53 protein-coding genes (2 of these 53 only partly in view) are annotated in these 57,671 nt (G+C 47.0%); 8 read left to right on the forward strand and 45 right to left on the reverse strand.

All coding sequences use genetic code 11. The features are described 5' to 3' along the window. The 24 genes from BN1938_RS11555 to BN1938_RS11680 all read right to left on the reverse strand — a co-directional run. On the reverse strand, positions 1-330 hold the start of the coding sequence (locus tag BN1938_RS11555) for a DHH family phosphoesterase (protein ID WP_050640719.1). 1,716 nt of this gene lie to the left of the window's left edge; only the first 330 of its 2,046 coding nucleotides appear in the window; it begins with the start codon at positions 328-330; its stop codon lies off the left edge, out of view. 91 nt (positions 331-421) lie between these two features. Further along, positions 422-1,624, reverse strand: a complete 1,203-nt coding sequence (locus tag BN1938_RS11560) for an AI-2E family transporter (protein ID WP_050640720.1) — start codon at positions 1,622-1,624, stop codon at positions 422-424. 624 nt (positions 1,625-2,248) lie between these two features. Continuing rightward, complete coding sequence (locus BN1938_RS11570) at positions 2,249-3,298, reverse strand: hypothetical protein (RefSeq protein WP_187376311.1); 1,050 nt, start codon at positions 3,296-3,298, stop codon at positions 2,249-2,251. 7 nt (positions 3,299-3,305) lie between these two features. Next, positions 3,306-4,154 carry an L-ribulose-5-phosphate 3-epimerase gene (locus tag BN1938_RS11575; RefSeq protein WP_050640723.1) on the reverse strand — a complete coding sequence of 283 codons (849 nt, stop codon included), beginning with the start codon at positions 4,152-4,154 and terminating at the stop codon, positions 3,306-3,308. Positions 4,155-4,173: 19 nt separating this feature from the next. Beyond that, positions 4,174-5,859 carry a phosphoenolpyruvate--protein phosphotransferase gene (ptsP, locus tag BN1938_RS11580; protein WP_050640724.1) on the reverse strand — a complete coding sequence of 562 codons (1,686 nt, stop codon included), beginning with the start codon at positions 5,857-5,859 and terminating at the stop codon, positions 4,174-4,176. Between the two features lie 13 nt (positions 5,860-5,872). Further along, positions 5,873-6,289 carry an HPr family phosphocarrier protein gene (locus BN1938_RS24215; protein WP_330581564.1) on the reverse strand — a complete coding sequence of 139 codons (417 nt, stop codon included), beginning with the start codon at positions 6,287-6,289 and terminating at the stop codon, positions 5,873-5,875. Next, positions 6,280-6,768, reverse strand: a complete 489-nt coding sequence (locus tag BN1938_RS11590) for a hypothetical protein (RefSeq protein ID WP_050640725.1) — start codon at positions 6,766-6,768, stop codon at positions 6,280-6,282. The genes BN1938_RS24215 and BN1938_RS11590 overlap by 10 nt, the downstream gene beginning before the upstream one ends. 429 nt (positions 6,769-7,197) lie before the next feature. After that, on the reverse strand, positions 7,198-8,715 hold the full coding sequence (locus BN1938_RS11595; RefSeq protein ID WP_050640726.1) for an FGGY-family carbohydrate kinase: 1,518 nt from the start codon (positions 8,713-8,715) through the stop codon (positions 7,198-7,200). Between the two features lie 126 nt (positions 8,716-8,841). Beyond that, entirely contained in the window at positions 8,842-10,146 is a 1,305-nt protein-coding gene (locus BN1938_RS11600) for a cupin domain-containing protein (protein ID WP_242843847.1), read from the reverse strand. A gap of 22 nt (positions 10,147-10,168) precedes the next feature. Then, entirely contained in the window at positions 10,169-11,518 is a 1,350-nt protein-coding gene (locus tag BN1938_RS11605) for a uroporphyrinogen decarboxylase/cobalamine-independent methonine synthase family protein (RefSeq protein ID WP_242843848.1), read from the reverse strand. 41 nt (positions 11,519-11,559) lie between these two features. Beyond that, positions 11,560-12,516, reverse strand: a complete 957-nt coding sequence (locus tag BN1938_RS11610) for an ABC transporter permease (protein ID WP_050640727.1) — start codon at positions 12,514-12,516, stop codon at positions 11,560-11,562. Between the two features lie 10 nt (positions 12,517-12,526). Beyond that, positions 12,527-13,522, reverse strand: coding sequence for an ABC transporter permease (locus tag BN1938_RS11615; protein ID WP_050640728.1), 996 nt, complete (start codon positions 13,520-13,522; stop codon positions 12,527-12,529). Between the two features lie 16 nt (positions 13,523-13,538). Continuing rightward, positions 13,539-15,023, reverse strand: coding sequence for a sugar ABC transporter ATP-binding protein (locus BN1938_RS11620; protein WP_050640729.1), 1,485 nt, complete (start codon positions 15,021-15,023; stop codon positions 13,539-13,541). Between the two features lie 118 nt (positions 15,024-15,141). Then, positions 15,142-16,167, reverse strand: a complete 1,026-nt coding sequence (locus BN1938_RS11625; protein WP_050640730.1) for a sugar ABC transporter substrate-binding protein — start codon at positions 16,165-16,167, stop codon at positions 15,142-15,144. An 89-nt stretch (positions 16,168-16,256) separates the two neighbouring features. Beyond that, entirely contained in the window at positions 16,257-16,616 is a 360-nt protein-coding gene (locus BN1938_RS11630; protein WP_050640731.1) for an L-rhamnose mutarotase, read from the reverse strand. Between the two features lie 897 nt (positions 16,617-17,513). Then, positions 17,514-18,593 (reverse strand): LacI family DNA-binding transcriptional regulator, encoded by a 1,080-nt coding sequence (locus BN1938_RS11640; RefSeq protein ID WP_050640733.1) that lies wholly within the window; start codon positions 18,591-18,593, stop codon positions 17,514-17,516. A gap of 579 nt (positions 18,594-19,172) precedes the next feature. After that, positions 19,173-21,377 carry an alpha-galactosidase gene (locus BN1938_RS11645; protein WP_197278215.1) on the reverse strand — a complete coding sequence of 735 codons (2,205 nt, stop codon included), beginning with the start codon at positions 21,375-21,377 and terminating at the stop codon, positions 19,173-19,175. Positions 21,378-21,384: 7 nt separating this feature from the next. Next, a complete protein-coding gene (locus BN1938_RS11650) occupies positions 21,385-22,554 on the reverse strand; it encodes an iron-containing alcohol dehydrogenase (RefSeq protein ID WP_050640735.1) in 1,170 nt (389 codons plus the stop codon). Then, positions 22,541-23,560, reverse strand: coding sequence for an aldo/keto reductase (locus tag BN1938_RS11655; protein WP_050640736.1), 1,020 nt, complete (start codon positions 23,558-23,560; stop codon positions 22,541-22,543). Before BN1938_RS11655 ends, BN1938_RS11650 begins: the two co-directional genes overlap by 14 nt. Positions 23,561-23,568: 8 nt before the next feature. Continuing rightward, a complete protein-coding gene (locus BN1938_RS11660) occupies positions 23,569-24,390 on the reverse strand; it encodes a carbohydrate ABC transporter permease (RefSeq protein ID WP_050640737.1) in 822 nt (273 codons plus the stop codon). A 2-nt stretch (positions 24,391-24,392) separates the two neighbouring features. Then, positions 24,393-25,262 (reverse strand): carbohydrate ABC transporter permease, encoded by an 870-nt coding sequence (locus tag BN1938_RS11665; protein ID WP_050640738.1) that lies wholly within the window; start codon positions 25,260-25,262, stop codon positions 24,393-24,395. Between the two features lie 341 nt (positions 25,263-25,603). After that, positions 25,604-26,908: an ABC transporter substrate-binding protein gene (locus tag BN1938_RS11670; protein ID WP_050640739.1), complete on the reverse strand. Its 1,305-nt coding sequence runs from the start codon at positions 26,906-26,908 to the stop codon at positions 25,604-25,606. Positions 26,909-26,936: 28 nt separating this feature from the next. Next, entirely contained in the window at positions 26,937-27,653 is a 717-nt protein-coding gene (locus BN1938_RS11675) for a ThuA domain-containing protein (protein ID WP_050640740.1), read from the reverse strand. 22 nt (positions 27,654-27,675) lie between these two features. Beyond that, positions 27,676-28,734 (reverse strand): Gfo/Idh/MocA family protein, encoded by a 1,059-nt coding sequence (locus tag BN1938_RS11680; protein ID WP_050640741.1) that lies wholly within the window; start codon positions 28,732-28,734, stop codon positions 27,676-27,678. A gap of 184 nt (positions 28,735-28,918) precedes the next feature. On the opposite strand from BN1938_RS11680, the gene BN1938_RS11685 reads away from it, so the two are divergent. Both BN1938_RS11685 and BN1938_RS11690 read left to right on the forward strand, forming a co-directional pair. Next, entirely contained in the window at positions 28,919-30,724 is a 1,806-nt protein-coding gene (locus BN1938_RS11685; RefSeq protein WP_050640742.1) for a sensor histidine kinase, read from the forward strand. 13 nt (positions 30,725-30,737) lie between these two features. Continuing rightward, positions 30,738-32,309 carry a response regulator transcription factor gene (locus BN1938_RS11690; protein WP_050640743.1) on the forward strand — a complete coding sequence of 524 codons (1,572 nt, stop codon included), beginning with the start codon at positions 30,738-30,740 and terminating at the stop codon, positions 32,307-32,309. A 172-nt stretch (positions 32,310-32,481) separates the two neighbouring features. Here BN1938_RS11690 and BN1938_RS11695 read toward each other — a convergent pair whose 3' ends face one another. The 9 genes from BN1938_RS11695 to ulaG form a co-directional block, all read right to left on the reverse strand. Further along, positions 32,482-33,174: an L-ribulose-5-phosphate 4-epimerase gene (locus BN1938_RS11695; protein WP_050640744.1), complete on the reverse strand. Its 693-nt coding sequence runs from the start codon at positions 33,172-33,174 to the stop codon at positions 32,482-32,484. Between the two features lie 17 nt (positions 33,175-33,191). Continuing rightward, the gene (locus BN1938_RS11700) at positions 33,192-33,989 is read right to left on the reverse strand and encodes a DeoR/GlpR family DNA-binding transcription regulator (protein WP_050640745.1); all 798 of its coding nucleotides are present in this window, start codon (positions 33,987-33,989) and stop codon (positions 33,192-33,194) included. A 302-nt stretch (positions 33,990-34,291) separates the two neighbouring features. Beyond that, on the reverse strand, positions 34,292-35,314 hold the full coding sequence (locus tag BN1938_RS11705) for a uroporphyrinogen decarboxylase family protein (RefSeq protein ID WP_050640746.1): 1,023 nt from the start codon (positions 35,312-35,314) through the stop codon (positions 34,292-34,294). A 71-nt stretch (positions 35,315-35,385) separates the two neighbouring features. Next, positions 35,386-35,685 carry a PTS sugar transporter subunit IIB gene (locus BN1938_RS11710; protein ID WP_025655788.1) on the reverse strand — a complete coding sequence of 100 codons (300 nt, stop codon included), beginning with the start codon at positions 35,683-35,685 and terminating at the stop codon, positions 35,386-35,388. 67 nt (positions 35,686-35,752) lie between these two features. Then, the gene (locus BN1938_RS11715) at positions 35,753-37,105 is read right to left on the reverse strand and encodes a PTS transporter subunit IIC (RefSeq protein WP_050640748.1); all 1,353 of its coding nucleotides are present in this window, start codon (positions 37,103-37,105) and stop codon (positions 35,753-35,755) included. 219 nt (positions 37,106-37,324) lie between these two features. Next, positions 37,325-38,164 carry a Cof-type HAD-IIB family hydrolase gene (locus BN1938_RS11720; protein WP_050640749.1) on the reverse strand — a complete coding sequence of 280 codons (840 nt, stop codon included), beginning with the start codon at positions 38,162-38,164 and terminating at the stop codon, positions 37,325-37,327. Further along, on the reverse strand, positions 38,151-38,897 hold the full coding sequence (locus BN1938_RS11725; RefSeq protein ID WP_050640750.1) for a creatininase family protein: 747 nt from the start codon (positions 38,895-38,897) through the stop codon (positions 38,151-38,153). The genes BN1938_RS11720 and BN1938_RS11725 overlap by 14 nt, the downstream gene beginning before the upstream one ends. Beyond that, positions 38,894-39,355, reverse strand: coding sequence for a PTS sugar transporter subunit IIA (locus BN1938_RS11730; RefSeq protein WP_050640751.1), 462 nt, complete (start codon positions 39,353-39,355; stop codon positions 38,894-38,896). Before BN1938_RS11730 ends, BN1938_RS11725 begins: the two co-directional genes overlap by 4 nt. Positions 39,356-39,385: 30 nt before the next feature. Beyond that, positions 39,386-40,444, reverse strand: a complete 1,059-nt coding sequence (gene ulaG, locus BN1938_RS11735; RefSeq protein ID WP_050640752.1) for an L-ascorbate 6-phosphate lactonase — start codon at positions 40,442-40,444, stop codon at positions 39,386-39,388. 309 nt (positions 40,445-40,753) lie between these two features. Here ulaG and BN1938_RS11740 point away from each other — a divergent pair, with 309 nt between their 5' ends. Together BN1938_RS11740 and BN1938_RS11745 are read left to right on the forward strand one after the other, a co-directional pair. After that, a complete protein-coding gene (locus BN1938_RS11740; RefSeq protein WP_009001509.1) occupies positions 40,754-40,957 on the forward strand; it encodes a cold-shock protein in 204 nt (67 codons plus the stop codon). Between the two features lie 438 nt (positions 40,958-41,395). Then, positions 41,396-42,358: a hypothetical protein gene (locus BN1938_RS11745; protein WP_050640753.1), complete on the forward strand. Its 963-nt coding sequence runs from the start codon at positions 41,396-41,398 to the stop codon at positions 42,356-42,358. 114 nt (positions 42,359-42,472) lie between these two features. Here BN1938_RS11745 and BN1938_RS24220 read toward each other — a convergent pair whose 3' ends face one another. The 8 genes from BN1938_RS24220 to BN1938_RS11775 form a co-directional block, all read right to left on the reverse strand. Next, complete coding sequence (locus tag BN1938_RS24220) at positions 42,473-42,697, reverse strand: hypothetical protein (protein WP_334296477.1); 225 nt, start codon at positions 42,695-42,697, stop codon at positions 42,473-42,475. Further along, positions 42,612-42,998: a hypothetical protein gene (locus BN1938_RS24225; RefSeq protein WP_334296478.1), complete on the reverse strand. Its 387-nt coding sequence runs from the start codon at positions 42,996-42,998 to the stop codon at positions 42,612-42,614. Before BN1938_RS24225 ends, BN1938_RS24220 begins: the two co-directional genes overlap by 86 nt. A gap of 30 nt (positions 42,999-43,028) precedes the next feature. Continuing rightward, positions 43,029-44,663, reverse strand: a complete 1,635-nt coding sequence (locus BN1938_RS11750) for an FAD-dependent oxidoreductase (RefSeq protein WP_148487185.1) — start codon at positions 44,661-44,663, stop codon at positions 43,029-43,031. A 34-nt stretch (positions 44,664-44,697) separates the two neighbouring features. Next, complete coding sequence (locus BN1938_RS11755; protein ID WP_050640754.1) at positions 44,698-45,036, reverse strand: DUF134 domain-containing protein; 339 nt, start codon at positions 45,034-45,036, stop codon at positions 44,698-44,700. 257 nt (positions 45,037-45,293) lie between these two features. After that, a complete protein-coding gene (locus tag BN1938_RS11760; RefSeq protein WP_050640755.1) occupies positions 45,294-46,544 on the reverse strand; it encodes a uroporphyrinogen decarboxylase family protein in 1,251 nt (416 codons plus the stop codon). Between the two features lie 74 nt (positions 46,545-46,618). Next, complete coding sequence (locus BN1938_RS11765) at positions 46,619-47,566, reverse strand: ABC transporter permease (protein WP_050640756.1); 948 nt, start codon at positions 47,564-47,566, stop codon at positions 46,619-46,621. Positions 47,567-47,598: 32 nt separating this feature from the next. Further along, positions 47,599-49,122, reverse strand: coding sequence for a sugar ABC transporter ATP-binding protein (locus BN1938_RS11770; protein WP_050640757.1), 1,524 nt, complete (start codon positions 49,120-49,122; stop codon positions 47,599-47,601). Between the two features lie 137 nt (positions 49,123-49,259). After that, the gene (locus BN1938_RS11775) at positions 49,260-50,294 is read right to left on the reverse strand and encodes a substrate-binding domain-containing protein (RefSeq protein ID WP_187376306.1); all 1,035 of its coding nucleotides are present in this window, start codon (positions 50,292-50,294) and stop codon (positions 49,260-49,262) included. 318 nt (positions 50,295-50,612) lie between these two features. On the opposite strand from BN1938_RS11775, the gene BN1938_RS11780 reads away from it, so the two are divergent. From BN1938_RS11780 to BN1938_RS11795, 4 genes are read left to right on the forward strand one after another with little or no spacing between them, the layout of a single operon-like run. After that, positions 50,613-51,041, forward strand: a complete 429-nt coding sequence (locus BN1938_RS11780) for a hypothetical protein (protein WP_050640759.1) — start codon at positions 50,613-50,615, stop codon at positions 51,039-51,041. Between the two features lie 8 nt (positions 51,042-51,049). Next, positions 51,050-52,639 (forward strand): response regulator, encoded by a 1,590-nt coding sequence (locus tag BN1938_RS11785; RefSeq protein ID WP_050640760.1) that lies wholly within the window; start codon positions 51,050-51,052, stop codon positions 52,637-52,639. Continuing rightward, positions 52,623-53,090, forward strand: a complete 468-nt coding sequence (locus tag BN1938_RS11790; protein WP_050640761.1) for a hypothetical protein — start codon at positions 52,623-52,625, stop codon at positions 53,088-53,090. The genes BN1938_RS11785 and BN1938_RS11790 overlap by 17 nt, the downstream gene beginning before the upstream one ends. 6 nt (positions 53,091-53,096) lie before the next feature. Then, complete coding sequence (locus BN1938_RS11795) at positions 53,097-54,128, forward strand: sensor histidine kinase (RefSeq protein WP_050640762.1); 1,032 nt, start codon at positions 53,097-53,099, stop codon at positions 54,126-54,128. 118 nt (positions 54,129-54,246) lie between these two features. Here BN1938_RS11795 and BN1938_RS11800 read toward each other — a convergent pair whose 3' ends face one another. The 4 genes in view from BN1938_RS11800 to BN1938_RS11815 are tightly spaced (at most 58 nt apart) and all read right to left on the reverse strand, a layout consistent with a single transcriptional unit that may run on beyond the window. After that, positions 54,247-55,152 carry a phosphate acyltransferase gene (locus BN1938_RS11800; RefSeq protein ID WP_050640763.1) on the reverse strand — a complete coding sequence of 302 codons (906 nt, stop codon included), beginning with the start codon at positions 55,150-55,152 and terminating at the stop codon, positions 54,247-54,249. A 27-nt stretch (positions 55,153-55,179) separates the two neighbouring features. Beyond that, complete coding sequence (locus BN1938_RS11805) at positions 55,180-56,472, reverse strand: MFS transporter (protein ID WP_050640764.1); 1,293 nt, start codon at positions 56,470-56,472, stop codon at positions 55,180-55,182. Between the two features lie 58 nt (positions 56,473-56,530). Then, positions 56,531-57,535 carry an electron transfer flavoprotein subunit alpha/FixB family protein gene (locus BN1938_RS11810; RefSeq protein WP_050640765.1) on the reverse strand — a complete coding sequence of 335 codons (1,005 nt, stop codon included), beginning with the start codon at positions 57,533-57,535 and terminating at the stop codon, positions 56,531-56,533. A 13-nt stretch (positions 57,536-57,548) separates the two neighbouring features. After that, positions 57,549-57,671, reverse strand: partial view of an electron transfer flavoprotein subunit beta/FixA family protein gene (locus BN1938_RS11815; protein ID WP_050640887.1) — the end only. The gene runs 684 nt beyond the window's last position; the window shows 123 of its 807 coding nt (coding positions 685-807); its start codon lies off the right edge, out of view; it ends in the stop codon at positions 57,549-57,551.

Below are 57,671 nucleotides of genomic sequence, written 5' to 3' on the forward strand. Positions count from 1 at the left end.
ATGGGAAAAGCTGTCGTTCTTCCACAGGATACGCCCATCCTCCAGCGTGATTGCATACGGGACTGCCAGTTCCTTCAGCAGCGTATTCTGAATCCCTTTATATTGGGTAGAAAACTGGATCAGATCCGCCAGAATCAGGGACCTGTTGTAAAAATACAAAAGCCCTGCAATCACCAGATAGATTACGATAAAGACCGACATCATAAGGCCTGCCCGCTTGTCAATCATGTACATCCAGACATTCATGGCTATCAGCAGCACCGTCATAATCAGCGGCCACTGCATATACATCCTAAGCTGCCCCTTCAATCGCATATTCTTTTTACTCATGCTTTTCTTCCTCATATAACTTACTAAAAAGTTGCATAAAACTCTCTGCCAATATTTCTAGTATAGCACTTTTTCGCCTATTATTCTACTTTTAGTTTTCTTTCCCAGTATTCTCTTTCCTGAGCCTCAGTTCACCGGAACTATTGTCAACAGAAAACCCTCTTTTATCCAGACGCCCGTAAACATTATTCCGTAAAAGCGTATAAAGCACAGATACGATCGGAATGAATACCAGCATGCCGACAACCCCCATAAGGCTGCCCCCAATACTGACCGCCGCCAGCACCCAGATGGACGGAAGCCCTACAGAGCTGCCCACCACCTTCGGATAGATCAGATTTCCTTCAATCTGCTGGAGAACAAGGAACATGATCACAAAGATAACCGCCTTCATCGGCGCATCCATAAGGATCAGAAACGCCCCCACAATGCATCCGATAAAAGCGCCAAAAATCGGAATCAACGCGGTAAATGCAATCAGAACCCCCACCAGCAGCGCATAAGGCAGCCGGAAAATCGTCATCGCAATGACAAACATGGTTCCCAATATCACGGCCTCTACGCACTGCCCGGTCAGGAAACTGGAAAACGTTTTATAAGTCAGCGAGCAAACATCCAGCACCCTCTTCACAAGACCTTTCTTCAGATAAGCATACATAACCTTACGGATCTGAATATTCAGCCTTTCCTTCTGAAGCAGGATATAACATGCAAATACAAAGGCAATCACAAAAGTAGCCATACCGCTCACAATGCTTTTAGCAACCGTAAAAGTAGACCCCAGCACACTGCCGGCCCCATTTTTAAAAAACTGCATCATACCGTTAAGTATTTTGTCCCAATCAATCTTAACATCATTAATCAACGACACAATTTCCTTATTATTATCAAACAGTTCTTCCACCCAATGCTGCACTTTCGGCACAAAATCCTGGATGCTGGCCCCCAAAGAATAAACGGTGCTTCCCAGCTTCGGAACCACAACAAATATAACCAGGGATATCACCCCCAGCACAAACAAGATCGTAAGCACCAGGCTGAGCGGCCTTGCAAGTTTCTGTGCCCACGCCTTCCCTGCTGTCTTCTTATTATAAAACAAAGTCTTTTCCAGAAAATGCATAGGAACATTCAAAATAAAAGCAATTGCGCCGCCCAGCAGAAAAGGAAATACAATCCCCAGCACAAAGCCCAGAGCATCCAAAACAAGACTATACTTCCACAGAACAATCAGTACCACAATCGTAAACAAAATCAGGCCCCTGATCTTCTTCAAATTCTCTTTGTCCAAATTCATAAAATACCTGCCTTTTTCCACTAATTAACCAGAGTGTAACCATATAATCCACATTCTAACATATGTCGGGGGAAATGTGAAGTGGGAGGAGTTTGGCTGGTATGGGTCGCCTGACCGGAAGGGGGAGGAGGCAGGGGATTGGGTTGGTTTCACAAAACGTTCAACTTCAGGCAGTTTCTTATAAGAAGCAATAGGAGCACTGGGGCAGCACTTTCCTGTGCCGCCGGCAACAATACGCTGTTCCCGTCCGGGATCCCCCTCCAGGTATTGTCCGCCTGCCGGCTGGGATACACCAGCTGTCCCAAATTGCACTGCGGCAGGTCATCCCGGAACCGGAAACAGGGGTGTCTGGAAGCGTCTTATAGCTGTTAGCAGGAGTTAAGGAAAAAGAATGAAAAACTGAGGGAAATATTGTAATTCCGAATTACAATATTTCCTGGCCCCAGCGCGCGAAGCCATCAGGCTTCGGGTGATGTGGCCAGGTTCCCTCAGTTTTCCATTCTTTTTACTTTACTCCTGCTTACAGTCCATAACCCGTTTCCAGACACCCCTGTCTCCGGTTCCGGGATGGCCTGCCGCAGTGCAATTTGGGACAGCGGACGTCATCCCCATCCGTTCGCATGCTCACTCCACTACCCGATACATCCCCACCTCATCGGTTTCTCGGTTTGCAGATATGAGGATGTCCTCTCCATCTCTGGTGAAGTGATATACGTTTGCGGGGCCGCAGTCATGATCCAGTATTTCTGACTGGTAGGATTTTGTTTCCTTATTATATGTAAATGCAATGAGATTTCTTTCGCCTTTTCTGTGGCCTACTACAAGTGCCGGACGGTTCAATAAATTGCCTCCGTATATGGCGTGGGTAAATTCTGCCGGTTTTTCGTATTCGTATATCTGGGTAAATACGCCTTCTTTTCTTTTATAGATGCTGATCTTGTCTCCGTGGAACGGGGATAGAACTGCCAGTTCTTTTTCTCCGTCTTCGTCCAGATCGATCAGGACGGCATCACTTGCTGCTGTGTCAAGCAGGGTGCGGATCGTCCAGTCACCTCCGGCAGATTCCGGCGGGATGAACTGGAATACTCCGCAGTCTGCAGAGATAATGCTGGTGTCGGTTCCCTGGTCGTTTACCCTGTAGTAGCCGTGGTTTTTCAGCATATTGTCTTTTATGACTTTCAATTCCAGCTGGTTGTCTTCCCCGAAACCGCTCAGATCCTCCGGGAGGACTGCTGCATATACTTTGCCCGGCATCGACCAGTCGTCTTTGTATTCGTGGCCCGATTTGAGGGCACAGGCGATCAGATATCTTACACCGTTTCGCTCTACGATATCAAATCGGTGTACATGGGGAAGCTCTGCCAGCGTCCTCACTTCCCAGTTTCCTTTCGAGATCGGAGTGACTATGACGATCCTGGCTTCTTTGGAGTCGTTGGGTGAGTAGAATTTGTGTGTGGCCAGGAACTGACCGTTTGTTCCCGGTACCTGCACCATACTCATGACCCCGCCGGGTTCGTTCCACACGGTGTCTGCCTCGCGGCCCTCCTGGTCAAACAGGATGCATCTGTCCACTTTTTCCGCTGCCACCAGGAAGTAATTGCTTCCATTATATTTTAACGGCGCTATAGAATAGCACTTCGTCAGATTCGATATTACTTGCTTGCATACTTTCACGAAATCGTTATCTCCTTTCCTCGTCATCCAGTATCTTTCTGAACATTTCGCTCGCTGACTTTAAATCCTCCGCCCAGGCATCGCTTCCGGTATACCAGAATTCGGTGACATACTTGCGGATGCCTAATTCCCAGGCCGTATGGACAGCATTTTTAAAATCCACGTGCCCGGTGCCGTATGGAATCTCACGGAATCTGCCCGGCACCGTCTCTTTGAGATGCATTGCAACCAGATGTCCTTTTCCTATATAGAGGTCTTCCAGCACATCTGTCTTATAGGTATGCGCGGCATTTGTTATATTTCCGATATCCGGGTATACATTCAAATAACTGGAACCCACCAGGGTTACATATTTCATTGCCTTTTCCACGGTGTTCATAAATTCATTTTCCATCGTCTCAAATCCCAGAAGCACACCGGTGCGTTCCGCCATATTGACCGCCTTCTTCAGGTTTTTCAAAAATCTTTTTTTCGTTTCCAGGCTGGATTCTTCGTAGTATACGTCATAACCTGCGAGCTGTATGATCCGGACTCCCAGGTCATCCGCAAGCTGTATCGCTTTCTGCATAATCTCCATACCCCGGCCGCAGACCTGCGGGTCACTGCTTCCGAGGGGGTATTTCCTGTGCCCGCTCAGGCACATGGTGCGGATCGGTATTCCAGTCTCCGCCATCAGACGGACCAGCTCCAGCCTCTCCTGTCCGGTCATTTCCAGACGGCTCAGCTTCTCATCGGTCTCGTCTATACTGATCTCCACAAAATCATATCCGGCACTTTTTGCAGCCAGCAGCTTTTCTTTCCACGTTAAGCTGCCGGGCATTGCTTTCTCATAAAGCCCAAGCGTATATCCTTTCATCAAACTATCTCCTTTAAGCCTATTCTTCCAGCAGCCGCATCACAGAATCTATGACGGGCTGTTTCATTACTTCACCGGCAAGCCTTTGTGCCTCTTCATAGGAGGAATTGCGGATCTGGTGTTTTACGCCCGCCGCCTCACCAGGTGACACACTGAATTCATCCAGGCCCATACCCAGCAGCATTTTTACCGCTTTTGTATCGCTGGCAAACTCTCCGCACATGCCTACCTTTCGGTTATACTTGTGCCCTGCCTGTATGGTTTTGTATATTGCGCGCAGAACTGCAGGATGGTAGGAATTGTACATAGCCGCAATCTTCTGATTTCCTCTGTCTACAGCCAGAAAATACTGGGTCAGGTCGTTTGTCCCGATGCTAAAGAAATCTACCTTCTCCGCCAGTTCTTCCGCCATCATAACTGCCGCAGGCGTCTCAATCATAACCCCTGCCTCTATCTCTTCCTGGAACGGAATGCCTTCTTTGTGAAGTTCGTCCTTGCATTCCTCCAGCACCGCATATGCGTCCACCACTTCTTCAATGGAAATGATCATCGGGAACATGATGCGGATATGTCCATATGTACCTGCCCGCAGAAGAGCCCGAAGCTGTGTCTTCAGAATCTCCTTCTGATCCAGTCCGATGCGGATTGCCCTGTATCCAAGGAAAGGATTTTCTTCCTTTGGAAACTCAAAATAATCCAGTCCTTTATCACCGCCAATATCCAGAGTCCGGATGGTCAGCTCGCGTTCTCCCAGAAGCTCCGCCGCCTGTCTGTATACATGGAACTGCTCTTCCTCCGTTGGGAAATGGTCGCTCTCCATGTAGAGGAACTCACTTCTGAAAAGTCCGATTCCGTCAATCCGGAACTTCACGGCATTCTTCACGTCTTCCAGGCTTCCCACGTTTCCGCATACCTCCAGCTTTCTGCCGTCTGCCGTAACGGTGGGAAGAGCGCTGGATTCTTCCAGTTCCTTCTGGTATCTGTCGAACTCTTTTGCTTTCTTTTTATATTCCTCAATTACTTCCGGTTCAGGGTTAACAATAATCACACCACAGGAGGCGTCCATGATCACGAAGTCTCCGGGACGTACCGCGTCCATAATGCCTTCTACTCCGACAAGCGCAGGGATGCCCATCCCTCTTGCCATGATAGATACGTGGCTTGTCACACCGCCCAGCTCTGTGATAAATCCCAGAATATATTCCAGGTTCAGCTTCGCCGTATCCGACGGCGCCAGATCCCTTGCAACCAGGATCACCTTTTCTGTAATCGCATCAAAATCCCCGTCACCGATCCCTTTCAGCTTACGCATCAGGCGGTTTCTGATATCCTGTATATCTGCGGCACGCTCGCGCATGTACTCGTCTTCCATCATCTCAAAGATCATGCGGAATTCTTCCGCGGTTTCATGCAGCGCCTTTTGTGCACAGTATGACTGCGTCTGAATCCGGTTCAGCACGCCCTCTTTTAACGCGATATCTTTTGCCAGCTCCAGATGCCCTGCAAATATGTCCGACTTCTCGGCCAAAGGCTCCAGATCTGCAATAACTTCCCCGACAGCGCGCTCATAAGCTACAGTCTCAGCGTCCACCTGCCCGGCATCGATTACTTTTTCCTCCGGACTCAGATCCTGTTCGCTGGCCACGAACACGTTTCCCATAACAATGCCTTTTGAAGACGTTTTACTCACTTCGATCCTTTTCATTGTCCTGACTCCCTTACTCTCCTAATCCGCTTGCAATCGCATCAATAATGGTCTTTAAATCATCTGCTTCCGTCTCACCTGAACATTCCACTGTAATCTCATCTCCGCATTTGATGCCTGCTGCCATCAGAACCAGCACACTCTTAGGATTCACCCTCTTGTCACCTTTTACGAGAGTAACGTCAGATACGCATTTTGATGCAATATTGGACAAGATTCCTGCCGGTCTTAAATGTAATCCTGAAGGGTTTTTGACTGTGATTTTTTCGCTTACCATGGTTGAATTCTCCTTTTCTTCTTCACTTTTTACTTTTTCTTCTTCAACAAAATGTTCTGCATTTTGTACGTTGGCCTGTGCCTGGTACTCAGCTTTGCAAAAGGCCCGCCCCGCAAAGCCATAAATAATCGAGCGCACTTTGTTTATACGCACTTTTTCATACTTAGAACGTAATCGAGTGAACTCTGAATATATATATTGGAAACATGCTGTTCCAACACCCGTAAAACCTCTTTCAGTTTATACTTGCTGAAATACAGCTTATGTTTGCCTTTCTCTGTCTGACAGACCACTTTGATCCTGGAGGTCTGATACTCATCAATATGTACGGATTGAACCAAATCCCAGCCCACCGTGTAAAATACCTTTTCCATTCCCTTTTCGGAAAACCCTCTTTTAATGCCGGCTGACCCGAAAATAGCCACAAGTATCAGGATATTCCGGATGCTCTCTACCACGCTGCCCATCTCCGAGAGCGGAAAGATCATCAATGCAAAAAGTACAATCAGCGTAAATGTAAAGAAATCATCCTTGCCCTTCATCACAATCTTACGGTTTCTTTTGAGGATAAACACCACCTCAACAATCAGAACAACAATAAACACGAAACATAACATATAATTCCATATCATAGCTCTCCGCTCCTTTCTTTATGTTCATTATAACACCGTGTTTTTCATAAATCAATCACTTTGTTCTTAATTATATGATTGTTTATCCTATTTATATGATTATTTTTATGCTTTAGTAATTCAAATAAGAATTTATGAACTTTTTTCATAAAAACCCCGTTAACACTATACATTATCCTGCCATGAATATGAACAAAGCAGGCATGCCCGCTTCAACTCCCCACCCACTCATAAGGGGCGTACACTCTTTAAGCGCAGCCGCGATGCCGCCTTAGCTATATACCTTATCGCGGCGTGTGCATCCTCCGGAGGGTTTTATATAATAGGAAAGTGCAGAGCACTCTTCTATCTATATAAGAACAGACCGGATCCCTCACACATAAAAAGTGAAAAACCCGGCCACTTCTGAAGGCCCGCTCCCTGTCTGAACTATTCAATCCTGAACCTCTCCCATGTACCGCCCAGCCCCTCAATTACTGCGCGGTAAGTCCTGTATTTTTCTTCATATACTTCTTTATAAAGCGGACGCGGCAGTACGGTCTTTGTAATCTTGACGGTGCGTTTCACTGCATCCCCATAATCCCGGTAAATTCCTGCTGCAATTCCTGCTGCCATCGCCGCTCCCTGGGCACCCAGTTCCTTATCTTCTATCACATCCACCGGGATCTGCAGGGCATCAGCAAAGATCTGTACCCACACATCCGAATTGGCTGCACCGCCTGACAGACGGATGGACTTGGGCGCTTCCCGGTTCTGCAGAAGTTTTTTCACATGCGTAAGATGAGAGAATACGACTCCTTCGTACACCGCCCTCAGCATATGCTTTTTACTGTGGTAAGCGCTCAGGCCTGCAAACGTACCTTTTGCAAGTGCATCCTCATTGGAGCCATTCAGAAACGGCAGAAAAATGAGATTGCAATCCTGCGGTTCCACTGATTCCGCCCATTCATTGGTCAACTCGTAGACCGAGCCCCCCGCCGTCCTGCATTCTTCTTTCTCATGGCTCATCAGATTCGTGATAAACCACTCCATATTGCCGGCCGAGGTAGGGCTGCTCTCTTCCACAAGGAAATAACCGGGGATACAGAACATGGAATTGAGCGCCACGCTGCCGTTGGTCACTGGTTCCCGGCGGATAAATTCGTTAATGCTCCAGGTTCCCGCCACCATACACATCTGTTCGTCATCGCACAGCCCGGAGGCAATTCCGCAGGCATCCACATCAAACATTCCCGCCGCCACCGGAATACCGGCCGGCAGATTCGTCTGCCGGGCAGCCTCTTTCGTCACATATCCGCAGATATCTGCGGCATATCTGAGCGGAGGGAGTTTGTCATAGATCGCTTCCAGCCCAAACATCCCCAAAAGTTCTCGGTCATATTCTTTTGTGGTCAGGTTTACCAAATTAGCGCCGGAAAAGTCCGTATACTCCGCATATGCCTCCCCTGTAATCCGAAAACGGATATAATCCTTTACCGCAAATATGTACTTCACATCCCGGAGCACCTCCGGATGATGGTCCCTGAACCAAGCCAGCAGGCTGACAGGCTGACAAGCAAGGATCGTCTGACAGGATTTTTCGAATGCCTTGTCCATCGTGCCGTCTTTCTCCCATCTTTCTACATACTCCCATGCCCGCGTGTCCGTGGAAATGATCCCATTATACGCGGGAGTCCCGTCTCCCTTCACCATGTACAGCCCTTTCCCGTGCCCGGAAAAAGAGACGCCTGCGATGTCAGACGGACAGATGCCGCTCTTTTCAATTGCCGTGCGCACTGCCAGTGCATTGACCTCCCACAGCTGTGTCATATCCCGCTCCGTGTACCCCGGTTTTGGAGTAATGGTCGTGGTCGGCACGCTGGCCGCGGCAATTTGACTCCCGTCTTCATCAAAGACAGCGGCTTTAGAAAACGTTCCCCCGTTGTCTATCCCAACCAAATATCTCATATTCTGCCTCCTCCTGTGTCCATGTTTCCACCCTTATCTCAAATGGCCTCCTGCTCGTTGTTATCAGTATTACTGTACCGGCATGCCAATTTGGCTTTCAACACGCCTGTACGCCCTCCACTGTTTTTATCCGCAGACACTTCCCGGCACATCCGGATGGTTCGGCCCAAAATGTTTCAGGAGCACCAGTGGTTCCACCCGGCTCAGGTTCGTGATCGTGACCCCTCTCCCGGCTGCGTCCTCCGAGACGAAAAACTCATCCGTGCTCTGCTGCCCAAAGCGGAGCAGGGTAGCCGCTTCTGCATCGTAGCACCCTATTTTTCCGTGTCCCTGTATAAAGATGCATCCATAAGCTGCGCCATCCTTAACCGTAACCGTCCGGCCCGGATAAACAGTCAGCTCTTTTGCGGCAATATACTCATTCCCATAGGCGATCCAATTTTCAGTATAGTCTTCCGTCCGGGAAGCGGTTACCGGCGGCCGGAAGTAATGTTTCCGGTAATGCGGATCCACATTTTTTTCCCAGTCCAGAAGGCTGAAAATATAGTCAATGTCGCCCTGCCTGTCCGCTGGGCATTCCTCATCCAGCATCTCCGGAGGATACACCTCCCCGGAAACTATATTTTCATAAACAGAATTGACATCGGAGTTCCACTGCGGCTCATAGGTCAGCACCGATGCAGGCGCATGAATGACTCCAGCCGGCGTATACCATCCCGTTCCCAGTTCGATCCTGTACGCACGGGAAAGTTCCGTAATCCTCGTATCATCGTCTCCAAAATGCCGGATTCTTTCTTTTACCTCTTCCGGCGTCACATCCGGGTCAAACCCAAAGTAGGTGTAGCCTGCTTCTCCGAAATAATTGTTCAGCTGTTTCGGGAAATAATAACACTCCGGTTTGCCTAGCTTGCCTACCCTTGCTGCGTCTTCAAACATCAGATGGACATGGTGGAAGAGCGGATTTTCATTATCGAAAAACTTGGAATACATGGGCCAGCCGTTATACCGTTCCATCAGTTCTTCGCCCACCAGTTCTTTCCCCAGAACCTTGACCGCATCCCGCAGAGCAAACTTTTCATCAGAATCATAGGAGACGCTTACATAGCTCATTCCTTCATCTGCCTTAGACAATTCTCCGTTTTGTGCGGCAATGGTAGATGCAAACCAGCGCTCCGTTATGGAACCTCTGGCCATTCCGAATGCAAAATAGTCGTCCGGGTGCAGTTTTAATCTGCGGCCTGCTTTGCCAAACCTTCTTGGTACAAATGCAGGGAATAAGCGGAGTATCCCTTCGCCCGCCTCAAATGTTTTCCGAATAACCGCCTCATCTTCTGTTGCATCCTTTACCACAAGATTGCCGCTCTTCTTTGCCTCACGTAATCTCTCATCCAGCTCTTCGCTGCTTTTTATGATTAATTCTTTTTCCGTCATATGTGTTGTCTCCTTTACTCTATCAAAGATTTGCAATCTCCTCACGGCAGATTTCAACCCAGCGGCATGCATTGTACGGGTTATGCCCCAGCGTATTATTATCCTTCATGATCAATTCCGGGATGCAGTCCCTGGTGCAGGCCAGCGCCTTTTTCACTGTTTTCCTGACCTCGTCCTCATTCATTACCGTTGAGGCAAGCGCCGTGGGCTGCGGCTTGAGGGAGGCAATATAACGGTTTCCCAGAAGCTTTGGTATCAATGTCCAGTCCGCCCAGGCAGACATGGAGACCCTTCTCAGGTTCGGAATTTGTTTTGCATACTCAAATCTCTCGGTAACAGACTCACAGCATCCAAAGCAGTTCAGCCCGAACCGGCTGGCCAGCCTTTTATGGTACGGGAGTATGAACTCTCCGTACATCTCTGCACTCACGGTATTCGTCTCCTGGCTTTCCACGAATCCCCACATATCTTTTGTGGTCACCGGCCGTTTCAGTTCCTGCTCTGCAGGAAGCTGATTTGTCCAGCCGAATCCGCCCGAGCCCACATATGCCCCCTCCGTATTTAAGGCCAGCAGGTGCTCCTTCTCAAACCAGTCCAGCCGTTTTTCGATTCCCGTCGTCATCAGGTCCATTACCTTATGTATGTACTCCGGCTCCAGAATGAAATCACATAAAAAATTATCAAATCCCCTGAGCATAATGTAATCCACCGTCATCCCCAGGGACCACCACCAAACCGGGTGCCGCCTGACCGTCAGAATCCCGTCAAAAACCTCATGCGCCAGATTCAGCACACGGTCGGATTCTTCATAGTCGATAGTGATCACAGGATAATGCAGTTTTTCAAAGTCCACCTCATAATCCCTCAATCCGCCGATCATTTTGTAGGCGCCGCCCATTTCGCCGCCCTCTTTTTTCATCTCTACGCCCCATCCATCATCGGAAAAGGAATAATGTACGTCAAAATATGGTTCAATTACTTTGTCATCTTTTAAGTTTTCATGCCAGTAGATCTGTTTCAGAAGATGCATTTCCCATACCCTGGCCATATTGTCGTGACATTCCAGCATCTCCGGCGTGATGATCTCATTCCAGCCATTTTCCGGATCTATGAATACGAGGGGCTGGGTGGTCTGAAGGTCATTGTGGGCAGTCCAGAGCCTGGCTTTTTCCTTTTGAACGGGCAGTGCCGCAATTTCCGCGACCCGCTTTCCCAACGTGCGGAGACGTTCTATCTCCTGAGGTGTGAACATAAGGCTGCTGTTCATCGCCTGGATTGGCGGGAATCCCGTCGCCAGATGCTCTTTGGCCGGATCCCATGATGTATGATTGCTGTTGCTCACGCTTAAAATAGCGCTTTTCTCTTTTCTCATTTTATCTGCCTCTCTTTCTGTTTCCAACTGCTTTGCCGTCTCTATATTCCGGCCAGTTCGTCTTCCCTCTTCCGGTTGTTCCATGCATCCAGGATGACAATCGCAACAACAACTGCACCCTGTATCAGCTGCTGGAGATATGCATATGCATTGATATGTGTAAAGATCTGGCTCAGCATTCCGATAAATATCATTCCCAGGAAGGTACGAAATACGCTTCCCCTGCCGCCGGACAGGCTTGTCCCGCCTAAAACCGTAGCGGATACTACAGACATGGAAACGTCGCTTCCATATAAAGGAGAACCGGCCTGCAGTCTGCAGGTCAGAAGAATTCCTGCAAAGGCTGAAGCAAATCCCAAGATCACAAACAACAGAAACTTGATCTTTTTCACACTAATTCCGGCATACTCTGCCACATTATAATTGCCGCCGGTCGCAAATACATTTCGCCCGAAAGCAGTCTTTGTGAGCACATAGTGAGTAATAAGGACACAGATAAAAAACAGTATGGCAATGTATGCAATTCCGCCGATATTTCCCGTCCCGAACGCCCTGGTCGCTTGATTGACGGCCGGGATCGGCATCCCATTGCAGAAGGTGAGCATAATTCCTTCCACGGCAAGCATTGTAGACAGAGTCACAATGAAGGCATTCAGCTTCAGGACCGAAACAAAGAAACCATTCACCGCACCGATCACGCCCCCCGTGATCAATATAAGGACAATAGACGCAAAGATCCCGATCCTGGGCATCAGATAAGCAAAAAGCAGGGTGGAAAACGGCAGAATAGACCCCACACTCAAGTCGAATTCTCCCCCGATGATCGCGATCGTCATGGCGCATGCCACGATCCCATATACAGAAATCTGTATCAGCAGTCCTTTAAAAGTAGAGAAGGAAAAGTAACTCGGATAAAAAATGGCCATAAACACGAGTAATACTGCAATACAGACAATTACCAGATAAGATTTACAAAATTTGCTAACTCGTTTTATCATTTTTTCCACCTCACACTTTCGTCGCAAGCATCTCGTTTTCAGCCTTTGCGCTGCGCAGATCCATCAGAACCGCTGCCAGTATGATGGCGCCTCTTATAATTTTCTGCGGATAAGCAGTTACACCGACTACGTTCAGGGCATTTGTCAGAACACCCATAATCACAACGCCCATCAGAGTTTTCCAAATACTTCCCGCGCCGCCGCCCATCCGGCTGCCTCCCAGCAGTACCACTGCGATGGCGTCCAGCTCATATCCGGTTCCCTGTGTGGGCGACGCGCTGCGCACACGCGAACACAGGCAGATCCCTCCGGCCGCTGCCATAAGGCCGGATATCGCATATACGCTGATTCTGATCAGCCTTGTCCGGATTCCGGACAGGCGCGTAGCCTCTTCATTGACCCCGATACAGTACACTAATCTCCCGAAACTGGTCTTCTTCAGGATAATCTGCGCCACTGCAATAAAGATAAGAAAGATTGCAACCGTAATCGGTATCACGCCCCAGTAGCCCTGTCCGATCACCATATAGCTTTTATACTTTGACGCGTATGCAATGGCGCCGTTGGTAATACACAGTGCAGCGGAGCCTAATACCGTTGACATTCCAAAAGTGATAATAAAAGAGCTTCCCATCGTCCCGCCGGTCGCCGACACAAAAATACCATTAAAAACTCCCAGTACAAGCCCTGACAGCAATGCCAGAAGCATAGCGCCAGGAACGCCGGCCTGTGGGATCAGGACTACGGAGATTACCCCGCAAATAGACATCATAGATCCAACCGAAAGATCAACGCCTCCGGATATGATAACAAAAGTCATTCCGATAGCCAAAAGCCCGGTCGCCGAAATCTGCTTGAAAATATTAATGATATTCTGGCCCGTCAAGAAAGCCGGGTTAATGATACCCGCAACAATTATGATAAGGATCAGAATCGAAAGCATGCCGTATTTACTCGCAATATAGTTCAGCTTTCTTCCCGCCTCACTGCTCTGACTTTTTATCAATGTATTCTGCCTCCTCTCATTCAATCGCGTATTTCAGCACGGCTTCCGGATTGATCTCTGCGCCCTCAAGTTCGCCGCGTATTTCTCCGTCATGCATCACGATTACCCTGTCACTCATTGCTACCACTTCATTCATATCAGAGGAAATCATGATGATCGCTTTACCCTGTGCTGCCAGTTCGTTCATGACCATGTAGATTTCGTACTTCGCCCCCACATCAATGCCCCGTGTCGGTTCATCAAAAATCAGGATATCAGCGCCTGAAAACAGCCATTTCGCAATGACTACCTTCTGCTGGTTCCCGCCTGACAGGAATGAAACCCTCTGCGTAGCGGAAGGCGCCTTAATCTTCAGCGTCTTGAAGTACTTCTGCGCTTCTTCTTTTTCAATGTTTTCACCGATCAGGCGGAATTTATTTTTGACTTTCTCCAGCCCTACCACGCTGATGTTCTGTGTAATGGGCATTTCCAAAAGCAGGCCCTGCGTCTTTCTGTCCTCGGGAAGCAGGACGATCCCGTTCTTTTTCGCCTCGAGGGGGGATTTCATATGCAGCTTCTGTCCTTTTATCTCAACTGTTCCGCTGACGGCCTTGTCCGCGCCGACCAGCAGCCTCACCGTCTCGGTCCTGCCGGCGCCAACCAGGCCTGCCAGACCCAGTATCTCTCCTTTTCGCAATTCAAAAGAGACGTTTTTTACTTTATTACCACGATTCAGTGCGCTTACCTTCAGCACCGTCTCTCCTAATACCGCATCCCTTGCCGGGAATTCCTGCTCCAGTTTTCTGCCGACCATCTTTTCGATCAGCTGCTGTTTTGTCGTATCTTTTACAGCCGATGTATCAATAATCTGCCCGTCTCTGAGTACCGTTACGGAGTCGCATATCTGGAAGATCTCCTCCAGTCGGTGTGAAATATAGATAACTGTAATGCCCTTACTTTTCAGATCCAGAACAATATCGAATAAATTCTTCAGTTCATTTTCCGTAAGCACGGCTGACGGTTCATCCATAATAATCACCTTTGCGTCAATGGACAGCGCCTTGGTGATCTCGATCATCTGCTTCTCGGCAACGCTTAAATTCTCAACGGCCTCTTTCACATCAATGTTGTAATTGAGGCTGTGCATCAGTTCTTCGGCCTTTTTATTAATATCTTTCCATTGAATTGCCTTCTTCCCCTTTTTCAGCCGCCCTATAAAAATATTCTCCGCTACGCTTAAAGACGGAACCAGATTAAATTCCTGATAGATGATCGACAAGCCATTTTTCTGGGCCTCGAGGGGATTTTTATTCATAACCCGCTTGCCGTGCATCCATATCTCCCCGCTGTCCGCAGAGTATACTCCGTTGAGTATCTTCATCAAGGTAGACTTTCCGGCGCCGTTTTCTCCAACCAGCGCTCGGATCTCTCCTTTATTGACGCGAAATGAAACATCATCTAAAGCAATAACTCCGGGAAATCTTTTGGTAATATTCTTCATTTCCAATATAACATCTGACATGTCTGACCTCCTAAGTTTAACGGATATTCAACATCCGCATGCTGTTTTATTCCAGCCGGCAGCCCGGTGTACAGGCTGATGTTGAAACAGTAAGGGAGGCGGACCTCCCTTACGAATGTTATTGATTATAACCATGATCAATACTTTCACAGTTTTCTTTTGTAACAGCCAGACATTCTGTCTTATACCAGGTATCCACCTCTTTGCCTTCGATCACATCTATGGCAACATCGAGAGCGGTAATACCTTCCCATGACGGAGACTGCGTACAGGTACCAAGCAGGCTGCCGTCCAGCAGAGCTTCTTTGGATTCATCGCCCATATATCCAAGGCCCATGACTTTAATCTGGTCTTCTTTCCCCGCTGCCTTTACGGCTTCGATTGCTCCCAGAGCCATCGAATCATCCTGTGCAAAGATCATAGCCAAATCCGGATAAGCCGCAATCATATCGTCTGTCGCTGACATTGCTTTTGCCTTGTCCCAGTCGCAGATCACCTGCTGTACAATCTCAATCTTGCTTCCCTTAATTCCTTTTTGGAAACCTTCTGTTCTGTAAATCTGTGCCTCCTGGCCTGCAAACCCTTCCAGTGTGACGCATTTTCCGCCTTCCGGCAGCTGCTCAACGGCAAGCTTTCCAACGACTTCCCCCTCATAACTCGGGTCACAGCAGACCAGAGAATCAGTCAATGCTTCTACAGATTCATCAACACGCGTATTGCAGACAATCAAGGGCAGCCCGGCATCGTGGATTGCTTCTACAATCGAAACAGAGCCCGCCATATCGCTTGGCGTCAGTATCACCGCATCAAAGTCCTGCTCGATGATGCTCAGTGCCTGGTCGTACATCACCTGATTATCCGTTTTTCCGTCCAGGATCTGAAGTTCAACCCCCAGCTCCTTTGCATGTCCTTCCATCGCACTGTTTAAGTATCCGAAATATGGGGTTGAAACCAGTGCATTCAGATAGGCGATTTTATATCCGCCGCTCTTTGCTTCCCCATCCGTCTTTTCCTCTTTGTTCTCTTTCGTATCTTCTGTCTTTGTTTCCGCATCCTTTTTCTCCGATTCCCCTGAGCCACATCCGATTAACATAGAAGCAGCCAATGCAACACTAAGAACTACACTCAACATTTTCTTTTTCATACGATTTCCTCCTGTTTTTAAATTGTTTTTGATTATCATTAAAGCTTTCATCCCAGCTTTAATTTCATTGCATTGATCGTGGAAAGAGATTAAGTTTCCTCAAACTTCCCTGCCAGCTGCTGATTCAGGTCAAACACCTTGCGGAGGCCATTCACATCATCCCTGGCCTTGCCGGATGCATCTGCAAAAGGGCTTTCCTCAATAAAATCCGCTACGTATTCGAGCCACTTTTTTCCGATCTCGCTTTTCCCGAACTTCTCCGTATACGTCATCATATCCTCACACTCAACGAATACCAATGCTTTGTTTCCCAGCATAAATATGTACTCTTCCTTTGTTCCCGCAGCCTTCAGACACTCCAGCAGCTCGTCCCATGGATGCAGATGCGCATTCACATAATCCTCCAAACGCTCCGGTTTAATTTCATTTACAATACAATATTTTTTCATACCCTCACGATAACCTCCTTCACTTTCTCTTTTCGTGAATCAGTTGCTCCATTTAACTTCCTGCCGCGGCAGTATAAAATACCCCCTTTCCCTTCTCTGTATTTTTTTCGTTTTATACGGTTCGTATTTCTCCGTTTTTAGAAAAACGTTTTTCTAAGAGTTAAAAAAAATTTTGATTGATTGAGTGCCGTCCCTTTTTTACTCTTAAAACTTGTCTTAAGCATATTCCCATAACCCCCTTTTGTCAATGCTTTTAACAGAAAAACGATTTTTTTGTACAAAATATAAGATACCGTACACTTAATTTTATACACAATTCACAAAAAACGTTTTTCTTGGGACGGGGTTTTTGTGTATGGGGGTCGCTGCGGAAAGCGGACATAAGGGGGGCTGGAAACGGGTTATGGCTGTAAGGAGGAGTTTAACCCAACACAGCGGATTTGTACAGGCGGCGCGTAAAATATTGTCCCCGCTCGATGCAGCCCCGCCCGGCCGGCAGGATCCACAGCTCCCCTCCGGCATCCCCCACAGAGGGGGTTTTTTAACCGTTTTGATGAAGCCCAGCCTGGCAGGAATGTGGAGAGTGCTGTGTGCCGGACATCACGGAGCAGCTTCTGGAAGTATAGAGCGCACGGTCTAGAAGTACTTACACAGCAGGAGCCGCCCCTGAGGGATGAAAAGTGATTTTCCAAAATCACTTTTCAGTACAATCTAAGGCGGGAAAGCATCAAGCTTTCCCGCTGCATATTGTACGTGCCCTCAGGGGCGGCTCCTGGTGTGTTAGTACTTCTCCGTAAGCGGGTTACTTCCAGAAGCTGCCCCGTGATGTCCGGCACACAGCACTCTCCACATTCCTGCCAGGCGCCCCTCCAGCCAACAATATTCCCCTCTAACCGCCTACCAATCGGCCAATATCCAGTCTTCGGGGGCATCCGCCACTGTTGATTTTCGTACCACAAGCCTGCTATCCATTTTGATTCCCACGGGTGCTCTTTTTTCCCCGGGATTATCGATCCGTTCCATCAGCAGCTTTGCCGCCTCGATTCCGGCATGACGTTTTCGTATGTGTATGGTGGATATAGCCGGTTCTACAACGCTTGATATGAATACATCATCGTATCCGATCAGTTTTACTTCATCAGGTATTTTTTTTCCGTATTCCCTCAGAAGCTTCAGTGCGCCTACAGCCATCTGGTCGTTTGCACAGAAGACGCCGTCCAGTCCCGGTACGTTGTCCAAAAGCGCTTTCATTCCCCTGTATCCGCTTTGGTGACTGTAATCGCCCCTCACGATCATCGTGTTTTTATCCACTGGTAAATCGTTTTTTTCCATGCTGGTTAAATAACCCTGCACACGCTCTTCCGCGACCTCCATGATTTCAGGGCCTGAAATATGAACAATTTTCCTGCAGCCGCAGTCTACCAGATGCTGCACTGCCTTCTGCGAATTCTCATAGGCATCAAAATAGACGGAATCTATACCAAACTGGGTGAAATCTCTTTCCATACTGACAAGTGGGATCGGCTTATACCGCTGGGACGCCTTGGTCAGCTTACTCAAATACTTCTCCCTGTCCTCACCGGAAACAAGCGACACAAAAATAATGCCGTCAACACGGCTTGAAATCAAATTCTTGAATATATCCTGCTCCCGTTTTGCCGCATCCCTGTCCCCATATTCCCCCCGCGTGTCGCAGATAACCATATGGTAACCGGCGCGCTCGGTAATCGAAGCAATCCCTTTTATAATATAGGGATAAAAAACACCGCAGATATCTTCCGTTATAATTCCGATCGTCCCCGATTTGTTACTCTTCATGCTTCTTGCAATTGGATTTACCTCATATGACAATTCCTCTACTGCCGCTTCCACCTTGCGAACCAGTTCCGGACTGACATATTTTGTTTTATTTAAAACATTTGAAACCGTAGAAATAGAAACTCCGGCCTTTTGCGCCACATCTTTTATTCCATGCATCTTAGTTATCCGTACCTCCTCTGAAGGTCCTGCACCGCTATCAATCCATTACATTATAAAGTATTTCCCCAAACATATCAATCGGGATTTAGCGGCGGGATTTAGTCCAGGGCGGATGGAAGGGGGACTGGGGGACGCTTACCGTGAGCCGGGAGATGCTGCGGCAAGTGCCTGCCCTGTTGGAAATACAGCCCGCTGCGCCAGACAGCAGTAAGAGGAAATCCGCAGAACCAGCCGGAACCGAACACATTCACCGCTTAATCTGATGATTAAGCGCCTCAGGTGTTCTAAAAAGCTGCTTCGGGAGCAGCTTTTTTCCGGCTGGTTCTGCGGATTTCCTCTAACTGCTGCCAGGCTCGCTAAAATGCATTTCCAACAGGGCAGGCACTTGCCGCAGCATCTCCCGGCTCACGGTAAGCTGGTTCATCCGGCCGGTAGGTTATGACCCGTTACTAAGGTGGGGGCTCAGACGGAGGCAGCGGATGGAGTTGCAATGGTGGACATGTATTTCTGTGTGCAGGTTACTCGGGGATAGATGCGGCAACTCACTAAAAGGGCTGCCGAAAATATCCCTATGCCTTACCCCACATTTGAATCCCGGGCCTCAAGATAGAATTGATATCCCTGGAAATCCCCCATAAGTAATGGCATTCTAAGCCCAGCATTCATCAAAGTATCCCCATGATATATCAGCCCGGCTTTTTTCTCCTGATATCTTTCAGCTGCTAAAAGCCCCTGCAGCTGAAGGATATGCAGGGGCCCATTCGCCCTCCCCCGCATCTGGACATAGTGAACCAATACCTTTTTTTTATCTTTTGATACGAATTCCCAGGCACAGATATCCCTTCCTTCATCCGGATTCACAAGCCTGAAGTAATCACCATGCATAATCAGCTCTGCATATTGTTTATACGCTTCAATCTGCCGTTTCACCTCTTCCTTTTCCTCCAAAGACAATTTCCCCAGATCCATTTCATAGCCAAATCCACCTGTCATCGCTGTCATTCCTCTTGTGTGGAGAGAAACCGTACGCCCGGTCTGATGGTTTGGACAGGCTGATACATGACTGCCCATGGCTGAAGGCGGATAAACCATGGAGGTTCCATACTGTATCATCATTCTCTCACCCGCATCTGTATCATCACTGGTCCAGATCTGTGGGCAGTAATAGAGCATTCCAGGGTCAAATCTCCCGCCTCCGCCAGAGCACCCTTCTATCAATACATCAGGATGCGCCCTGACAATCCGTCCCAGTATCTGATATAATCCCAGCACATACCGGTGAAAGATTTCTCCCTGGCGGTCTGTCCCCAGCAGCACAGAGCCAACTTCTGTCAGATGCCGGTTCATGTCCCACTTCAGATAAGCGAAGCCTGATTCAGACAGAACCTGATCCACAGCCTCAAAAAGGTATTCACACACGTCTGCCCTGGCCAAATCCAAAACATACTGCGATCTGCCTGTGGAACATGGGCGTCCCTCTATATGCAGACACCATTCCGGATGCTTCCGATATAATTGACTGTCCTTTGAAACCATCTCCGGTTCCATCCAGATCCCCGACTTCAGCCCCATCTCCCGCAGTTTCCCAACTAATGGCTTCAGTCCCTCCGGAAGTTTCCGCCGATTGACTACCCAGTCACCAAGTGAACTTGTATCATCTTCTCTTTTCCCAAACCAGCCATCGTCAATCACCAGCATCTCAATTCCCAGTTCCACGGCTTCTTTCCCAATCTCAAGCAGCCTTGCACTGTTAAAATCAAAATAGGTAGCCTCCCAGTTATTAATCAAAATCGGGCGCCTTGTGTCCATCCATCGAGGATTACACAAGTGGTTGCGATAAAAATCATGGAAGTTCCTGGACATTGCACCAAGCCCCTGATCCGTATATGTCATTACCACCTCCGGCGTCTGAAATGCTTCTTCTGTCTCCAATTTCCAGGTAAAGTCCTGTGGATGGATCCCCAATAGAATCCTGGACGTACCATATTGAGAAACTTCTGCCTCCCCCATAAAATTACCGCTGTACACAAAGCTGAATCCATAGGCCTGCCCATGTACCTCATTCGTCTCAGGTCTTACCAGTGCCAGAAATGGATTCATCTGATGGCTGGATGCCCCTCTTCTGCTCTCATAGACCTGTCTTCCCTGAAATAGTTCCTTTCTCTGCGGTGTTCTTTCCATGGCCCAGCACCCCGGGAGAGACACAAGCTCATACCTGCTGTCCGCAAACTCTACGCAGGAACTTGCCGCCTTTTTAATATATACAGCCTTCTCACCCTCATTGATCAGTCTGACTGACCGGGTAATCATATCCATATCCCGAAACACTGTATAGATCAAAACGGCCTTTACTTTGGAATATGTATCCGTCAATGTGATTTCCAATGTATCCGCCTGTTTTTTTCCACAAAAGGATGAGGGCAGTCCCGCCAACTCAGATTTTCCCTCATATACCCTGAAGGATTCATACTGAAACCTTACTGCTGCCGCGCCTGTACTATCTTTTATAATCACTGACGGCGTACGATAATCCCCCGTCATATTTCCCGGAACTTCCTGCAGACTCACATCCAAAGAATATAGCCTGTCGCCGCATTCTGCCGGATTCGGAGAGAATTCTCTTTTCTGATTCCACAGCTCTGACAGATCCATGTCTGATATTCTTCCGCCATAGTGTGTATGCAGCAAGTCACCATATTGGGAAACCTGCATACAGTAGCTGCTGCCCGGAGTATCCATCCGGAAACTTTTACTCTTCTTATCAATAAATATCGGCATCATTTCCTCCCTATTGGCATGCGTAAAGAATCTGAATCACATCATCCTGATTTAGTTTTGGGCTGCTTCCAAGCGTTTTTGTCCCAGCCGCTTTTGCTGCCATTTCTTCTATACGGTTACCAGATATCCCTAAATCTCCAAACGTAAGCGGCAGCCCGAGCTCTCTCAGATAATTCCGGTATGCTTCGATTCCCTGTTCTATGACTGCTTCCTGACCGCCATAAGATTCTTCCTCATCGATATTCCAGACACGCTTTGCAAACTCCAAAAACCGCTCTGGCAGTTCCTCTTTTACATGCTCCATCCATGCAGGGAAAACAACTGACATCCCTGCTCCATGAGGCACATCATAGATAGCGCTTATCTCGTGTTCAATCTCATGTGCTGCCCACTGCCCATTTCTCCCGCAGTTCAGGAACCCCATCTGGGCAATCACGGCGGCCCACATCACTTCCGCACGGGCATCATAATTATCAGGGCTCCTTACAGCCAATCGTCCATTATGTATCAGCGCATTCATGACGCCTTCACACATTCGGTCCGACACCTCTGTGTGAGTTTCTGCAGTAAAATAATATTCCATAATATGTGACAATGTATCTGACACGCCGCATGCCGTCTGATAGGCAGACAATGAGCAGGTCAATAGAGGGTTCAGCAGCGCGAACTTGGGACGCATAAAATAGCTGCCCACAGACCGTTTCATCCAGCCCTCCTCATTCGTTATGACCGCCCCTTCTGCTGCCTCGCTTCCTGCCCCCGCTACAGTAAGAACGACTCCTACCGGCAGACTTTCCTTTATCTCAGCCTTCCCCTCATAAAAATCCCAGACATCACCATCGTACGGAACCCCGATCCCGATCGCCTTGGCCGAATCTATAACACTGGCGCCGCCAATTGCCAGAATCAAGTCCAATTTATGTTCCCTGCACTTCATAATTCCCTCTTTAACAAGAGACAGCCTCGGGTTTGGCTTCACTCCCCCCAATTCCTCATAGTATATTCCCGACGTTGCAAGTATCCTCTCTATTTTATCAAGCAGCCCGCTGTTTCGAATATGGCTGCCACCGAAATGAACCAGAACCCTGCTGCCATATAAACTGATATACTCAGCTACCTGGTCCTCTGCTTCTTTCCCCAGCAGGACCCGGGTAGGCACAGTAAATTCAAATGTCCGCATAGACCTCGTCTCCTTTCAGAATCACATCAATCCGCCTCAGTTCTTCCTCCGTAAAAGATAGACGCTCAAGTGCCGCCAAATTTTCCTCAATCTGCCGGGCGCAGCTTGCCCCAATAAGAACCGTCGTCACCTCTGGACGCCGAAGAACCCATGCCAGCGCCATCTGAGCCATCGTCTGCCCTCTTTCCCGTGCAAGATGCTCAAGTGCCTTTACCTTACAGATTTTCTCCTCTGTAACAGCATCCTTCTGTAAAAAGATGGATTCACCCGCCGCTCTTGAATTTTCTGGAATACTGTGATTATATTTTCCGGACAGTAAGCCCTGTGCCAGCGGGGAATATGCAATCCCCCCGATTCCCAGTTCCGACATCGCTTCAAATACGCCGTCCTTCTCTGCATCTCTTGTAAACATATTATAAAGCGGCTGCACAAGCAGGCAATGAATTCCTCTCTGCCCCAAAAGACGTTCCATCTTCCGAATTCCTTCGCCTGTATAATTGGAGACGCCTGCATATAATGCTTTCCCCGAAGTGACTGCGTAGGCCAGCGCCTCCGCTGTTTCCTCCATCGGAGTGTCCGGATCCATACAGTGGTGGTAAAAAATATCCACATAGTCAAGCCCCATTCTTTTCAAACTCTGATCCAGACTTGCCATAAGATATTTTTTAGACCCGCCAAACCCGCCATAAGGTCCCGGCCACATTTCATATCCGGCCTTAGTGGAAATAATCATCTCATCACGGTAAGGCATCATGTCCAGCTTCATGATCCTGCCAAACACTTCCTCTGCACTTCCGGCCGGAGGGCCATAGTTGTTCGCAAGGTCAAAAGAAGTGATTCCCAGATCAAAAGATTTTCTGGTTATCTCTCTGCCATTCTCAAAACTGTCCCGGCCGCCAAATCCATGCCAGTATCCCAACGAAAAGGCACTCAGCAGAAGCCCGCTCCTCCCGCATCTGTTATATACCATCTTACGATATCTGTTTTCATCTGCCCCATATCCCATCTCATTTGTCATCCTTTCACCGAACCGGCAGTCATTCCAGCAATAATATACTTCTGCGCAAAGACATACACCACCATAATTGGCGCCAGTGTCAGCACGATGACTGCACAGATCAGATTCCATTCGCTCGTATACAGACCCCAGAAATTATATACCGAAATGATCATGCCCCACTTTTTTGAATCATTCAGAATATACAATGGTGTGATAAAATCATTCCAGCAGCTGATAAACGTCAGCACACTTGCCGTAATCGTAACCGGCTTTAAAAGCGGGAACACAACATTAAAAAATAGTGTAACTGGTCCGCAGCCGTCAATGACCCCGGCCTCATCGATTTCACGGGGCACCGTTACGATAAAGCCATGAAACAAAAAGACCGCAAAAGGAATCGCTAAAGCCGCATTCAACAGTACCATGCCTTTATATGTATTCACCAGATGCAAAAATTTCATAACACGGATTGTTGTAATGTAATTCACCGGGGCAATCAGCCCGACAAAGAAGAAGTAAAAGCAGAAGCGGTTCAGTCTGGATTTATATCTGGAAATGACATATGCCGCCATTGCGCTTGCCAGAATACCTATGATCACGCAGAATACAGCAATAAGCAGGCTGTTAAAAAAGGAACGCAGCATATGCCCCTCCCGGATGACTTCCAGATAATTGCCAAATTCCAGCGCTGCAGGCCACTTCATATTCATTCTCGCCGATTCCTGCGTAGTTTTCAGGGAGTTGAGTACAATGAGTCCGAACGGTATCAGTACCGTCCCCACGAATGCCCATGAGACAACAATTCTCAGAATATTCAACCCTTTTTTCTTACTCATCCCTATTCCTCCTTTGGTGTAATAATCTTCAAAGTGCTGATTGCGATGATAGCCGTAATAATAAATACAACCACATTCAGTGCCGTGGACAACCCATACGCCCCCGCTGAATATGTTCGGAATACGGCAGTAGACAGCACTTCTGTTGCATTGCCCGGTCCGCCTCCTGTCAGAGAGAACACAATGTCAAATACACGCAGCCCGTGAATCAGGTTCAGGATCGTATTGACCACTATTGAGGAGGACAACAGCGGTAAAATAATATATCGCAGCTTGCTGAAGAATCCGGCTCCGTCAATTTCTGCCGCTTCATAATAGGTGTTGTCAATCATCTGAAGCCCGGCAAGAAATATCACCATATTCAGTCCGACCTCCCGCCAGGTTTCCACCCCTATGACAGAAAACATGGCAATGCTTTTATCCACCAGCCAGTTTTTTGCCAGAAAATCCAGATTCAGCCACTTAAGTATCTCATTCAGTACACCCCACTGCGGATGTAGCACCGAAGTAAAGATGATACCTATAATCAACGGAGAAATGGCAAACGGCAGGAAGTATATCCCCCTCAGCAGCTCTCTTGATTTAAACTTTGCATTCAGCAAAAGCGCCAATGCCAGGCCAAACACACTTTTTAGAATTGTTGTCAATACTCCGAAGACCAGCGTATGTCCGATGGCCGTCAGGTAATCTCCCTGGATGGAAAATATCTTTTTAAAATTTTCCAATCCTACAAACTTTATATTCGCGCTCATAGAATTCCAGTTTGTCAAAGAGTACCCAAATGAGATAAGACACGGTATTACAAACAAAGCTATATATAATAACAGCGCAGGTACCAGAAACCCCTTGCTGTATATCTTTTTCCGATACATAAATGCTCCTTTCCGCCTAGTACAGCAGCACATTAATCTTTCAGTAATAAGTGCCTGATATCTGCGTCAGAGGTGTGCCTGCTTTCGCGACGGCGTAATGGTTCCTACGTCTAGCGAAAGCAGGTGCAGCTATGGCGTAGAGAGCAGGTGCTTATTGCTGAATTATTAGTGCAAAGCTGTACTGGTGCCTCCCGGTGTAGATAGCGGATGCTATATACCGTCATATTTACGCCGAGAGGCACGTGTAGAACCGGGAGGCTGCTGCTTCTTTATACAGACGACCTCCCGATTGATTGTTACTGTTCATCCCCTTAAGGCACATACAGTAACGATTGATTTACTTATTCATTTTCTGCAGTCGTATCAAACATCAGCGCTCTGTCCTCATCAATCTTTTCCAGCACTTCCATCGGTGTCTTGCCGCCCATATAAAGGTCCTGATATGCCTTTCCTACATTATCTGCATTATAGAATGGGATAAGGCTTGCAAAATCCATCCCTGTTCCGGCCGTAGCATTTTCAATCAGACTGGTCCATGAACGCGGAGTTTCAACCGTTACATCCTTCAGTGAAGCTACAACTAATTTCTTCTTATTATCATAATATCTCTGTGCATTTTCCTGTTCTGTCATAAACCGAAAGAATTCCTTACATTCTTCTACATATTTGGAATCTTTATTAATTACTTCTATCTCACCGCCGTTATTGTGTGAAAAATATTGATTGTCGCACAGCGGAACCGGGAACATTTCCCATGTGTCTGCACCAAGATCAGGATATTTTTCTTCCAATTCCATGGTAAATGATGTATAAGTCAAAAGCATTGCCGCTTCCCCATTTGCCATAACATCAAAGGCGCTGTCCCAGGGGTCTGACATAAAGTTGTCGCCAAAATAGCCAAGGTCTACCAGCTCTTTGATCTGCTCTGTCGCTTCCAGCGCCTCAGGAATATCTGCAAACTTACCTTCCGGCGTATTCAGCTTATCCAGCGTTCCCGGGTTGTTGTTCTCAATCAAAGTTGTCATCTCCAGCAGCCACAGGCACTGTCTCCATGAATCTACGCCATCCATATAGATTGGGCGCACCCCGTTTTCCTTAAGTGTGGCACATACCTTCTTAAACTCATCAAAACTTTTCGGAACGGAAAGATTATATTTTTCGAATATGTCAGGGTTAAAGAGCATTGCCCAGCCATCCACTGACCACATATCCAAACCGACGATTTTGCCGTCATAGGTGGACGCATCCACCGCCCAGTCTTCCAGCCTTTCCACCCAGGGTTCATCCGACAGATCGGTAAAATACTTCTCCGGCATATACTCCAGCATGCCATTTCCGCCATTACAATAGAAGATATCGGGGCCTTCCCCTGACGCCAGCTTTGCCTTCACAATATTTGTATACTGGTCATCCGGATTCAGTTGATAATCCACCTTTATCCCCGTTTTTTCCGTGAATTCTTCTGCAAGGGTCCGGTCAATATCTGCTATCCAGCTCTGGGATGCGGCAACCGTAATCGTTATATCCTTCTTAGCCTCGCCCTTACCTTCTTTTTTGCTGTCCGGCTGACTGCAGCCTGCAAGCCCGGCAGTCATGGCTGCTGCCATTGATAAAGCAATCACACTTCTCCATACATTTTTCCTCATACCTTTTCTCCTCTCTGAATCTCCTGTTTTAAACCTCTTCCAACGCATCTGTCTTCCCGAAGGAAACTTTTACTCCGGTTCCCGGAGCCGCCCATCGTGCAGCATTTTTCATGACAAGCCTGATCTCATCCTGATAATAAATGGGATACTCCTCATGTCCCGGGGCGAAATAAAACACCCTGCCTCCGCCCCGATGATAACAGCAGCCGCTGCGGAGTACATCCCCCCCTGCATACCAGCTAATAAACACCAGATCATCCGGCGCCGGTATCTCAAAGGGTTCCCCGTACATTTCCGAATGCGGAATTTCAAAACACATATTCAGCCCCTGGGCAATCGGATGGCTGCGGTTCACGACCCACACCCGTTCCTTCTCTCCGATCTCTCTCCATCGCACCTCTCCCGTTGTTCCCAGAACACGGTCGAATACTTTTGACTGTGCGGATGAATGCAGAATCAAAAGCCCCATCCCGTCCCAGACTCGCCTTTTAATCCGCTCGACCAGATCATCTTCTACCTGTTCATGTACCATATGTCCATACCAGATCAGGACATCTGTCCTCTCCAGCAGCTCGGTGCCAAGTCCCTGGTGCGGCATATCCAGAGATACCGCCGTTACTTCAAATTCCGATTCTTCTCTGTAAATATCTGCGATTGCCTCGTGAATTCCTTTTGGATAAATTGCTTCAATATGTGGATATTCTTTTTCCAATATATACTCATTCCAAACAGTTACCCGTATCATTGATTCCCTCCTGCTTTATCCATTATTCGTCTTTCATGTATGTTTGCAAATACTTCTGCACGTCTACCGGAAGCCCTGTATGTGCGCTTTCGATTGCTGCAAACAAAAGTGCACAGCATTGCAGGTTATCGTCCAGATTATTCGGAGGTTCCTCCCCTCCATCCAGCCATTCCACAAACATTTCAATGAGCCAGGCATGGAGCCATGCCCTTCTCTTCAAAAGAGGAATATGTATTACTTCTTCACTCTGCAGATCCGTGGAACGTATCACATTGACCTTCTGATGATCCATGACCACGGTTCCAAATTCACACTCTGCACGGAAATATTCATCCTGCCAGGTATTCAGGCGGGCGGCATTCTCCTGAATGCCTTCATAAAGGCAGTGCACTCCATTTTCCATTTCAATCGTAACTGCGCAGGAAGTATCCGACTTTAAAGTACTCCACGGAGGACTCCAGGTCTTGGTGTAGACTGTTTTTGCATTGGATCCCGCCAATGCCCTCAGCATATCCAAATGGTGTATCCCCCATTCCAGAAGATATTCATCCTCCATTTCATACCGGAAGTTTCCTTCCGGAAGCCTGTTCAGGTATGTCTCTGCAAAGCGGCTGGATATATGCGTCAGCCTGCCATAAGTCTCATCGCGGAGCAGTTTCTCCATGGTCTGAGGCGGCTGGTCAAAGCGGTGGCTTACTGTAACAGCCATTTTCTTTCCCTTTGCTTTCACTTTCCGGTATATCCGGCAGCAATCCTCCATCGTACCTGCAATTGGTTTTTCACATAAAATATCGCAGTCAAACTCCAGCGCCAGGTCAATCATCTGTTCATGGAAAGCCGGAGGCACAACAATATTCACAAAATCCGCCTCATTTTCCTCCATCGCCTTCCTGGCATCCGTATAACATTTGTCAATGGACAGCCCTGCATACTCCACGGCATTCACAAAACTGGCAGGATTGATATCTGCCGCAGCAACCATCTCTGCTGTTCCCAGTTCTCTGGTGATATATGGCAGTACATCTGTACACCAATATTCGCCGAACCCGCCCAGCCCGATTTGAATAAATCGCTTTTTCATGTTTTCCCCCTTTCATTGTGCAACACAACTTGTTGGCTCAAAGTATAAAAGGTTTTCCATTTCAGGTAAAGGCATAAAACCGTTTTCCACTTTGGACTTTTTTTACTCTTCCTTTCAGATAATTGTTTTCCGAAACCGCTTTTGCTATAATTAAGTCATAGAAAGAAGGGAGCCACGTAATAGGATGAAGAAAAAAGGCACATTACATACCAGGCTTCTCATGTATTATGGATGCCTGATTACAAGCATCATGTTTATTATTTTTTATTCTTTTTATTTTTATATTGCTGACTCACTGGAAGAACAGGCTTCTTCCTCTCTAACGATGATTTCATCTACCGTATCCGCGCGGATGGATGACCTGATCGAACAGATGAGCTCTAATTCGACCAAAATCCTGTATTCATCAAGGCTTAAAGAATTAATTAACTCAGATTCGCTGTATGGCCAGAATATGGATTCGCTGTCAGCGCAGAGAGCTTTTAACGAGGCTTTCTTTGCAATAATGGGACCTCAACTGCCTGTTTCACAGGTAAACATTTTTAGAGAAGATGGCCATTATATTTCCGCCGGAAATTATACCGCTTTTGGAAATACATTCGATAACTTGAGAGAAACCGACTGGTTCTCAAAAGCACTGGAGAAAAACGGGGCATTTTTTATCTCACCGCCTCATCTGAATGAATGGAGTTATTATCATCTTCCGGTGCTCTCCCTCTACCGCTCCTTCTCCCCGCAGTTTGGCAAAAAGGACAATGCGGTAATAGAGATGCAGCTGGATTACGCTTCTCTGGAAACAGTGATGGATAATATGTCTATAGCCCCACAGTTTTACATTTTGGACGAAAACGGGACCTTTATCTACCCTGCCGGGGAAACTGCCGAAGAACTGCCGCTCTCCTCCATCCGTTCCTATTGGGAAACCATAAATCCATCTCAGGACACGGGCACTTTTACAGCCCTTGATTCAGATACCAAGCTGAAAAAAATTATCTCTTATACACATTCACCCTATACGAATTTTTCAGTCCTTGTTCTGGAGGATGAATACACGCTGTTTGCCCCGGTGCGGGATTTCCGCAATAACCTGCTTTTTATAGGTTTCCTTTCCCTTCTGGTCACTCTCATGGTTTCTTATCTGATTGCCCAGAAAGTGACTGTCCCGATCCGCCGCCTCTATATGTCTATCAAAAATCTAAATCTGGACACTCTTGGGGAACATCAGGATGAAACGCTGCACAGCAGTTTGAATGAGCTGGAAGTTCTCAATCACTCTTTTCTGGAAATGAAGGACAGGCTGGAACAGTCACTGGAAGAAACGATTTCTTCCAAATCCCACGAGATACAGGCTAAGATGCTTGCGCTTCAGTCCCAGATGAATCCTCATTTTCTGTACAACACGTTGACTACAATCAGTATTATGGCAGAAAATGGCGGCAATACAGATATCACAGAGGTCTGCGACAGCCTCTCCTCCATGCTCCGCTACATCTCCGGCGATGAGCCTGGCCTGGTCACAATCCAGGAGGAAACCGAACACACGAAAAATTTTCTGAACCTGATTAAAATCCGTTATGGTAAAAACCTATACTATGACATTCAGATACCCGATGAAATGTTTCACATACGTATTCCTAAGATGGTGGTAGAACCGCTTGTGGAAAACTGTGTTAAATATGCGATGAACGGACTCCCGCCCTGGCATCTGACTGTAACAGGGGTAACAACAGAAGACTCCTGGCAGATTTCAGTCCAAGATACCGGTACCGGATTCTCACCCGAACGTCTCGCAGAGCTTCTGAACACCTTTTCGCATCTTGACCCGCAAAAGGAAATCCCAAACCTGAAACTTAACGGAATGGGCTTAATCAACATATTCATCCGGCTGAAGCTGACATATCAGGACCGCGCCGTATTTTCCATTCAAAATCTGCCGGAGGGAGGCGCCTGCGTAACCATAGGCGGAGTTCTTATACTAGAGCGTGTCTGAAAGGAGGCAAGCAATGCTGCCCTACAAAGTAATGGTTGTTGAAGATGAACCACTGATTCTGCAGAATATCATAGATAAGATTCATCATGTGAATCCTGAATTCAAGGTAGTGTATGCCGCCGCGAATGGTCTGGATGCGTGGGAACATATTAAAATATATTCCCCGGACCTGCTCATCACTGATATACAGATGCCTGTTATGAACGGTCTGGACCTTCTTGCACGGGTAAAGGAAAGTTATCCTGCCATAGAATGTGTCATCCTGACCGGATTCAATGAATTTGAATATGCCCGGAAGGCCATGAAGATCGGCATTCAAGAATATCTCTTAAAACCACTGAAACTAAACCAGGTTCAGGAAGTTCTTGAGACCGTGGGGATGAGGCTGAGAAAAAGGCGCAGCACATTAGAGCGGGATATCATTGTGTCCGGTCTATATGGCTCCAGATCTCAGAGCGAATTGCCTTCGGATTTAAAGCGGGGACATTTTGCAATTTTCTTAATCAGCCTGGGACATCTATGCAAGCAGATTTCCGATTATAAAAACCTGTCCATTTTCCAGAATTGCTGGGAACGGATAAATCTGGCAGAAATCCTGGGATCTGCACCCACACTCTGCCCAAAATGGTGGGTAATAGACGACAAGCAGCCAAACCAGAAATTCCTGATCCTTTCCTGCCCTGTCGGACAAAAAGTTGATTTGCCTGCACTTGGGAATTATCTGCTGCAGAGTATGATCCCTCAAGTCCACCCCCTTATCGTTAACATCTGTGCAGGCAAAAAGTTTATACCCTACAGAGAAATATGGGCCGTGTCCCAAAAAATCCGTGTTCATCTGGAACATCATCTCCGCCTTGCCCGTTCCAGCTTTCATATCGAAGATACACAGACAGAAACTCCCTGTCCGGATGCTGTACCGGCCGAAAGAGATGATTACCAGGATATCCTGCTGAATTTAATCAGCACAAATAATCGGAAAGCGCTTGCAAAAGAGTTGGAAAAGCTGTGCCTCAGCTGGGATGAGTCGGGCGCTCTGCAGCGCTCTATGGAAAAGCAGCTCTTCCGGCTGATGGAAAAGTCTTACCATCAGTTTCTTTCCTCTTCTGATGCAGAAATACTGCATCTTGAATACGAATTTTGCGAAAGGCTTGCCTTGTCACCAAGCTTAATGGGCATTTTTGATTTTATCATGGATGTCTTTGATAACCTTTTACAGTTAGAAGAAAATGATATTTATGAGCCGGAAGAATTAGTACGCCGTATCCGTACATTTATTGAGCAAAACTACATGACCTCCATAAGTCTGGAAACGATTGCCCAGTCTTTTCATTTTGACGGCTCTTATCTCACGAAAATATTCAAGAAATATGAGGGTGAAACACCATTGAAATATATTATAAAATTGAGGATAGAAAAAGCAAAGAAACTCATGGAAACACAGCCTGAGTTAAGCATTAAAGATATCTGCAGTATCGTTGGGTATTATGACCAGCATTATTTCAGCCGTATCTTTAAAAATATCACGGGGTACAGCCCCTCGGAATATCGGAAGCTGCAGGATGCCCCCATACAGACAGAACGTTGATTTAATCTGCAGCCAGCCGTAGTGACAGGATCTGTAACAAACAAAGTGTGCAAGCCCCTCACTCATGAGGGGCTTGCACACTTTGGCGCCGCCGCGATGCCGCCTTGCGGCTATATACCTATCGCGGCGTGTGCATCCCCCAATGCTCATTGCAGTATGATAAGCGTTTGCTTTATTTACCCTGCCCGTAATAAGCCCCCGGCCCATGTTTTCTCAGATAGTGCTTATCCTGCAGCACCTGAGGTGCAGGCGCCACTCCCTGGTTCAGCTGTTCCGTACGGAAAGCCATTTTGGCTACTTCTTCCAGTACAACCGCATTGTGCACCGCCTCGTCAGCATCTTTTCCCCAGGTAAACGGTCCGTGGTTGGAGCACAGAACCCCCGGCACACTGGCAGGATCTTTTTCTTTAAATGTCTCTATAATTACAAGTCCCGTGTTCTTTTCGTACTCCCCGTTGATCTCTTCCGCGGTCAGGGATCTCGCGCAGGGAATATCTCCGTAATAATAATCAGCATGTGTTGTCCCATAGCAGGGAACGCTTCTGCAGGCCTGTGCCCAGGATGTTGCCCAGGAAGAATGGGTATGTACGATTCCGCCTATCCCCGGGAATGCCCTGTACAGTTCCAGGTGGGTCGGCGTGTCTGAAGAAGGATTATATCTGCCTTCTATTTTGTTCCCTTCCAGATCCATCACTACCATATCGTCCGGCATCAGCGTCTCATAATCCACACCGCTGGGCTTAATCACAAAAAGGCCGGACTCTCTGTCTATCCCGCTGACATTGCCCCATGTATAGGTCACAAGGCCGCGGCGCGGCAATTCCATGTTTGCTTCATATACCTTCTGCTTTAACTCTTCTAACATCTCTTTCTCCTCTTCCTTTATTCCTGGAAATCCACAGGTACCCCATCTTTTGTTACCTGCACTACGTTTACTTCATACTCCCGGAAACCATCGACAATCTCTTGGGGCGCTTTTTCATCTGTAATCACATTCAGAATGGAGTCCGTCGGGCAGCTCACAAAGCTGCTGTTTCTTCCCAGCTTTGTGTGGTCGGCCAGGATGTAGGAGGTGTCCGTAACCCGCTGCAGCATCAGCTGGTTGATATTTACCTCGCTCAGTATCTCCGTGGTCATCCCGCTTTCCAGACTCAGCCCGGAACATCCTATAAAACTCTTCTTCGCAGTTACTTTACTGATATTGTTGGAGGCAAATTCCCCCACCATGGCCTCTTTTATCTCACGCAGCTCCCCTCCGCTTAGTATCACCGATACCTTGGAAGAATGCTCCGTATAGATGGCTTTCCCATTGTTCGTGATCACAATCACTCTTTTATCCTTAATGTATTTTATCATCTGCAGCGCCGTCGCGCTGGTATTTATAAATATCGTATCTCCGTCCTCTACCAGAGACGCCGCATACTGGGCGATCCTCTTCCTGTAAAGCTTAATCTCATCCTCTTCTGTATTAATCTCGGTTACGCGGTCGGTCACGGTAGCCCCGCCGTAAAAACGTTCCAGCTTTTTCTGGTCCTCAAGATACTGAAGATCCCTTCGGATGGTAAGGGGAGATACCTGCAGCTCTTCTGCCAGTTCCTGGACTTTTACAAAGCCGTTGTTCTTCAGCGACTGCAGCACTTTATTTCTTCTGTTATCAACTAATGCTCTGCTTCTTTTCATATCTTATCCTCTTTCCACCACTTTGACAGGCTTTACTTTCTAAAGAATGTATGATTAGATCATGTTATTATGATAATTATATGAATGTTTTTCTGAATCGTCAAGTAGTCTTGACAATTGTTGGACGGGAGGCTTGCGTCTGTCCCTTCATTTCGCTGGGTGCATCCAATCGGCAGAAAAACTTGTCAGCCCGGGGAGGCTCCGAAGCGGGGCAGCGTATGAATTCGCTTGGTGGAACATATACCCTTCCGGCTCTTCCTGGTTATCACTCTACGCTGTGCCCCTCTCTCCCTCCATCAGCCTCAAAAACTTCCGTACTTCTCAAAACATTCCAGAGCATAGAGCATGGATTCCTTGGTTGTGCCAATGGCATCCAGATAACCATATTCCACTCCGATAAGTCCGCCTTTGGGCGTTGCCCACTTCTCAACCAGCTCTTTTGCTTCCTGTTCGATCAAGTCTTTGTCGCCTGTTGGGAGCGTTGCCTGTATGTCGATGGCGGCTTCGAAGCAGATGCGGCCCTGTGCGATCTTTGATACTTCGTCTATACCGACCAGTCTCGGCTGATGAATATTGATTATGTCTACCCCCAGTTCGATCAGGTCCTCCAAGATATCATTGATCTTACCGTCGGTATGGAAACGGATATCCATGCCGCACTCATGGGCTTTATCAAAGATCCTTTTATACTGCGGTTTGAATATTTCTCTGAATATGTCCGGGGATATCATCAGATTGTTCTGTGTACCCCAGTCATCGGTTGTATCATAACAGTGAATTCTGCCTTTGCCCAGTCTGTAGGCTTCTTCAATAATCCCTATCTGATAATCCGCAAGCCTTTCAGCCATAACCTCAATCTCTTCGGGCTCTACAAGACAGTCCATTAATGTATTTTCAAAACCTCTTAGGAAATGCATACGTTCAAAGATACACTGGGGGCTGTTCAGCTGCACGTAGAGGCCTTTTTTCTCCGCCTCATCAAGCGCCTCCTGAAGTCCCTCAAAACGCCCTTCCGCCTTAGGATCCGGGAATACATAATCATCCATATCCTCCCATTCCTCTATCGGAATGTTCGTTACCTGGCCCATATCAGAGCCGCTGGCATCATCACTTTCCCACATACATCCCCATTCATCATATTCCCCGTTCTTGGGGCGCACCTTTTTGGAAACTGTATAGTGCGCGCCCTCCGGCCATGTGCTCTTTGGCGGCAGGACGAAAATACGGCATACGTCCCCTTTACCGGCGATCCGGTCAAAGCGGAGTCCAATTCGATCCGGCCCCGTAAACTTCACGTTTCCTTTGATAATCTCATAACCAGTCATTTTCATCCTCCTAAAAATCTAAACATTTAACGAGTGCCTCCCGGTGTAAATATACCGGTAGGCACTAAACCTTACTTTATTTCATTTGGGAAATGTTCTTTTACTGCAGCGAGAAGCGTCTCTGTCACAGCAGCCGTATCAATCAGGTTCTTTGTCTCTGCAATGACAGCATTGCTTGGCGGAAGCATCCCCGCCCACTCAGGACTGGTCAGAACCAGATCCGTTGTTGTGATAAAAGACAGAGCCTCGCCAAATGAACATGATTCCACAGCGGCGTCAATATTGTGCTCATCACAAATTTTCTTTACACTGATCTTTAAAATCGTGCTGGTTCCCATACCATTTCCACACACACATAAAATATTAAGCATCTTTTTTACCTCCTGTTTTTCATTGTTCAGATCCATGAACAGTTACCTTGTTTTTTCAGTAAATTACCTAACCTGCTATCGGAATTCCCAACAGACTTCCAATTCCTTTGAAGATCGCGATAATTACTACCCATATTGTCGCATAATCTGCGCTTCCCTGCCACCATGTTATTTCCATCATCTTAACAGCGAGGGCGGAACCAAGTATCTGAACCAGACCATTTGCCGTACAGATCAGGGCTGCTGCCTTCCATCCGCCGAACTTGTTTGCAAAGATCGCGATGGTCGCATTGTCGAAGAACAGCGGTATAAATCCGGGTACCAGGAAGATCGGGGACTTGAATACTAACAGTCCGACAAGACCGATGATCTGTCCCAGAGCTCCGAAGAGCAGACCGAGTACTACTGATTTTGGAGCGAATGCAAAGATCGCTGCACAGTCAACACCTGCTACCGCGCCCGGAAGCAATTTCTCTGAGATACCCTTGAAGGACATCATCAGCTCTCCCACGAACATACGCACACCACTCAGCAATACGACGATGTTGGCTGTCAGTGTGATGGCGATCCAGATAAGAAATACAACGTTGTTTGTCAGGCCCGCCTGATTCAGCCCTTCTGCTCCCCGGAGCCAGTCGATCTGTTCTTTTCCTACAACAAGCATAATGATTGCAGTGGAAATGAACATAACAAGGGCCGTTGCAATAATGTTATCCTGAAGGAAATTCAGGGATTCCGGTAATTTCTTTTTCTCAATATCATCTTTTTCCGGGTTACCGATCTTTGGAGCCACTTTGTAGGCAATATAGTCTACAACCATCTGCTGATGGGCTACCGTAAAATCAGCGCCTGTGATTTTCTTTGTAGGCTCGATCAGCAACGTGGAACAAATCCCCCAGTAAAGAGCGGTAACTACGGCTGCGATCAGTACTGTAGGAAGCATTCCGAGTCCCAGGAATCTCCAGACAATATATGTACTGATACCTGCCTGAACGATCATAGCGTTTCCTGTCAGGTAAACGGCACGGATCCTTGTAAACTTTCTCAGCGCCACAAGAACCAGATTCAGGATAAATGCTACAAGCAGTGTGTAAATCCCCCATGCAGCTCCTGTTCCCTCTCCGAGAATCGCATCCATCTTCTCGTAACCGGCAGTCATGGTCGGGTATGTATTAAGTCCTGCCCCCTGAATACCTGTTGCGTTTTGAAGAGCCGTCAGAAGTTTTCCGAAGTTCGCAATCAGGGCGCCGGATCCCATTCCCATAACAATAATACCGATGGATGCTTTTGCCGCACCCGCAATCGCCTTGGACACTTTCTGCTTCATCGCAATATAACCGATAAATACGATGATCGCCATCAGCAGAAACGGCTGTCCGAAGATTTGTTTTAAGAGTAAATCAAGAATTGAGTTTAACATTATTCCTCTCCTTCCTTTGTAACAAAATTTTCCTATCTCTTTGTGCAAAATGCATTCTTGATACTTTGTATTATAGTGTTCGTTATGATAATTGTCAATCTTATTATATGATTATTTATCGTTTTATATGAACTTTTTGTTCTTTAAACAAGCTTTACGCCTCGTTAATCACCATTTTATTGCTTTGTATTCGTTTTATGTTCACTATAATTCATATAACTACTGTTTGGTCACAATTCCCAACTCTTTTTCCAGGTATCTTGCCACGCCATCGTCATTATTGCTGAATGTCACACTGCTGGCCGCGTCTTTCAGTGCCTTTACGCCGTTTTCCATGCAGATTCTATAATCCGCGCATGCAAACATGCTCAGATCGTTTTCATAATCCCCGAATACACAGACGTTTTCTTTACCGATCTTCATCTCCTGCATAATTGTCTCAAGAGCAGTTTTTTTGGAGACCTGGCTCTGAAATGCACCTAAAAGGCCATACCCCGTTGGTTCATGGTGTACGTTTGCCAGACTGTCAACATAACTTTTATACGCTTCCATGGCTGCTTCATTTTCCTCGTAGGCCACGATTTTTGCAGCAGTCTTATACCCCAGCACAGAACCATTCCGGAGAAACTCCCTGACCTTGAGTTTTACCGGACAGCCTGCTTTTTGAGACAGCGCCTCGTAATCCAGGATTCTCTTTTGCAGTTTTTCGCTTCCCTCAGAAAAATACATTTCTTCTGCAGAATACATCATAAATGTCATCTTCTGCTCATTCAGATAGGCCAGAAGGCTGGCGGTATCCTCCTCTGCCAGAAAATTGCAGTGGATCACCCGCTCACCGCTTCGCACAAGCGCTCCATTATCCGACAACATATATTCACAGCCTCCAAGCTGCTTATCATAGATGGACATCATCTGTTCGTCACGCCCGGAGGCAAGGCAGACAGCGATCCCCATATCCCTGACTTTTTTCATCACAGAGACCGTATAGGGGGTGATCATTTTCTCATCGTTTAAAAGTGTCCCGTCCAGATCACAGACGACAAGCTTAATTTCGCTCATAGTTCTCTCCTTCTTTTATACAGCGTATTTGTTCCTGCAGCTCCCGGCATATAAGTTCAAATAATTCCCTGCCTTTTTCTGCAGTCGCTGCAGATGCATCTCCGAAGGCCCCGCTCTCTATAAAAGATCTCCATGGCACCGGCTTTTTCCCATAAAGAAGCGGAACCGGCGGAAATTCTGCGGTCGCAGCTTTCATATCCACCAGTTCCTCCTTAACATAGAGCATCAGAGAAGTCTCCAGCTCTCCCGCATGCCATACACTTCCGTTCCACAGAGGCGTGGTCAGAATATGTCCTGCTTTCTTTTCAATTCCGGCAGCCTTCATATGATACACACGATCCCCGGACCCACGATCGGCCAAAGTACGAAGAACCTCTTCAATGACCTTATGGTTTCCATTATGGAAAGAATACAAAATAATCCGCCTGGGGCTGGCACGCATCACACTTTCCACTGCCTGCAGGCAGTAATTTTCAAGACATGCAGGACTGACGGATATGGTGCTCTCAAACTCCCTGGCGGACCATACCTGTCCATAGGTTATACATGGATAATAATACATGTCCTCTCTTTCACAGATCTCTTGTGCAAATGCATGAGCCAGTATTGTATCCGTCCCGAGAGGCAGGTGGAGGCCATGCTCCTCCACCGAACCAAGGGTTAACAGTACGCCTTCGCTCTCCCGTATATTCCTGCTCGCAGTTGTCCAGTTCTGATAAAAAAGATTTCTCATAGCTCAGAATACTTTGCATCCAGTGCAAGAAGTTCTTCTTCATCCTTAACATGCATCAATGCATCCATGATATCGGCTGTCAGCAGCATATTAGCCAGTTTTTCCATGTTCTTCATATGTTCGTCGTGATCCTTGGACGCCAGAACGAAGAACAGCTTGGCGTCTTTTTCCGGATTACCTTCTTCAAAATGTACAGGCTCCTCCAGCTTCATGAAAGATACTGCCGTGTCATTCACGCCTACAGCGCCTTCCTGCGAATGCGGCATTGCGATATTAGGTGCAAACACTATGTAAGGGCCATATTTTTTCACGCAGCCGATTACAGCATCAATATATGCCTGTTCGATAGAGCCGTCGTCCAGAAGAGGCTGGCAGGATGCCGCTACCGCTTCTTCCCATGTATCAAATCCTTTATGAAAGCAAACTCGTTTTTTCTCCACTAATTCTCTTAATAACATTTCCGCATTCTCCTTTTTCCTGAATATTTTTTACAGAATGGAACGGTAAGGTACGTTTGGCTCATCTGTAAAGCAGTCTTCAAATCCTCTTCTATAATGGAACTGTTTTTTATCTTTGTCCAGAGGCCAGATATATTTTCCGCCCACATCCCAGATAAATGGTGTGAACTGATACTGTAACACATCTTTTTTAAAGTTGTAAAGCATCAAAATCTCCGCCGGATCTGCCTTAAAGTTCGTCCATACATCATAGTGAAACGGAATCACGACCTTACACTGCAGAGCCTCTGCCATTCGAAGGATATCTACGGATGTCATCTTATCCTGATTTCCGGCCGGGTTTTCACCATAAGAACCAAAGGCAATGTCTATATCATAGTCTTTGCCGTGTTTTGCATAATATGTAGAGTAATGAGAGTCCCCGCTGTGATAAACGGATCCAGCCGGTGTTTTGATCAGGTAATTGACCGCTTTTTCATCCATATCGTTGGGGCAGGTATTCCGAATATCCTCATCCGCGGTTACAAGACAGGTTCTGTCAAAGGAATCCAGTACTACAATCTCGCAGTCTTTTACCTGAATCACATCACCCGGTTTTACAATTCTGCATCTTTCTTCCGGAACTCCATAGCTGAGCCACTTTTCGACGCTCTTGAGCGGCCCGATAAATGGGACGTCAGGCTCACAGTTCTGCATAACCGCTGCGGCAAAGAACGGGTCAATGTGGTCATTGTGGTAGTGGGTGGACAGTACCGCATCCACAGTTGTAACCGCAAACGGATCGTAAACAATCGGAGCCGCACGCAGGTTTGGCTGCGTCATCCTTCCCCCTGTCATATTGCGCATCTGATGGAACGGAGCCATCTCCTTTGTCTTTTTGCTTCTTTTACCATTGCCGAACCACAGGTCGATTGCAATGTTCGTACTGTTCTCGGATTTGATCCAGAGCCCGGTGCATCCAATCCACCACATGGCGAATGTTCCCGGGGCAACTACTTCCTCATCAATTTCCTCGTTCAGCCAGGTTCCCCACTCAGGAAATGCTCCGAGTACCCATTTCTCTCTTGTCAGTTCATTCACTTTGCTCATTTTGTTTCCTCCTGCCTTAAATGATTGTTATTTTTCATTAAAACTATCGTTTATTATCTTTTCACGCTTATTTTATCATTTATTATGAATGTTTTCAATGCATTTATATGATTATTTTCTTTTTATATGAATATTTCGCGTATTACTTGACTAATCATAAATCTCATGCTATTCTATAGGTGTATTTTCATCGGAGTTAGATTTCACATATTTTTGTAAGTCATTATGTTCCATTGATAATGCCTTACAAAAATATGTGATTTTTTATTTTCTGAGATTTACAAATATTATATTTAGGAGGTACCTATTATGAATAACGGTACAGTAAAATGGTTTAATGCACAAAAAGGATTTGGATTTATCACAAACGATGCTAACGGAGAAGACGTATTCGTACACTTTTCAGGAATCGCTTCCGATGGTTACAAATCTCTGGAAGAAGGACAGAAAGTATCATTTGACATCACAGAAGGAAACCGCGGACCTCAGGCTGTTAACGTAGTTGGAGCATAATCCGGTTTTCGTGATTCGTCAGATTTGAATTCTATGCAAACCTAAGTCAAATCCCCCGCAGGAGTCTGCGGGGGATTTGTTTTTTCCTGTATTATCTTCAAAATATAAATGGAGAGCATCTTATGATTCTCCTTTTTATTAAGTCTATGTTTTCAACATTATTCCCTTATTTTTCAACAATAAACACATTGCTTTTCCTCATCCGGATATGATATCCTGTCTGCACAAATCTTTATTTCTATTGAAAATCTATTTTTTTCTGACACTCGTCAAAGAATCCAGATTTGTAATCACTCTGCTGCTGTTTACACATTACTTGTTCACAACAGCAGCGCCCATTTGAAAGAGGTGCTGCCTATTGAGGGTTTAAAGCCACAGTAAATTATGTTACGAACTGTTACCTGCTTCAAACCGAGCATGCTATAATGGAGGTACTAAATGAATGATCAAATGCTGCAATGGCATCCCATATTTGGAACAGCCATTCAGCTCAATACGGCAGAGGAGGCAGAAACCATAACATTCCAAACGGAACTTGGATTGAATAAAATGCCCATGCGTATTGATCTGGTTTTAATTAAAAAGGACAAAGAGCCGCTAAAGAAGGATTTTGGGAGAATCCTGCGCGGTCATAATATCTTCGAGTATAAGAGCCCTGGGGATACATTAAACATAGACGATTTTTATAAAACATATGCATACGCCTGTTTCTACAAAGCTAATACGGAACATGTTGATGAAATTTCTGCTCAGGACATAACCATCTCTTTTGTATGCAGCCAGTATCCAAGAGAGATGTCCAAAAAGTTAAAAAAGGAAAGAAATATTACCATCGGCCAGGTATCTTCAGGTATTTACTATCTGAGAGGAGATCCTATCCCCATGCAGTTAATACTGATCCCCCAACTGCCCTATAAGGAAAACCTCTGGCTCAGCAGCCTGCGCACAGATTTGGTGCCAGGAGAACATCTGGATATGCTGATGGAGGACTATCAAAAGCATAAACATTCCAAAGATTATCAGGCTATGATGGACGTAATAGTCCGGGCAAACCATAACACATTTGAGGAGGTGAAAGATATGTGTGAAGCATTACATGAATTATTTGCTGAAGATGTACAAAAAGAGGTGGCAAAGTTTACTAATCTGATTGCTCTGGATGTAATTGAGCAGGTGACTGAAGACGTCACTGAAGAAGTTACCGAACAGGTTACCAAACAAGTTACCGAACAGGTCACCAAACAAGTCACGCAGGATGTTATGCGTCAGGATATTTTACTTTTCGTACAAGCTCTAACTGATGATGGCTATACCGATGAAGTTATTGCCAGTCGGCTCAGAAAGTATTTTTCGCTGACGGAAGAAGATATCCGGTACTATCTCCAGACGGAACAATTGTAATAGTAACTGGACACGGGAAAGAAATATTTTGCTGAAGCATTCTGCCACAACACGATTTCCCCCGTGTCCGTTTTATCTATATAATACCTATACCTGCCTGTTTAAGCTGGACGTTTAACAAGTTTCCATAACCTGACATTTATTACAGTCACGGCACTTTTCGAAATCAATCTGCGGTACACGCTGTCCGATGATTCCCAGATCATTCAGATCCGGTTTCACACAGTTATTTGGACATCCGCCTGCCGCAATCTTAAACTTGTCCGGCAATTTCACGCTGGAATACCCGTGATAAAAGCGTTCGTGTATCTCCTCTGAAAGCCCAAATGTATCGATCAATCCATACTGGCATGTTGTGCCTTTGCAGGATACAACCGGACGGACCTTCGATCCCGTCCCCCCCAGTCTCGAGGCCTGCCTGCATCAGATATTCTCTAAGTGGCTCTATATTATCATATGGTACTCCCTGAATCTCGACGGTTAGCCGGGAGGTCATCGTCACTTCACCACTTCCGTAGAGCTCAGCAGCTTCTGCAATTGTACGGGCCTCTTCCGCAGTGATCTTTCCATTTCTTGTGATAACACGTCCGTTAAACTTATCGGAGGTCGTCTTATCTCTGATGAAGACAAGTGCCTTAATCCTTGTTACATCTTCCGCTGAAACTTCAGCCTACGTCTTTTTCACCTTCACATCGTTGAAAAAGACACCGCCTTCTAATGCTGCCGTGTTTGCATAACCAAAGTATCTCAGTCTGTTTTGAAGGAAATACGCCCGTTTCCCCTTTGTACAGACTAACAGCAATTTCTCATCTTTGCCAATCCCCTCAAGTTCTCCGTTTACCGTGCCCAGATTAATATATTGCGCTCCACGGATAGACGGGGACAGACCTACATCCAGAATACGCCATCCATCCGCTTTTCCTTCTGCGTATTCGGCAGGAGTCATACTCACAAGTTCTCCATTGATCTTGTTCAACAGAATATATACCGCCTGGACAAAGGGATGGATTGCTGTTGAGAATGGAGGTGCATATGCGAAATCAGCGTTTTCATAATCTTCCAGGACTGCACCCATGTTGATTCCCATCACCGCAATGTCAACCATCTTATCTACCGCTCCGGGGCCAAATACCTGCGCTCCCAGAAGCTTATGCGTCTCTTTATCCGCAATCAGCTTTGTTACAAAAGATGCGGCTCCCGGATAGTAGTGTGCCTTATCTTCTGTTACTGCAAGGGCCGTCACCACCTCATATCCCGCTTCTTTTGCCTGTGCCTCTGTCAGTCCCGTACGCCCGCAGTTCAGATTCGGGAGCTTCACAACGCCGGTTCCCAGGACTCCCTTGTATTCTTTGACGGCGCCTGTCAGAACCTGTGCAAGTGTCCGGCCTTCCATATTAGCAGAAGAGCCCATGGGAGACCACTGTCTCTTCCCTGTGATCCGGTTTGTTACCATCGCGCAGTCGCCTGCAGCATAAACATCCTCCAAACTGGTCTTCATCTGTCCGTCTACCAGAATAGTTCCTTTGAACATTTCAATGCCGCTTTCATTTAAAAATGCCGTATTTGGCCGTATACCTGCAGCCATAATAACCATTTCGCAAGGCAGCGTTCCCGCAGTTGTTTTCACAGCAGTTACACTGTCCGTACCCATGATCGCCTCGGCCTTTGTACCCGTTATTACACGTATACCCTCCTTCTGAAGATGCTTTTTCGCATAAGCAGCCATTTCCGGATCTAGAATATTGGGTAGAATCTGGGCAGCAAAATCAATCACTGTGACCTGTATCCCCCTCGCTTTCAGGTTTTCAGCAACCTCCAGGCCTATAAAACCGGCTCCAACTACAACTGCTTTTTTCACTCCGCGGTCTTCTGCATAAGACCTTACTCCAATTGCATCATCAGGTGTTCGCATACGAAATACACCAGCAAGCTGCATCCCTTCTACCCGCGGTACGGACGGAGAAGCGCCTGTAGCAATGATCAGCTTATCATAGGAATACTCTTCTTCTGCCTGGGATTGAAGATTTCTGGCTTTTACGACTTTCTTATCTGAATCCAGGCCCACAGCTTCTATGCCGATCCTAACCTCCACACCGGTAAGCATAGAATACTTCTGGGGTGTATTGACAATTAATGCTTCTCTCTTTTCAATCATTCCACCCACGTAATATGGCAGACCACAGCCTGCATAGGATATATCCTGATCTTTTGTTATAATCATAACTTCAGCACTGCGATCCTGGCGCTTTAATTTTGCTGCAGCCTTCGTACCGGCAGCCACTCCTCCAATAATCAATACTTTCATATTTTTTCTCCTTTGGTTTTATAATATATCCAGACTATTTTCTATGACAGCAATGCAATTCATTGACACATTCCGGTTTCATAGCACGGCATACGATCACATCGCCGCCTTCGATTCTGATACTTCTGCCATTCACCATGGCATCAGCCATTTTCTGTCTTGCCTCATTATAAATTCTCGTAACGGTAGGACGGGATATATCCATCTTCTTCGCACACTCTGCCTGAGTAAGCTGCACATAATCCAGCAGTCGGATCACCTCGTACTCATCATATCCGATTGTCACCGTCCCATTAGGAGTACTGCCCTCAGGCAAAAATCCCGTAGTCCCCGGAATGGAACAGATGCATCTGCACTTTTGTGGTCTGGCCATATCATCACCTCTTTTCCTTTTTTCAGTATACCTCATTATGAACATATGTCAATAATAAAATCAAAAAATTATATTAAAGTTAAATTTAAATTTAGACAATATCTATAATATATTCCAGCCATCCTTTACCTAAACAACTACATGCCCCTTACAAACGCTAACCCAGCTGCAGGAAAAAATATTATCAGGAGCCGCCAAACCAGATCCCAAATATCCGGTTCGACGGCTCCTGCCGTTTCGGAGTTCCATCCTGCGACTTACCTGTTAAATTCTTTCACCGCATCAATCATTGCTACTACATTTTCCACAGGAGTCATTGCCTGAATGTTATGTATCGTGTTAAAAACAAACCCGCCGCCTTCTGAAAAAATCCGGCACATTTCCAGTACTTCTTCCCGAACCTGCTCAGCTTTTCCAAAGGCAAATGTTTTCTGCGTATCCACTCCGCCGCCCCAGAATACAATATCTTTTCCGAACTCCTTTTTCAGCTCCCGGGGATCCATATTTTTCGCTGTCCACTGAACCGGATTCAGAATATCAAATCCGCATTCGATCAGCTCTGGGATCAGAGCCTTAATTGACCCACAGGAGTGTTTAAATGTCTTCCACGATGTATTTGCATGGATCCATTTATTAATTTTCTTATAATACGGCATATACAGATTCCGGAAAGTTTCATTCGAGCAAAATGGACACTTTTGGGTTCCAAAATCTGTGCCGCAGGTAAATGCGGCCTGAGGAACATCTCCTACTGTCTCTTTTATTTTTTTTAGATTCTCAAGAGCTATATCCGTCTGTTTTTCAAAAACTGCGTGAAGATAATCCTGGTTTGTCAAAGTGGCAATATACCATTCCTCAATATCCCGGATTCCCTTTGGATGTTTAAGCATACTGCCGGGTACAAATGCCACATCACCGATACCGGTGCCTCCGAACGCAGCTATAACGCCATAACCACTTTTGTCTGCCGATTCGCACTGTGTCCGGATAGATTCCAGATCTTCATCCGATATATAACCGAATTCCTCCAGGTTATCCTCCACATGCAGATTGTCCTCATCATAGTCCTCTCCCCTTAACAGGCAGTCAAAAAAATAGCCGCCCAGAGGCATTTTTGCGGTAGGAGGAAGGCTTCGGTCTCCTGCCACATATAGGAACACATCTCCCCTGGCATCCGTAAACGTTTCAAAGTTATCCGGTACTAAAATATCCTGCCCCCATGGAGTCCGCCACTCCTTACATCCTTCATCCCTGAAACCAAAAATCGTGTTTGGATTCCAAATCTGCGTAGTATCTATTCCCATTACCTGCTTCAGATCCTCATCTACCGTACCCAGCATCTGAAGCGGCTCCATCAGACGCACCGGACGTTTTTCCAAGCCATAATACTCTCTTAGTTTTTCTACAATTGATATATGCACCCCGGTCACCGAGGTTGCGCCGATATCCAATGGTACCGGGCCGCTGCGATGCGCCAGGGCCCTGCTGATTTTTTCCTTGCTATCCATATAAGCTTCTCCTTTCACAGAGGGGTCTGACCCCTTTGCTCACCGTTTTCAGAATATTCTCATTTTTTCTCAGATCACATTTTCTTTCTTTTCTTCCCCAGCTGGTCAATCAAAACTGCCGTAAGCAGCGTTGCACCGGTTACGAAAGTCTGCCAGTAAATATCCACCCCCAGCAGTGTAAGGGAATTGGTGATCAGTGCCATCAGAAGTGACCCGAGGAAGGCGCCGAAAACACTTCCTTCACCGCCCTGCAGGCTGGCCCCGCCAATAATAACAGCCGTGATCACGCGAAGTTCCAGGCCCGTGCCCTGCTGTACGGATGCAGTTCCCATACGGGCTGTTGCCACGATTCCTGCAAAACCTGCCAACAGGCCGACGGTCACATAGTTCAGAATCTTGATCTTGATTACTTTGATTCCGGAAAGTTTTGCGGATTTTTCGTTTCCGCCTATGTAGTAGTTCTGCCGGAAAAACCTGGAATGCCGCATCAGGATGTCGCCTATGATTACGAGTATTATGGCATACCAGATCGGCGCCTGCACACCCAGTACCACCTTCTGCCCTATGGCGTTGAATGCATCCCCCAGCCCGCTTACATTCTGGCCTCTTGTCACGATCAGAGTCAGGCCGCGGAACAGGCTGAGTGACGCCAGTGTTGTTACAAATGCATTGATTTCCAGTTTTGCAATAATAAACCCATTAAACAGTCCTACCAGCCCGCCGATTACTATTCCTACCACAACCGCCACAATTGGCGGCATTCCTGCTTTGAGCACCAGCCCCGCACAGACTCCTGAAAATGCCAGTATGGACCCCACAGACATGTCAAATCCGCCGCTGGCCATAAGATTCGCCATCCCCACTGCAATGATTACCTCAATGGACATGCCCAGAAGCAATGCCACAATATTCTGATATGTCAGGAAAACAGAGGATGCAATCGTCATAATGATGGACAGTCCCAACACAATCAGCACAATTGCCGCCTCCCTCTGTTTTAATAATTTCTTAATCATATTCATATCTGCCTCCGCTCTGCCGCCAAGCGGCACCTTTACTCTGTACTAACACAGTCACCCTTTGCTACGCCGGATGCCAGGGAGATTACTTTCTCTTCTGTTGCTTCCGAAGCCGGGATGATTCCCACATTCCTGCCTTCTCTGATCACCATAATCCGGTCGCTGACCCCCAGAATCTCAGGCAGGTCGGACGAGATCATGATAATACCCACGCCGGTTTCCGCCAGATTTCTCAGAAGATTGTATATTTCACTTTTCGCCCCTACATCCACACCTCTTGTTGGCTCATCAACAATCAGCACCCGCGGGCGGATCCCGAACCAGGCGGCAAGAAGCACCTTCTGTTGATTCCCTCCCGAGAGTTTATTGACCAGCTGCCGGATTCCGGGCGTAGAGATGCGAAAGTCCTTTACCGCATCCTGCACCATCTGGTCAACCTGGTTTTCCCTCAGGAATCCTCTTTTCGAAAAATGGCGCAGCTGGTTAGCAATCAGGTTCTGCCTGATGTCAAATTTTACATACAGCCCCTGCTCTTTCCGGTCCTCGCTCATATAACCGATACCCTGCCGGATCGCATCCTGCGGGCAGCGGATCTGCAGCGGTTTCCCCTCCAGCACTACCCTTCCGGTCTCCAGAGGCTCTGCTCCGAAGATTCCTCTTCCGATTTCTGTCCTGCCGGCTCCTACCAGACCCGATACGCCGAGAATCTCTCCTCTTCTGACCTGAAAAGATATATCTTGGAATGCTTTTCCCCTGGAAATTCCTTCAGCCTCGAAAAGCACCTCCCCTATCTTCTGTTCCGGCCTCCGGCGCCCGTAAATATTTTCAATTTTCCGGCCTACCATGTTAGTTATCAGAAAGTCCTCGCCAATATCTGTGACCCGCGCTTCCGCGATATATGCCCCGTCCCGCAGGATCGTTACACTGTCTGCAATCTCAAAAATCTCCTGCAGGTGATGTGATATATAGATAAAGCTGATTCCCTGTTCTTTCAGGATGCGGATATTCTGGAACAGCTTCTGCTTCTCCACCTCCGTAAGAGAAGATGTGGGCTCATCCAGTACAAGTACTTTCGGCCTAAAAGACATTGCTTTCAGGATTTCCACAACCTGCTGGTTGGCAATCGCCAGTTCCTTTACAGGCGTGGCGGGGTCGATATTTTCAATCTCAAACAGTTTCAGCATTTCCTTCGTTTTATTATACAACTCTTCTCTTTTGATCAGATTTAACTTATTGACCGGCTGGCGGTTGGCAAATATATTTTCTGCCACACTCAGGCACGGAACCAGGCTCAATTCCTGGTGTACGATACTGATTCCCTTCTGCAGTGCATCGTGGGCGGAAGTAAATACCACTTTTTCTCCTTCAATCCAGATCTCCCCCTCGTCCGGCTTATGGATCCCGCCGAGTGTCAGCATCAGGGTACTTTTACCTGCACCGTTTTCTCCCACAAGGGCATGCACTTCTCCCTTTTTCACTTTCAGATCTACCCCGTCCAGGGCGCGGACCCCCGGGAATATCTTGACGATTCCTTTTGCCTCCAGTATGTATTCAGACACAGGCGCCCTCCTTCCTTTTTACGAATTCATTGATACGAATTCCTTTTTATGCATTTATTTCAAAATTACTTTTTTGAATCCCTTTATAATTCCTTTAAAATAGTATGGACGGTGTAATCCCGCCCATACCCTTGTCTTTATCTCTTGAAATACTCGTAATTTGATTCATCCACAATGATAGCGCCTGTGTCAATATAACCGGGTACTCCGAGTACGCCTGCCGCTGCATTATCCGATGTGATCTCCACCTTGGAGTTATTCAGATTAATCAGAAGCTGTGTAGCATAATATGGCATTAACGCCGTCTGCTGAGCAACAGATGCGGAAATAATACCATCTTCAATCGCCTCCAGAATCTCATTGGAACGGTCCATTGCGATGATCTTCACATCTCCTGTACGTCCTGCTTCTCTGACTGCAGTGGCCGCTGCCGTGCCGCCGGTCGCATCCACACAGACGATTCCGTTCAGATCCGGATGTTTCTGCAGAACTGCCGCGATATTCTGTGCCGCAATTACGCTGTCCTGTTTGGTATCCACTTCCTCGATAATCTCGATTCCCGTTCCCTCAAATGCCTGCTTATAGCCTGCCACACGTTCTTCCAGGTTCGTCTGGCCCGGATTATACATGATCGCTACTTTTCCGCTGTCGCCCAAAAGCTCTTTCATCTTCTCTCCGCCTGTGATTCCCGCTTCCACATTTCCGGTTCCGACAAATGCAATTCTGCCTGAATCCGGAAGATCGGCATCTACCGTAACAACCGGGATACCTGCGTCCATGGCTTTCTTAATTGTCGGAGTCAGCTGCTCGTTGAAACCTACCACCACGATTCCGTTCGGTTTCTTTGCAATTGCCTGCTCAAATGCTGTAACCATGGCATTCATGTCCAGTTCCGCAGGCCCCACGAATTCTGTGCGCACACCCAGCTCTTCGCCTGCCATCTCCATGCCCATTTTGTGGTCGTAGAAATAAGGGTCTGACCCCAATGCAGATACCTGAATATAAAGCTGATCCGACAGATTGCTCTGTGAATCCCCATCCGTTCCCTGCGCATCACTCTTCGTGTCTTCCGTCTTTGCCGTGCTGTCCGTATCCTTGCTTCCTCCCTGACAGGCAGTAAGACCTATCGCCATCGCCAGAACCAAAACAACCACAACCATTTTCTTTTTCATAACATAACCTTCCTTTCCTTTTTTCACTTCGTTCATGTTAATTTCATTTTACATAAACATTTCGGTTCTGTAATCAACAATAGCTTACTAAATTAGCATATTTTTATAATATTTCCCCCACAATATTCTACACTTTTTATAAATTGCCTCACTTGAACTTTAAAATAATGCTAATTTCTTACATCTTTCTTGTTTTTGCACTGGTGCAAATGTAATATATACTTATAGTATAGAGGAAACGATATATCTTAACAGGCAGCGCGGTCTGCCTCGACACTCATTTTTATAAAATGTATTTGGGTAAAAGGAGGTTTTTACATGTCCGCAGAGACGATTTCCGTCCGGAATTTTCTGGTTACGGTTTCCCATGCAGCCTATCTCGAACAGGCTCCTATGACGCTGCATTTTATCAACTGCTTCAGCAGTTACTGGAGGTATATCAGCCGCCCGGATAAGGCGGCGCCTTTAAAACAGGAGCTGGACATGCTGATGCTGATCCGAGAAGTTTTTATCTCGATCCCCTTCTTTCAGATGCTGGATGAGAATCTCCCGGATATTCCGGAAGATCTGCTGATTCCAAGAAACTGCATTCTGGCACAGATCTGGGAAAATCTGGAGCAGCTCTCCAATGCCTCCCAGACCTATACTGCCCTTTATTTTGCCTGGAACAGCCCGCACAGTTCCCTGGAACTCACCGGCATGCTTCCCGGTGGAAGCATTTCTGCCCTGTACGAAATTACGATTTAGGAGGCCCTATGTATTCTGTAATCATAGTAGACGATGAAGCTTTATCCAGGTATGCGCTGCACGTAATGCTCAGCAAAAATATGCCTGATCTGAACGTGGCTGCTGAATGTGAGGACGGAGCCTCTGCGGTTCAGGCCGCCCTGAGATACAAGCCCGATATTGTAATCATTGATATCAAAATGCCCGGCATGAACGGACTCACTGCATCGAAAACAATTCTGGAGAATCTGCCGGGAACCACGATCCTGATCCTTACGGCATACGACAGCTTTGAATATGCAAGAGAAGCGCTCATAATAGGCGTCAAAGGATATTTGTTAAAGCCGCTGATAGAAAAGGAAGTCACGGAAACACTTCAAAAAATCACAGACAGCCTGTCCCAAAACAGAGCAATAAAAAATAAAGATGTGGAGGAGAAGGAGATTGTCTCTCTGGCAATCCCGGTTATAAAAAGGAATCTGGTAGCCAGTTATATCAATGGCACGGCTGCGCCGGCTCTGCTGGCGGAATACAGTCCTCTGCTGCCCGGGCTGACCGACTCAGGCTTTTTTATGCTGTTCCCACTTACCCAGTCCCCGGACAGCACCCTGCCTTTTTCGCCCCAGCCACCGGCAGATACATACAAACAGATCATCGAAAGCATTTCCCAGATGATAAACTTTCATAAGAACGTACTGATCGGGGAAGTCTCTTTTCATGTTCTCCCCCTGTTCTTCCACATTTCACCGTCCGATCCGTCCTGGCACGAGACAGCCTGCATGCTGGCGCGCAAGATTATCACTCTTTTAAACCAGCGTTTTAAGTTGAAAAGCGGAGCGGCCTTTGGCGGCGTCTATCATACCTGCCAGTTATTTAAATCATCCTACCAGGAGGCATTGGAGGTGCTCCCTGCGCTTCTGCCCGGCACCGTCATAGAGTACACCCCGGTTTTCAATTCCGCCCATGCCGTCTACCCATACTCTTTGGAAGAACTGTTTATTGACTCCCTTCGCAGCAGGAATACGGAAAGGGCCCATGAGTATGCACAGCAGCTTTTGAACGAGATCTTTACGGCCCGGAATTCTCTGCAGATTTCAAAAGAATATTCTATCCAGTTTTTGTCTGCCCTAAAAAGCCTGCTCCACCAGCTTGGTTTCAGGCAGACCAGCTTTGACCTGTATCCATTCCTATGCCAGATCCAATCCAGTGTCTCTGAACACCAGTTAAAAGAACACGTCAACTATGCACTGAATTCCTTTTTAGAGTTCCTCCAGAATGAATCTCAGGAAAAAAACTATGCACTTATGAAAAAGATCAATTATTATATGGAACGCGAACCGATACAGATGGTATCCCTGGAGGGCCTGTCCAGTTATCTGAATCTAACCCCACAGTACGTAAGCAAAGTATTTAAGGAGGAATACCATCTTAATTTTACAGACTATATCACGCAGAAAAAGATCAGCCTTGCCAAACCACTCCTGGAAAAAGGTACGCTTTCCGTTCAGGATGTCAGTATTCAGGTGGGCTACAGCGACCAAAACTATTTCTGCAGAATATTTAAGAAAATAACAGGGCTTACCCCAAAGGAGTACCAGAAATATGCGAAAACTCTTTAACTCCGCCTCCAGGCTGTCCACAAGGCTCTTACGGTATTTTTTAATCATTATCCTGATCATGTCCGGGATTTCTTTCTATTCCATACAGTCCAGCCGCAGCCTGAACCGGGCAAACAACGAGACGCTGGAGCATATCCAGAGCCTCCAGCTTCTGCTTGTTTCCCTGGAAGAATCCGCTACCACCGCGTCCAATTACTATGCACATCCATCCCCCGACTACCGCAGAAAGTTCCAGGACCAATGTTTAGACGCAATATCCTGCAGCGCTTCTATGCGGCTTCTTTACCCGGACTCTTACCTCTACCGGGATATTCAGGTCATGACCGAGTCCTATATGGATGCCACAACCAGATTATTTGACAACTATAACCCGGATGCCGCCTCCTACCTGTATACAAGAGAGCGCGTCAGTTTGGACTACATAAGAAATAACATCTACAATTATATTTAAAAGGGAATGTCCACGGAACTGGAACTGGCGGATGCGCGGATCCGCCAGAATACAAACGGCCTGAATACCAGCCAGAGCAGTCTCTATATTTTGCTGGTATTCTTCACCATGTTCTGCCTGTTTATTTCCTATCAGATATCCGCATATTTTGCAAAGCCGATTGTGGAGCTGAGCAAAAAATTCCGGCTGGTTGCACAGGGAGACCTGACGGTCAGTTATACGCCTCCCTCCCGGCAGAATGATGAGATTTGCCTGCTCGCCAGCTCTTTCAACAAGATGGTGCTGCAGCTGCAGGAAAACCAAGAGCGCCTGCTGGAAAAACAGCGCGTAGAAGCCCGGCTGCAGAATGAGATGCTGAAAAATATCGAGATGCAGAATTCCCTGAACCGTTCAGAACTGGAGTATCTTCTGATACAGATCAATCCGCATTTTCTGTATAATACACTGAATACGATTTCCGCCATGGCGATTATTGAGTCTGCCGCCCTCACAAAGGACATGCTGGACTGCCTCTCCGGGCTGCTCCGTAACAGCCTGACCGTTATGTCCGAGACCATCCCTCTCGCAACGGAAATCCAGACACTCACCTATTACCTGCAGATCCAGAAAGTCCGATTCCAGTCCCGGCTTCAATACAGGCTGGATGTTTCCCCTGACTGCCTGAACGAGAATATTCCAGCCATGATTCTGCAGCCGCTTGTGGAAAATGCGATTATCCATGGGCTGGAGGATCGGCCGGAGGAAGGGAATATTCTGATTACTGCAGAGAAGACCGAGGATACTCTTGTACTTTCCGTGGCAGACAACGGGATCGGTATTGCTCCTGAACTGCTGGAAGAACTGCAGACTGATAGACATTCTGCTAGGAAGGAGCAAAAACGCAGTATAGGTATTTACAATGTAAAGAAACGGCTTCATCTGATTTACAGCCTTAACGTCATGGAAATCACGAGTACCCAGGGGGAGGGCACTTGTATTACGCTGCGGCTGCCGCTTTTGGAGCCGGCCGCAGGCCAGGAAAATCAGGAAATTTATTAAGCCCGCCAAAGGCAGGCTTATAAAATAATTTATCTGGCAGGAGGGATATTGCAATTTCATTTTCAATATCCCTCATTTAACGCTGTATATTACATAATTGAATCAGTGTTCCATTATATCATGCCAGCATGGATGCCATAACGATTGTCTTATACTTCAGTTCCGCGGGGGCACCGCGGCTTACGCATACAATCGGACATTTTGCCCCGGTTATAATACCAAGCGGTTCTGCTCCCAGCATTTCTATAGACTTGCTGTACACATTGCCCGTCACAAGGTTGGGCATAATCAGCACGTCGACATCCCCCGCACAAGGGCTTTCATACTGTTTTGCCCTGGCCACATCCGGCTTCATTGCAAGGTCCAGTGAGATTGGGCCTTCTACGATACAGCCCGTGATTTCTCCCTCCCGGTTCATCCTTTTCAGCTCCACTGCATCCACAGACTCCTGGATTTTGGGTGAAAATGTCTCTGCAGCACAAAGGATTCCGACCTTAATATGATCGCCATATCCCAATCTATGCATGGAATCTACAATTAACCGGATCATTGCCGCTTTCTGTTCTAATGTGGGATAGACAACCAGACCGCCATCTGCAAAAAACAAAAGTTTATGATACCATGGAAGTTCTGTGATAGCGATATCCGTAATCAGTTTTTCATGTGGAAGGCCGTGCTCCTTATTCAAAACAGCACGCATAATCTCTGCCGTATTGATACTCCCTTTCATTAGAAAGTCCGCTTTTCCATCGCGTACCAGTGCAACCGCCTCATCCGCGGCCTCCTCACGGTTCTTTTTATCGATCACCCATTCGTCTTCTATCTCCGTCTTTAAATCATTTGATACTATTTCTAATATTTTGTCTCTGTTTCCAACCAGGAGAGGCTTTACGTACCCCTCCCTGGCTGCCCTGAGCACAGCTTCCAGCGTATGCGGATCTTCCGGAACCGCCACACTCAGCACCTTTCTCTGCTTTCCCGCGGATGCAGCCCGGATGGCTTCCTCAATTGTTTTTAATACCATAGTTCTCTTTCCTTTCCGGCCGGCATATTATAAGCCCCATTTTCTTGCAAGAACAAAGTTGGCAATACCGGCAATGACTGAAATGATAACGATGGACCAGATACCGCCCATAATACTGCCTGCCGTATCAGAAATATATCCCGCTACAATCGGTCCAATAATTCCGCCGATCTTCGTGACAATTAATGTAATCCCCATCAGCACCATTCCAAACTGTGGCGTACACATTTCATTCGGCATAACCCACTGAGGCCCTGCCGCGAAATGCATGATCAGATAAGATGCCAGGCACAGCATGGATAATGTCATGATCGAAGCCCCTGAATTGATTGCCATAGGAAGGATAATCAATGGGATCACGCTCCCAATAAACGCGATACCGCTGATCGCTGCCCTCCGCCCTTTCAGAAACTTATCGGATATCAATCCGCCGACCGGACTGCCAATGATTGCCCCTAAAAACGTCAGCGACTGGATTGCCGCACTTTGCTCCGGAGTAAATCCTTTTTCATTAAAGAGGATCGGCAGGACGAACGCGAGACAATATACATTCCAGCAGTATAAGAAAATTGGCACCATAAATGTCCAGAAGGAACCGCTCCTTATCATTTCTCTTGTATTCTTATAAGGGGTAAATTTTTTATTTTCATAAGTTTTCACCTCCGCTGTCTCGTCAAGCTCCGATCCCTCAATGATCTCGTCTATATTGGTACAGCCGTATTTTTTCTCGATATCCACATATACAAATAAAAACAGGAGGAATCCGGCCAGGTTCATTGCCACCAAAAGTATTCCGAATACCTGGTTCCATTCAAATCCATGCAGGAACATCTGGGTACAAATATTGGTGGATATCAGGTTCCCCATACCATACATACATGCCATAAATCCGGAAGCGAGGGAACGTTCTTTTCTTGGGAACCATACGATAGCCAGTGACATTACACAGCACGACATCAGTCCTGACCCAAATCCCTGGAACAGACGCGTAGCAAACATCAGGCCATAACTGGACGGCTTCAGGAAGAAAAGCAGGCCTGCAGCTACATATACAAGCATACCGCTCATGCAGACTTTCTTTGCTCCGATTTTGCGGACAAGCAAAGCGCCTATCAGTTCAAAGATTCCCATACCAACCGTACAGACTGTCTGCAAATAAGAAAGCCCGGTATCCCCTATACTGAACCATTCTTTCAGCTGTACTCCGGCCTGCTGCACCAGACTTGTCCCGACATAAATCTGACAATATGCAAGTACAACCAGAAGATACGGTATGAAGCGGTATGCCGGCGCTTTTTTTAATTTTATCTGATTTTCCATATTCTCTCTCCTTTTTACCCTTCCTCAAAACAAGGGAATATAATCTCACAAATTCCTTCTACATACGTAATCTCTTTATCTCATCCACCAATACAGGCAGCACCTGGAACAAATCTCCCACCACGCCGTAATCCGCAATATCAAAGATCGGGGCGTCAGCGTTTGTGTTGACTGCCACGATGCAGTCAGCCCCGCTCATACCTGCCGCATGCTGGATGGCCCCGGATATTCCACAGGCAATATAAAGCCTCGGCACCACCGTCCTTCCGGTCTGCCCCACCTGATGATTATGTGCAATCCAACCGGCATCTACCGCAGCTCTGGAGGCCCCCACTGCCCCGCCCAGAGCATCGGCCGCCGCCCGGATAGTATCAAAGCCTTCCGGCCCTCCAACTCCTCTGCCGCCCGAGACAATAATTTCGGCTCCTTCCAGATCTACATCCTCCGCATTCATGTCCTGAATCATTTCTACAATCCGGGTACGGATATCCTTCTCGTCTATATGGATATCTTCATAAATAATCTCTGCGTGGGATCCCTTCTCTTCCCCTTTTTTGAATACTCCGGGGCGTACCGTTCCAATCTGCGGGCGATGGTCCGGACACTGGATTGTTGCCATAAGGTTTCCCCCAAATGCGGGTCTCGTCCATGCCACATTTCCATTTTCTTCATCAATATCCAGGGCCGTACAATCTGCGGTAAGCCCTGTCTTCAGCCTGCATGCAATACGAGGACCCAGATCCCGCCCGTTATTGGTAGCCCCAATCAGCATGCTCGCCGGCTTATACTTTCCGACCAGCGCATACAAGGCGTCCACATAGGCATCTGTCCGGTATTGCTTGTATTCCGGTCCGTCTACGACAATGATTTTATCCGCTCCCAGCCGGCCGGCCGACTCTGCCGCCGCTGCTGTCTGATAACCAATAACTACCGCGGCAAGCTGACCTCCCTGCTTATCTGCCAGGCCACGTCCCGGATTCAGGAGTTCCAGGCCGACCTTGACCGCACTGCCGTCCTCCTTTGTCTCAATAAAGACCCATAAGTCATTTGTATTTGTATCCAAAACCACTCCTCCTTTAGACTACTTTTGCCTCATCCAGAAGCGCTGCTAATTCTTTTCCGGCTTGTACCGCATTCTTTCCGGTAATTTTAATCCCTCCCACTTTCTTTTGCGGAACGAACGTCTTTTTTACCTTTGT

It is taken from the genome of Eubacterium sp. SB2 (assembly GCF_001244405.1).
Lineage (GTDB): Bacteria > Bacillota > Clostridia > Lachnospirales > Lachnospiraceae > Faecalicatena > Faecalicatena contortus_B.

What these genes read in the sequence shown, in the direction of transcription:
- BN1938_RS11560 (WP_050640720.1), bottom strand. Translation starts at nt 1,624, where the DNA reads ATGAATTTGGACAAAGAGAATTTGAAGAAGATCAGGGGCCTGATTTTG.
- BN1938_RS11575 (WP_050640723.1), bottom strand. Translation starts at nt 4,154, where the DNA reads ATGAAAGGATATACGCTTGGGCTTTATGAGAAAGCAATGCCCGGCAGC.
- ptsP (WP_050640724.1), bottom strand. Translation starts at nt 5,859, where the DNA reads ATGAAAAGGATCGAAGTGAGTAAAACGTCTTCAAAAGGCATTGTTATG.
- BN1938_RS11590 (WP_050640725.1), bottom strand. Translation starts at nt 6,768, where the DNA reads ATGATATGGAATTATATGTTATGTTTCGTGTTTATTGTTGTTCTGATT.
- BN1938_RS11595 (WP_050640726.1), bottom strand. Translation starts at nt 8,715, where the DNA reads ATGAGATATTTGGTTGGGATAGACAACGGGGGAACGTTTTCTAAAGCC.
- BN1938_RS11600 (WP_242843847.1), bottom strand. Translation starts at nt 10,146, where the DNA reads ATGACGGAAAAAGAATTAATCATAAAAAGCAGCGAAGAGCTGGATGAG.
- BN1938_RS11605 (WP_242843848.1), bottom strand. Translation starts at nt 11,518, where the DNA reads ATGAGAAAAGAGAAAAGCGCTATTTTAAGCGTGAGCAACAGCAATCAT.
- BN1938_RS11610 (WP_050640727.1), bottom strand. Translation starts at nt 12,516, where the DNA reads ATGATAAAACGAGTTAGCAAATTTTGTAAATCTTATCTGGTAATTGTC.
- BN1938_RS11620 (WP_050640729.1), bottom strand. Translation starts at nt 15,023, where the DNA reads ATGTCAGATGTTATATTGGAAATGAAGAATATTACCAAAAGATTTCCC.
- BN1938_RS11625 (WP_050640730.1), bottom strand. Translation starts at nt 16,167, where the DNA reads ATGAAAAAGAAAATGTTGAGTGTAGTTCTTAGTGTTGCATTGGCTGCT.
- BN1938_RS11630 (WP_050640731.1), bottom strand. Translation starts at nt 16,616, where the DNA reads ATGAAAAAATATTGTATTGTAAATGAAATTAAACCGGAGCGTTTGGAG.
- BN1938_RS11640 (WP_050640733.1), bottom strand. Translation starts at nt 18,593, where the DNA reads ATGCATGGAATAAAAGATGTGGCGCAAAAGGCCGGAGTTTCTATTTCT.
- BN1938_RS11645 (WP_197278215.1), bottom strand. Translation starts at nt 21,377, where the DNA reads ATGATGCCGATATTTATTGATAAGAAGAGTAAAAGTTTCCGGATGGAT.
- BN1938_RS11650 (WP_050640735.1), bottom strand. Translation starts at nt 22,554, where the DNA reads ATGCGGACATTTGAATTTACTGTGCCTACCCGGGTCCTGCTGGGGAAA.
- BN1938_RS11655 (WP_050640736.1), bottom strand. Translation starts at nt 23,560, where the DNA reads ATGGGATATGGGGCAGATGAAAACAGATATCGTAAGATGGTATATAAC.
- BN1938_RS11660 (WP_050640737.1), bottom strand. Translation starts at nt 24,390, where the DNA reads ATGAGTAAGAAAAAAGGGTTGAATATTCTGAGAATTGTTGTCTCATGG.
- BN1938_RS11665 (WP_050640738.1), bottom strand. Translation starts at nt 25,262, where the DNA reads ATGTATCGGAAAAAGATATACAGCAAGGGGTTTCTGGTACCTGCGCTG.
- BN1938_RS11670 (WP_050640739.1), bottom strand. Translation starts at nt 26,908, where the DNA reads ATGAGGAAAAATGTATGGAGAAGTGTGATTGCTTTATCAATGGCAGCA.
- BN1938_RS11675 (WP_050640740.1), bottom strand. Translation starts at nt 27,653, where the DNA reads ATGATACGGGTAACTGTTTGGAATGAGTATATATTGGAAAAAGAATAT.
- BN1938_RS11680 (WP_050640741.1), bottom strand. Translation starts at nt 28,734, where the DNA reads ATGAAAAAGCGATTTATTCAAATCGGGCTGGGCGGGTTCGGCGAATAT.
- BN1938_RS11685 (WP_050640742.1), top strand. Translation starts at nt 28,919, where the DNA reads ATGAAGAAAAAAGGCACATTACATACCAGGCTTCTCATGTATTATGGA.
- BN1938_RS11690 (WP_050640743.1), top strand. Translation starts at nt 30,738, where the DNA reads ATGCTGCCCTACAAAGTAATGGTTGTTGAAGATGAACCACTGATTCTG.
- BN1938_RS11695 (WP_050640744.1), bottom strand. Translation starts at nt 33,174, where the DNA reads ATGTTAGAAGAGTTAAAGCAGAAGGTATATGAAGCAAACATGGAATTG.
- BN1938_RS11700 (WP_050640745.1), bottom strand. Translation starts at nt 33,989, where the DNA reads ATGAAAAGAAGCAGAGCATTAGTTGATAACAGAAGAAATAAAGTGCTG.
- BN1938_RS11705 (WP_050640746.1), bottom strand. Translation starts at nt 35,314, where the DNA reads ATGACTGGTTATGAGATTATCAAAGGAAACGTGAAGTTTACGGGGCCG.
- BN1938_RS11710 (WP_025655788.1), bottom strand. Translation starts at nt 35,685, where the DNA reads ATGCTTAATATTTTATGTGTGTGTGGAAATGGTATGGGAACCAGCACG.
- BN1938_RS11715 (WP_050640748.1), bottom strand. Translation starts at nt 37,105, where the DNA reads ATGTTAAACTCAATTCTTGATTTACTCTTAAAACAAATCTTCGGACAG.
- BN1938_RS11720 (WP_050640749.1), bottom strand. Translation starts at nt 38,164, where the DNA reads ATGAGCGAAATTAAGCTTGTCGTCTGTGATCTGGACGGGACACTTTTA.
- BN1938_RS11725 (WP_050640750.1), bottom strand. Translation starts at nt 38,897, where the DNA reads ATGAGAAATCTTTTTTATCAGAACTGGACAACTGCGAGCAGGAATATA.
- BN1938_RS11730 (WP_050640751.1), bottom strand. Translation starts at nt 39,355, where the DNA reads ATGTTATTAAGAGAATTAGTGGAGAAAAAACGAGTTTGCTTTCATAAA.
- ulaG (WP_050640752.1), bottom strand. Translation starts at nt 40,444, where the DNA reads ATGAGCAAAGTGAATGAACTGACAAGAGAGAAATGGGTACTCGGAGCA.
- BN1938_RS11740 (WP_009001509.1), top strand. Translation starts at nt 40,754, where the DNA reads ATGAATAACGGTACAGTAAAATGGTTTAATGCACAAAAAGGATTTGGA.
- BN1938_RS11745 (WP_050640753.1), top strand. Translation starts at nt 41,396, where the DNA reads ATGAATGATCAAATGCTGCAATGGCATCCCATATTTGGAACAGCCATT.
- BN1938_RS11750 (WP_148487185.1), bottom strand. Translation starts at nt 44,663, where the DNA reads ATGAAAGTATTGATTATTGGAGGAGTGGCTGCCGGTACGAAGGCTGCA.
- BN1938_RS11755 (WP_050640754.1), bottom strand. Translation starts at nt 45,036, where the DNA reads ATGGCCAGACCACAAAAGTGCAGATGCATCTGTTCCATTCCGGGGACT.
- BN1938_RS11760 (WP_050640755.1), bottom strand. Translation starts at nt 46,544, where the DNA reads ATGGATAGCAAGGAAAAAATCAGCAGGGCCCTGGCGCATCGCAGCGGC.
- BN1938_RS11765 (WP_050640756.1), bottom strand. Translation starts at nt 47,566, where the DNA reads ATGAATATGATTAAGAAATTATTAAAACAGAGGGAGGCGGCAATTGTG.
- BN1938_RS11775 (WP_187376306.1), bottom strand. Translation starts at nt 50,294, where the DNA reads ATGAAAAAGAAAATGGTTGTGGTTGTTTTGGTTCTGGCGATGGCGATA.
- BN1938_RS11780 (WP_050640759.1), top strand. Translation starts at nt 50,613, where the DNA reads ATGTCCGCAGAGACGATTTCCGTCCGGAATTTTCTGGTTACGGTTTCC.
- BN1938_RS11785 (WP_050640760.1), top strand. Translation starts at nt 51,050, where the DNA reads ATGTATTCTGTAATCATAGTAGACGATGAAGCTTTATCCAGGTATGCG.
- BN1938_RS11790 (WP_050640761.1), top strand. Translation starts at nt 52,623, where the DNA reads ATGCGAAAACTCTTTAACTCCGCCTCCAGGCTGTCCACAAGGCTCTTA.
- BN1938_RS11795 (WP_050640762.1), top strand. Translation starts at nt 53,097, where the DNA reads ATGTCCACGGAACTGGAACTGGCGGATGCGCGGATCCGCCAGAATACA.
- BN1938_RS11800 (WP_050640763.1), bottom strand. Translation starts at nt 55,152, where the DNA reads ATGGTATTAAAAACAATTGAGGAAGCCATCCGGGCTGCATCCGCGGGA.
- BN1938_RS11805 (WP_050640764.1), bottom strand. Translation starts at nt 56,472, where the DNA reads ATGGAAAATCAGATAAAATTAAAAAAAGCGCCGGCATACCGCTTCATA.